53 protein-coding genes, 1 tRNA gene and 1 rRNA gene (1 of these 55 cut by a window edge) are annotated in these 57671 nt (G+C 54.6%); 27 read left to right on the plus strand and 28 right to left on the minus strand.

Annotated elements, in window-relative coordinates; translation table 11 throughout:
- Nucleotides 1–93: 93 nt before the first annotated feature.
- Both H2Z33_RS10530 and rrf read left to right on the plus strand, forming a co-directional pair.
- Nucleotides 94–169 (plus strand) — tRNA-Thr (locus H2Z33_RS10530).
- Between the two features lie 43 nt (nt 170–212).
- A 5S ribosomal RNA gene (gene rrf, locus H2Z33_RS10535) occupies nt 213–328 on the plus strand.
- Nucleotides 329–663: 335 nt separating this feature from the next.
- Here rrf and H2Z33_RS10540 read toward each other — a convergent pair.
- The 3 genes from H2Z33_RS10540 to H2Z33_RS10550 all read right to left on the minus strand — a co-directional run bounded on the left by H2Z33_RS10540 (nt 664) and on the right by H2Z33_RS10550 (nt 5398).
- Nucleotides 664–885, minus strand: a complete 222-nt coding sequence (locus H2Z33_RS10540) for a lipoprotein (protein ID WP_003860364.1) — start codon at nt 883–885, stop codon at nt 664–666.
- A gap of 248 nt (nt 886–1133) precedes the next feature.
- Nucleotides 1134–4247, minus strand: a complete 3114-nt coding sequence (locus H2Z33_RS10545) for an efflux RND transporter permease subunit (RefSeq protein WP_063135419.1) — start codon at nt 4245–4247, stop codon at nt 1134–1136.
- Nucleotides 4248–4258: 11 nt separating this feature from the next.
- The gene (locus H2Z33_RS10550) at nt 4259–5398 is read right to left on the minus strand and encodes an efflux RND transporter periplasmic adaptor subunit (protein ID WP_015572026.1); all 1140 of its coding nucleotides are present in this window, start codon (nt 5396–5398) and stop codon (nt 4259–4261) included.
- Between the two features lie 396 nt (nt 5399–5794).
- Between H2Z33_RS10550 and envR the strand changes: the two genes are divergently transcribed.
- Complete coding sequence (gene envR, locus H2Z33_RS10555) at nt 5795–6442, plus strand: acrEF/envCD operon transcriptional regulator (protein ID WP_023295515.1); 648 nt, start codon at nt 5795–5797, stop codon at nt 6440–6442.
- Here the strand turns inward: envR and H2Z33_RS10560 are convergent.
- The 14 genes from H2Z33_RS10560 to H2Z33_RS10625 form a co-directional block, all read right to left on the minus strand.
- The gene (locus H2Z33_RS10560; RefSeq protein WP_063135418.1) at nt 6437–8521 is read right to left on the minus strand and encodes a putative bifunctional diguanylate cyclase/phosphodiesterase; all 2085 of its coding nucleotides are present in this window, start codon (nt 8519–8521) and stop codon (nt 6437–6439) included. The genes envR and H2Z33_RS10560 overlap by 6 nt on opposite strands.
- 139 nt (nt 8522–8660) lie before the next feature.
- Nucleotides 8661–8825 carry a DUF2556 family protein gene (locus tag H2Z33_RS10565; protein WP_003860373.1) on the minus strand — a complete coding sequence of 55 codons (165 nt, stop codon included), beginning with the start codon at nt 8823–8825 and terminating at the stop codon, nt 8661–8663.
- A 178-nt stretch (nt 8826–9003) separates the two neighbouring features.
- Complete coding sequence (fis, locus tag H2Z33_RS10570; protein ID WP_000462905.1) at nt 9004–9300, minus strand: DNA-binding transcriptional regulator Fis; 297 nt, start codon at nt 9298–9300, stop codon at nt 9004–9006.
- Nucleotides 9301–9323: 23 nt separating this feature from the next.
- Complete coding sequence (gene dusB, locus H2Z33_RS10575) at nt 9324–10289, minus strand: tRNA dihydrouridine synthase DusB (RefSeq protein ID WP_063135417.1); 966 nt, start codon at nt 10287–10289, stop codon at nt 9324–9326.
- Nucleotides 10290–10619: 330 nt separating this feature from the next.
- Nucleotides 10620–11360, minus strand: a complete 741-nt coding sequence (locus H2Z33_RS10580; RefSeq protein WP_017382702.1) for a carbonic anhydrase — start codon at nt 11358–11360, stop codon at nt 10620–10622.
- A 137-nt stretch (nt 11361–11497) separates the two neighbouring features.
- Nucleotides 11498–12379: a 50S ribosomal protein L11 methyltransferase gene (gene prmA, locus H2Z33_RS10585; RefSeq protein WP_015572021.1), complete on the minus strand. Its 882-nt coding sequence runs from the start codon at nt 12377–12379 to the stop codon at nt 11498–11500.
- A gap of 11 nt (nt 12380–12390) precedes the next feature.
- Nucleotides 12391–13842 carry a sodium/pantothenate symporter gene (gene panF, locus H2Z33_RS10590; protein ID WP_032669089.1) on the minus strand — a complete coding sequence of 484 codons (1452 nt, stop codon included), beginning with the start codon at nt 13840–13842 and terminating at the stop codon, nt 12391–12393.
- Complete coding sequence (locus H2Z33_RS10595) at nt 13832–14074, minus strand: YhdT family protein (RefSeq protein WP_003860385.1); 243 nt, start codon at nt 14072–14074, stop codon at nt 13832–13834. Before H2Z33_RS10595 ends, panF begins: the two co-directional genes overlap by 11 nt.
- Before the next feature lie 108 nt (nt 14075–14182).
- On the minus strand, nt 14183–15532 hold the full coding sequence (gene accC, locus H2Z33_RS10600; RefSeq protein WP_033487770.1) for an acetyl-CoA carboxylase biotin carboxylase subunit: 1350 nt from the start codon (nt 15530–15532) through the stop codon (nt 14183–14185).
- Between the two features lie 10 nt (nt 15533–15542).
- Nucleotides 15543–16007, minus strand: a complete 465-nt coding sequence (accB, locus tag H2Z33_RS10605; RefSeq protein ID WP_015572018.1) for an acetyl-CoA carboxylase biotin carboxyl carrier protein — start codon at nt 16005–16007, stop codon at nt 15543–15545.
- Nucleotides 16008–16028: 21 nt separating this feature from the next.
- On the minus strand, nt 16029–16481 hold the full coding sequence (gene aroQ, locus H2Z33_RS10610; RefSeq protein ID WP_003860391.1) for a type II 3-dehydroquinate dehydratase: 453 nt from the start codon (nt 16479–16481) through the stop codon (nt 16029–16031).
- A 234-nt stretch (nt 16482–16715) separates the two neighbouring features.
- Nucleotides 16716–17315, minus strand: a complete 600-nt coding sequence (gene msrQ / locus H2Z33_RS10615; protein WP_003860393.1) for a protein-methionine-sulfoxide reductase heme-binding subunit MsrQ — start codon at nt 17313–17315, stop codon at nt 16716–16718.
- Nucleotides 17316–18317: a protein-methionine-sulfoxide reductase catalytic subunit MsrP gene (msrP, locus tag H2Z33_RS10620; RefSeq protein ID WP_015572016.1), complete on the minus strand. Its 1002-nt coding sequence runs from the start codon at nt 18315–18317 to the stop codon at nt 17316–17318.
- A gap of 77 nt (nt 18318–18394) precedes the next feature.
- Nucleotides 18395–19369, minus strand: a complete 975-nt coding sequence (locus tag H2Z33_RS10625) for an MDR family oxidoreductase (RefSeq protein WP_017382706.1) — start codon at nt 19367–19369, stop codon at nt 18395–18397.
- A gap of 184 nt (nt 19370–19553) precedes the next feature.
- On the opposite strand from H2Z33_RS10625, the gene csrD reads away from it, so the two are divergent.
- The 8 genes from csrD to tldD all read left to right on the plus strand — a co-directional run bounded on the left by csrD (nt 19554) and on the right by tldD (nt 31827).
- Nucleotides 19554–21494: an RNase E specificity factor CsrD gene (gene csrD / locus H2Z33_RS10630; RefSeq protein ID WP_032669091.1), complete on the plus strand. Its 1941-nt coding sequence runs from the start codon at nt 19554–19556 to the stop codon at nt 21492–21494.
- Between the two features lie 282 nt (nt 21495–21776).
- Nucleotides 21777–22820, plus strand: coding sequence for a rod shape-determining protein MreB (gene mreB / locus H2Z33_RS10635; protein ID WP_000913396.1), 1044 nt, complete (start codon nt 21777–21779; stop codon nt 22818–22820).
- A gap of 62 nt (nt 22821–22882) precedes the next feature.
- Nucleotides 22883–23899, plus strand: a complete 1017-nt coding sequence (gene mreC, locus H2Z33_RS10640; protein ID WP_003860400.1) for a rod shape-determining protein MreC — start codon at nt 22883–22885, stop codon at nt 23897–23899.
- A complete protein-coding gene (gene mreD, locus H2Z33_RS10645; protein WP_003860402.1) occupies nt 23899–24387 on the plus strand; it encodes a rod shape-determining protein MreD in 489 nt (162 codons plus the stop codon). The genes mreC and mreD overlap by 1 nt, the downstream gene beginning before the upstream one ends.
- A 9-nt stretch (nt 24388–24396) precedes the next feature.
- Nucleotides 24397–24990: a Maf family protein gene (locus tag H2Z33_RS10650; RefSeq protein ID WP_003860403.1), complete on the plus strand. Its 594-nt coding sequence runs from the start codon at nt 24397–24399 to the stop codon at nt 24988–24990.
- Entirely contained in the window at nt 24980–26449 is a 1470-nt protein-coding gene (rng, locus tag H2Z33_RS10655) for a ribonuclease G (protein WP_003860405.1), read from the plus strand. The genes H2Z33_RS10650 and rng overlap by 11 nt, the downstream gene beginning before the upstream one ends.
- A 42-nt stretch (nt 26450–26491) precedes the next feature.
- Nucleotides 26492–30298 carry an AsmA2 domain-containing protein YhdP gene (gene yhdP, locus H2Z33_RS10660; RefSeq protein ID WP_063135416.1) on the plus strand — a complete coding sequence of 1269 codons (3807 nt, stop codon included), beginning with the start codon at nt 26492–26494 and terminating at the stop codon, nt 30296–30298.
- Between the two features lie 83 nt (nt 30299–30381).
- Nucleotides 30382–31827 (plus strand): metalloprotease TldD, encoded by a 1446-nt coding sequence (gene tldD, locus H2Z33_RS10665; protein WP_017382710.1) that lies wholly within the window; start codon nt 30382–30384, stop codon nt 31825–31827.
- Nucleotides 31828–31872: 45 nt separating this feature from the next.
- Here the strand turns inward: tldD and H2Z33_RS10670 are convergent, their stop codons facing one another.
- Nucleotides 31873–32487 (minus strand): YagU family protein, encoded by a 615-nt coding sequence (locus H2Z33_RS10670; protein ID WP_017382711.1) that lies wholly within the window; start codon nt 32485–32487, stop codon nt 31873–31875.
- Between the two features lie 219 nt (nt 32488–32706).
- Complete coding sequence (gene aaeR / locus H2Z33_RS10675) at nt 32707–33633, minus strand: HTH-type transcriptional activator AaeR (protein WP_017382712.1); 927 nt, start codon at nt 33631–33633, stop codon at nt 32707–32709.
- 179 nt (nt 33634–33812) lie between these two features.
- Here aaeR and aaeX point away from each other — a divergent pair, with 179 nt between their 5' ends.
- From aaeX to H2Z33_RS10700, 5 genes are all read left to right on the plus strand, one after another.
- Complete coding sequence (gene aaeX, locus H2Z33_RS10680; RefSeq protein WP_003860416.1) at nt 33813–34016, plus strand: p-hydroxybenzoic acid efflux pump operon protein AaeX; 204 nt, start codon at nt 33813–33815, stop codon at nt 34014–34016.
- A gap of 7 nt (nt 34017–34023) precedes the next feature.
- Entirely contained in the window at nt 34024–34956 is a 933-nt protein-coding gene (aaeA, locus tag H2Z33_RS10685; protein WP_017382713.1) for a p-hydroxybenzoic acid efflux pump subunit AaeA, read from the plus strand.
- A 5-nt stretch (nt 34957–34961) separates the two neighbouring features.
- Nucleotides 34962–36929, plus strand: coding sequence for a p-hydroxybenzoic acid efflux pump subunit AaeB (aaeB, locus tag H2Z33_RS10690; protein WP_063135415.1), 1968 nt, complete (start codon nt 34962–34964; stop codon nt 36927–36929).
- 86 nt (nt 36930–37015) lie between these two features.
- Nucleotides 37016–38470 carry an NAD-dependent succinate-semialdehyde dehydrogenase gene (locus H2Z33_RS10695; protein WP_022649558.1) on the plus strand — a complete coding sequence of 485 codons (1455 nt, stop codon included), beginning with the start codon at nt 37016–37018 and terminating at the stop codon, nt 38468–38470.
- Between the two features lie 45 nt (nt 38471–38515).
- A complete protein-coding gene (locus H2Z33_RS10700) occupies nt 38516–38788 on the plus strand; it encodes a barstar family protein (RefSeq protein WP_003860424.1) in 273 nt (90 codons plus the stop codon).
- 59 nt (nt 38789–38847) lie between these two features.
- Here H2Z33_RS10700 and yhcN read toward each other — a convergent pair whose 3' ends face one another.
- Nucleotides 38848–39111, minus strand: a complete 264-nt coding sequence (gene yhcN, locus H2Z33_RS10705) for a peroxide/acid stress response protein YhcN (RefSeq protein WP_023304501.1) — start codon at nt 39109–39111, stop codon at nt 38848–38850.
- A gap of 378 nt (nt 39112–39489) precedes the next feature.
- The gene (gene argR / locus H2Z33_RS10710; RefSeq protein ID WP_003860428.1) at nt 39490–39960 is read right to left on the minus strand and encodes a transcriptional regulator ArgR; all 471 of its coding nucleotides are present in this window, start codon (nt 39958–39960) and stop codon (nt 39490–39492) included.
- A gap of 397 nt (nt 39961–40357) precedes the next feature.
- Between argR and mdh the strand changes: the two genes are divergently transcribed.
- Nucleotides 40358–41296, plus strand: coding sequence for a malate dehydrogenase (gene mdh, locus H2Z33_RS10715; RefSeq protein WP_003860429.1), 939 nt, complete (start codon nt 40358–40360; stop codon nt 41294–41296).
- 51 nt (nt 41297–41347) lie between these two features.
- Here the strand turns inward: mdh and degS are convergent, their stop codons facing one another.
- From degS to zapG, 3 genes are all read right to left on the minus strand, one after another.
- Entirely contained in the window at nt 41348–42415 is a 1068-nt protein-coding gene (gene degS, locus H2Z33_RS10720) for an outer membrane-stress sensor serine endopeptidase DegS (protein WP_003860430.1), read from the minus strand.
- A 92-nt stretch (nt 42416–42507) separates the two neighbouring features.
- On the minus strand, nt 42508–43875 hold the full coding sequence (gene degQ, locus H2Z33_RS10725) for a serine endoprotease DegQ (RefSeq protein WP_015572006.1): 1368 nt from the start codon (nt 43873–43875) through the stop codon (nt 42508–42510).
- A gap of 170 nt (nt 43876–44045) precedes the next feature.
- The gene (gene zapG, locus H2Z33_RS10730) at nt 44046–44444 is read right to left on the minus strand and encodes a Z-ring associated protein ZapG (RefSeq protein ID WP_003860432.1); all 399 of its coding nucleotides are present in this window, start codon (nt 44442–44444) and stop codon (nt 44046–44048) included.
- Between the two features lie 189 nt (nt 44445–44633).
- Here zapG and zapE point away from each other — a divergent pair, with 189 nt between their 5' ends.
- The 10 genes from zapE (at nt 44634) to nanQ (ending at nt 53218) form a co-directional block, all read left to right on the plus strand.
- Entirely contained in the window at nt 44634–45758 is a 1125-nt protein-coding gene (gene zapE, locus H2Z33_RS10735; RefSeq protein ID WP_017693899.1) for a cell division protein ZapE, read from the plus strand.
- 292 nt (nt 45759–46050) lie between these two features.
- Nucleotides 46051–46479, plus strand: coding sequence for a 50S ribosomal protein L13 (gene rplM / locus H2Z33_RS10740; RefSeq protein WP_003860434.1), 429 nt, complete (start codon nt 46051–46053; stop codon nt 46477–46479).
- 15 nt (nt 46480–46494) lie between these two features.
- Nucleotides 46495–46887: a 30S ribosomal protein S9 gene (rpsI, locus tag H2Z33_RS10745; RefSeq protein WP_003860436.1), complete on the plus strand. Its 393-nt coding sequence runs from the start codon at nt 46495–46497 to the stop codon at nt 46885–46887.
- 307 nt (nt 46888–47194) lie between these two features.
- On the plus strand, nt 47195–47833 hold the full coding sequence (sspA, locus tag H2Z33_RS10750; protein WP_003860438.1) for a stringent starvation protein SspA: 639 nt from the start codon (nt 47195–47197) through the stop codon (nt 47831–47833).
- 5 nt (nt 47834–47838) lie between these two features.
- Nucleotides 47839–48336, plus strand: a complete 498-nt coding sequence (sspB, locus tag H2Z33_RS10755; protein WP_026080566.1) for a ClpXP protease specificity-enhancing factor — start codon at nt 47839–47841, stop codon at nt 48334–48336.
- A gap of 102 nt (nt 48337–48438) precedes the next feature.
- Nucleotides 48439–49221, plus strand: coding sequence for a transcriptional regulator NanR (nanR, locus tag H2Z33_RS10760; protein WP_017382717.1), 783 nt, complete (start codon nt 48439–48441; stop codon nt 49219–49221).
- A 122-nt stretch (nt 49222–49343) separates the two neighbouring features.
- A complete protein-coding gene (gene nanA, locus H2Z33_RS10765) occupies nt 49344–50237 on the plus strand; it encodes an N-acetylneuraminate lyase (RefSeq protein WP_047733892.1) in 894 nt (297 codons plus the stop codon).
- 62 nt (nt 50238–50299) lie between these two features.
- Nucleotides 50300–51790, plus strand: coding sequence for an MFS transporter (locus tag H2Z33_RS10770; protein WP_063135413.1), 1491 nt, complete (start codon nt 50300–50302; stop codon nt 51788–51790).
- A gap of 88 nt (nt 51791–51878) precedes the next feature.
- Entirely contained in the window at nt 51879–52751 is an 873-nt protein-coding gene (nanK, locus tag H2Z33_RS10775) for an N-acetylmannosamine kinase (protein WP_015571999.1), read from the plus strand.
- Nucleotides 52751–53218 (plus strand): N-acetylneuraminate anomerase, encoded by a 468-nt coding sequence (nanQ, locus tag H2Z33_RS10780; protein WP_032670742.1) that lies wholly within the window; start codon nt 52751–52753, stop codon nt 53216–53218. The genes nanK and nanQ overlap by 1 nt, the downstream gene beginning before the upstream one ends.
- A gap of 89 nt (nt 53219–53307) precedes the next feature.
- Here nanQ and H2Z33_RS10785 read toward each other — a convergent pair whose 3' ends face one another.
- The 4 genes from H2Z33_RS10785 to gltB all read right to left on the minus strand — a co-directional run.
- Complete coding sequence (locus tag H2Z33_RS10785) at nt 53308–54600, minus strand: cytosine deaminase (RefSeq protein ID WP_063135412.1); 1293 nt, start codon at nt 54598–54600, stop codon at nt 53308–53310.
- Nucleotides 54590–55840, minus strand: a complete 1251-nt coding sequence (codB, locus tag H2Z33_RS10790) for a cytosine permease (RefSeq protein WP_017693905.1) — start codon at nt 55838–55840, stop codon at nt 54590–54592. The genes H2Z33_RS10785 and codB overlap by 11 nt, the downstream gene beginning before the upstream one ends.
- Nucleotides 55841–56027: 187 nt before the next feature.
- Entirely contained in the window at nt 56028–57446 is a 1419-nt protein-coding gene (gltD, locus tag H2Z33_RS10795; protein ID WP_017382721.1) for a glutamate synthase subunit GltD, read from the minus strand.
- 9 nt (nt 57447–57455) lie between these two features.
- Nucleotides 57456–57671, minus strand: partial view of a glutamate synthase large subunit gene (gltB, locus tag H2Z33_RS10800; protein ID WP_017382722.1) — the final stretch only. 4245 nt of this gene lie beyond the right edge of the window; 216 of the gene's 4461 nt are visible here — the last part of the coding sequence; the start codon falls outside the window, past its right edge — the gene reads right to left on this strand; the stop codon is at nt 57456–57458.

Here is a 57671-nt window from a genome sequence, read left to right on the forward strand (position 1 = left end):
TGCCGAACTCAGAAGTGAAACGCCGTAGCGCCGATGGTAGTGTGGGGTCTCCCCATGTGAGAGTAGGGAACTGCCAGGCATCAAATTTAGCGTGCTGATATGGCTCAGTTGGTAGAGCGCACCCTTGGTAAGGGTGAGGTCCCCAGTTCGACTCTGGGTATCAGCACCACTTTATACTTAGGTTAAAGTTCGGCAAGAAGTAAAAGAATTTGTCTGGCGGCTTTAGCGCGGTGGTCCCACCTGACCCCATGCCGAACTCAGAAGTGAAACGCCGTAGCGCCGATGGTAGTGTGGGGTCTCCCCATGTGAGAGTAGGGAACTGCCAGACATCAAACAAGTAGAAAGGCCATCCGAAAGGATGGCCTTTTTGCGTTATTGCTCCAGCAAAACCAATTCCCTCATTCGATATTCCTGCTGTCGCCATTAATACCTTACGGACGTATTAAAGCGTTTTACCCTACTGAAACTGAAGTTGTGGAATGCATTATGCTGGCTCGCAGCAGCGTTAAATCAATTAAATGTTATGTACAGGTATGGGGTATAGCGGGGAGTAAGGTAGCGTATTGAATTTAATTAATATCTGATGCTATTCGTGATGAGGAATATACGTTCCTTATATCAGGGAAAAATAAAAGCGCGGCGATGGCCGCGCTTTTAGAAGCCTTATTTAGTCAGGGCGACAATACCGAGTGTCAGGCCAGCGATTGCCGCGGCGCCACCAGCAATCGCACCTGCTGTTTCCCAGTTATCCTGGGTAGTGCCCTTCATACAGGTATTGGTGTGAACCAGTCGCCCCTGATCGTCGTATACCGGTACACATGGAGAGTCGTGCGCGCAACCAGCAAGCAGCGCAGCGAGAAGTGCAACGGAAAGGAATCTTTTCATGATGTTACCTCAATATGATCGCTTATTCGCTAAAGAGCCGATACAGCAATTAACGAACTGATGATTATTTTACCACCGCACTAATACCATGCAGCACGGGGAATAATCTCAATTTGTGTGGATTGTAAAAATTATGAAGAAAAAAGCGCGGGCACTGATTATTAATGGAGGAAATGTGAAGAGGGGATGTATTTTTACATTGTTTTCAGGAAATAAAAAAGGCACCAGAGGTGCCTTTATGATTTTCATTAATCCTTGTGCTTTGTAAACCGTCTCCGGACAACCACAAAGAAAACAGGAACAAAGAAAATGGCCAACAGGGTGGCTGACAGCATCCCGCCCATCACGCCCGTCCCGACCGCATTTTGTGCCCCACTACCTGCACCGCTGCTGATGACCAGAGGCATAACACCAAGGATGAATGCCAGGGAAGTCATCAGGATAGGACGCAGACGCATACGCGAGGCTTCAAGCGTGGCTTCGATAATCCCTTTGCCTTCTTTATCCATGAGATCCTTGGCGAACTCAACGATCAGTATGGCGTTCTTGGCTGATAAACCAATTGTCGTAAGCAGACCAACCTGGAAGTAAACGTCATTGTTCAGCCCTCGCATTGATGCAGCCAGAAGCGCGCCGATCACCCCCAGCGGCACAACCAGCATGACCGAGAAGGGAATTGACCAACTTTCATAGAGGGCCGCCAGACACAGGAACACCACAATCAGTGAGATGGCGTACAGCGCCGGAGCCTGATTCCCGGAAAGTCGTTCCTGATAAGACATCCCCGTCCAGTCGTAGCCGATGCCGGAAGGCAGTTTTGACGCAAGGCTTTCCATCAACGCCATTGCCTCACCGGTACTTTTGCCAGGGGCAGACTCACCGAGGATCTCCATTGACGGCATCCCATTGTAACGTTCCAGACGTGGTGAACCGTACACCCAGTGAGAGCTGCTAAAGGCAGAGAAAGGCACCATTTCGCCGTTAGCGCTACGCACATACAGTCCGTTAATGTCTCCAGGTAGCATACGGAAGCGAGCATCAGCCTGGACATAAACTTTTTTTACCCGTCCGTGATCGATAAAGTCGTTCACATAGGTGCCACCCAGGGCTGTTGAAATCGTCTGATTGACGTCAGACACGCTCACACCCAGCGCCTGTGCCTTCTCCTGATCGACGTCCAGCTTGAACTGTGGCGTATCTTCCAGTCCGTTAGGACGCACGCGGACCAGTAAGTCAGGATGTTCTCTCACCATGCCCAGCAGCTGGTTACGCGCCTGGGTTAACTGCGTATGCCCCAGGTTTGCCTGGTCAATCAATTCAAAGTCAAAGCCTGTTGCGGTACCCAGTTCAATAATGGCAGGCAGGTTAAACGGAAATACAAGACCGTCTTTGATCTGGCTGAACGCTTTCGTCGCGCGGCTGACAATCGCCTCAACGCCGTTTTCCTTGCCCGGACGTTCTTCCCATGGCTTCAGGCTGACGAAAGCGATACCGGAGTTCTGCCCCTGTCCGCTAAAGCTAAAACCGTTTACGGTAAAGACCGATTCAACGTTCGCTTTCTCTTTCGTCAGGTAATAATCCTGAACCTGATCGAGTACCTGCTGAGTACGCATTTGCGTCGCCCCTGCCGGCAACTGAACCATCGTCATAAACACCCCCTGATCCTCTTCCGGCAGGAAGGAGGAAGGCAGGCGCAGGAACAGAACTGCCATGCCGCCGACGATGACGACGTAAACCAGCAGATAGCGGCCGGTCTTACGTAAAATGCCGCTCACGCTGTTGCTGTAATGCTCCACACTTTTATCAAAGAGCGCGTTAAACCAGCCGAAGAAACCACCTTTCTTTTCATGATGTTCGCTGGAAACCGGTTTGAGCAGCGTTGCACAAAGAGCAGGCGTTAATATCAACGCCACCAGTACCGACAAGGCCATCGCGGAGACAATGGTCAGCGAGAACTGGCGATAGATAGCCCCGGTTGAACCACCAAAGAATGCCATCGGGATAAATACCGCCGAAAGCACCATGGCAATGCCCACCAGGGCGCCCTGGATTTGCTCCATCGACTTCTGCGTCGCCTCTTTTGGCGGCAGCTTGTCCTCAACCATGACGCGTTCTACGTTCTCGACCACCACGATGGCGTCATCGACGAGCAGACCTATCGCCAATACCATCCCGAACATCGTCAGGGTGTTAATGGAGAACCCGCACGCAGCCAGTACCGCAAAGGTGCCCAGTAACACCACGGGCACGGCGATAGTCGGAATAAGCGTTGCCCGCAGGTTTTGCAGGAACAAGTACATCACCAGGAACACGAGAACAATCGCTTCAAACAGCGTCTTCACCACTTCATGGATTGAGATCTTCACGAAAGGTGTGGTGTCGTACGGATACACGACTTTCAGGCTCTGAGGGAAGAAGGGCTGCAACTGCGCCAGTTTACTCTTGATGGCGGCAGCGGTATCCAGCGCGTTTGCGCCAGTCGCCAGCTTGATCCCCAGCCCCGTTGCTGCCTGGCCATTGATTTTGGTGACCATGTTGTAGTTTTCGCCACCCAGCTCAATGCGGGCCACATCTTTCAGGTGGACCATCGAACCGTCCTGGTTCACCTTCAGCGTCACACGACCAAACTCCTCCGGCGATTTCAGACGCGTTTGAGCAATAATTGAGGCGTTCAGTTGCTGCCCAGGTACGGACGGTGTTCCGCCCAACTGGCCCGCAGCAATCTGGTCGTTCTGCGTTTTTAGCTGGTTAATGATATCCAGCGGCGTGAGCTGATATTTGTTCATCGCGTTGCTGTCCAGCCAGATGCGCATTGCATACTGGGCACCGAACAGCTGCACGTCACCGACGCCGGAAGTACGGCTGATCGCATCTTTTACATTAGAAGCGACATAGTCGGAGATATCATCCTGCGTGAGGTTTTTATTGTCCGACACAAAGCCTGCAACCAGCAGGAAGCTGCTGCTGGATTTCTCCACGCCGATCCCCTGCTGCTGCACTTCTTGTGGCAGCAGCGGCATGGCGAGCTGGAGTTTGTTCTGAACCTGCACCTGCGCAATATCAGGATCTGTACCCGACTCGAACGTCAGCGTAATGGTGACGTTACCAGCGGAATCACTGGTGGACGACATGTACATCAAATTATCGATACCGTTCATGTTCTGTTCGATAACCTGAGTGACGGTGTCCTGTACCGTCTGGGCATCAGCGCCCGGGTAGGTTGCTGTCACCGCAACCGCCGGCGGCGCAATGGTCGGATATTGCGCGACCGGTAGTTTTAAAATGGCCAGCCCGCCCGCAATCATCAGAATGATGGCGAGTACCCAGGCGAAAACAGGCCGTTGAATAAAGAAATTAGCCATGTCGTTATTCCTTAACTGGCTGGAGTCGCTGCGGTATCAGGAATAGCCACGACGGTGACGCCAGGGCGAACTTTTTGCAGGCCGCTGATAATGACGCGGTCGCCGTTTTTGAGGCCTTCCGTGATCAGCCAGCGATCGCCAATCGCCTGCGGTGCAACGACAGTGCGTGATTCCACCTGGTTTTTCTCATTTACCACAAGCACGGTGGCATCTCCGCGTGGTGTACGGGTTACTCCCTGCTGGGGAACCAGTATGGCATCAGGTTGCGTACCTTCATCGATGCGCGCACGGACAAACATACCCGGTAACAGCATATGCTGTGGGTTAGGGAAGAGGGCGCGAAGGGTGATTGAGCCGGTACTTTCATCTACCGTGACATCAGAGAACTGGAGCGTTCCTTTCAGCGGATAAGGCTGGCCATTTTCCATCAGCAACTCGACGCTGCTGGTGTCTCCCTTTTGCAGGCTCGTCTGCTGCTTCAGGCGCATAAAATCGCTGCTGGATTGCGTCACATCGACATAAATGGGATCGAGTTGCTGAACCGTCGCCAGTGCAGTTGCCTGGCCATTAGTGACTAACGCCCCTTCGGTGACGCTGGATTTACCTATACGCCCGTTGATTGGGGATGTGACTTTCGTATAGGCCAGGTTGATCCGCGCGCTTTCAACGCCAGCCTTCGCGGCAACCACGCTCGCATCCGCCTGCTGGGCAGTTGCCACCGCCTGATCGTACTCCTGCTTGCTCACATATTGCGTACCAACCAGCGGAACGTAACGTTTCACCGTCAGATGGGCGATATTCGCCGCCGCCTGTGCTTTTACCAGTTCACCTTTCGCATTGTCGTAGGCTGCCTGATAGGTGGCCGGATCGATTTGATAAAGGGATTCACCCGCTTTAACGTCGCTGCCTTCGGTAAAATTACGGTGCAGAATGATACCACTTACCTGAGGACGAACCTCCGCAACACGATACGCGTCAGTTCTGCCGGGCAATTCTGTCGTTACGGCCAGTGGCGCGCTTTTAACAATATGAACACTGACCTGAGGAGCTTGCGCATGCTGCTGTGGGTTTTCTTGCCCATCGCACCCGGTGAGCAGCGCGGCACAGACAATGAAACCGGATAAGGGTAAGCATCTGAAGTGATTCGTCATTACTGTTCCTTAAACTACCCTTGAGCCGATATTTGCCATGAATCGGTGAAAGGGTGTGAGGCAAAAAATAGAAATGTAGCCGCGTATAATAATGAGGGTGTTTAATGTTTTTTAATTTATAAGTGCTGATGGAGCTTTTAAAAGTAAAAATCGGAATCTGACACAGTGTATTCGGTATTCTTTTTCTGTCAGGATAATCAACGAAATGTTTTCGGTGAATGCTATTCATATATTTTATGAATTTTATGTATTCGATTTATTCACGTGAATTATAAATTAAATGAATTGACTTTTTTTGTGCAAAATTAACACGGGTTTTGGTTAATACTTTGACTACACGACCACGGCAATATCCTTTGATAACGTATCAATTTTATGAGTAATGAGTAGCAGGTTATGGTGCGCAAAAAAAAAGAAGAGGCTCAAAAGACCCGCCAGCAGCTGATTGAAGCCGCTATCGGGCTATTCGCGACGCGTGGCGTGTCCAGCACCACGCTTACCGACATCGCCGATGCTGCTCAACTCACTCGCGGGGCGGTTTACTGGCATTTCTCGAGTAAAGCGGAAATATTTAATGCAATATGGGATCAGCAATTGCCGATGCGTGAGATGATTCGTGACAGGTTAATACTTTCCGAAAATGACGACCCTTTGTTAATGCTTCGTGAACAATTTATTGTCGCACTGCAATATATTGCGAGCGAGCCGCGGCAATATGCGCTTTTACAAATTTTGTATCATAAGTGTGAATTTCATGACGATGTGATTTCAGAATGTGAAATACGCAAGCGGATCGGTTTAAACGATGATTATCTTCGCAAGACGCTAAAGCGATGCATTGCTCGTAACGTTATCTCTTCGCAAACCAATATTGAACTGGCGCTGATTGTTTTCCACGCCTTTTTTAGCGGTGTCATTAAAAACTGGTTAATGGATAGCAACAATTTTAATCTGTACAAACAAGCACCGGCGCTGGTGGATAATATTCTGGCGACACTAAATATCACCCGAGTGGCGCCAGTGGTTTACGATACAGCCTCATGACCGCGTCCGGGGTAGCGACATCTCCCCGTGCTGGCACTGTTCCATAATAGCTTGCGCGGTAATCGGTTTGCCCAGCAGGTAACCCTGTAGCGTATTGCATCCCAGTTCTGTCAGAAAGGTTTGCTGCGCTGCGGTTTCGACCCCTTCCGCCACGACCTTCAGATTCAGCGTTTTTGCCAGGGCGACAATCGCCGAGACAATCGTCGCATCTTCGCTCTCACCACTTAACTCTTTCACAAAAGCACGATCGATTTTCAACTCGCAGGCGGGAAGTCGCTTAAGATACAGAAGGCTTGAGTAACCGGTGCCAAAATCGTCTATCGAGGCTTTTACTCCCGCATCCGTCAGCGCTGTCAGGACACGCACGCTTTCGTCCGGATTGTTCATTGCCGTGGTTTCGGTCACCTCCAGGATCAACATGCCGGGTGGTACGCTATGGCGCGTCAGACAATCGAGAACTGTTTTAACCAGCGACGGCTGTTCGAACTGCAATGTAGAAAGATTCACCGCCATTGACCAGTCCGTGTGGCCCTGAAGATGCCATTCATGCAGCTGGCGGCAGGCCTCGTCGATTACCCAGTTTCCAATCGGAATAATCAGCCCCGTTTTCTCTGCCAGCGGTAGAAAAAGATCGGGTGGGAGTAACCCCTGTTTGGGATGCTGCCAGCGTAACAGCGCTTCGAACCCGAGGACTGGCCCGGCAGGAGCGTGGAATTTAGGTTGATAAAGCAGGCGTAACTCATTACGGTCGATGGCTTGCCACAGATCATTCATCAGCTGAAGATGCGTCTGCGCCAGCGTATTCATTGACGGCTGGAAGAAGTGATAGCCGTTACGACCCATATGTTTCGTGTGGTACATCGCAGCATCAGCGTTAAACATCAGTTCACGATCGGTTTTGCCATCGTGTGGATAGAGCGCAATGCCAATGCTCAGGGTGACCATCAGTTCATAAGGATCGAGATGGAACGGGCTATCAATGACGCGCACCAGTGAATTTGCCAGTGAGGCAGCATCATCCGGAGTGGCGGTTTCGGCCAGCAGGACGAATTCATCCCCACCGATACGCGCCAGCGTATACTGACCTTTCAACTGCAACAGCAAACGCTGAGTCACCGCAACCAGAAGCTTGTCACCGACATCATGACCATAGGCATCGTTGACGGTTTTAAAGCCATCAAGATCCATAAACATCAGCGCGAAAGGGCTTCCTTCGCGATCGGCCTTGCTGATGGCCTGATCGAGGCGATCCTCAAGCAGAATACGATTGGGTAATCGCGTCAGCGTATCATGTAACGCCAGCTGTGCGAGTTCACGATTAGCTTCTGCCAGTGATGAGGCCAGCAGCGAGGTACGAGCCTGAAGGCGGGCATCGAACATCGACACCAGCAGCGTAATCCCCAGAATAGCGAGCGCGACCACGCTAACCAGTATCGCCAGCCAGCTCCCGTTAATGCCATGATGGTGGACCATCGTCGACATTGGAAATTGTGCTGCTTCCATGCCGGCGTAATGCATGCCAGCGATAGCGATGCCCATGGTGATCGCCGCCCCCAGCCGCATCAACGCCATTCGTGCGGCTTCCTGACGTAAACGGAACGTCAGCCAAAGAGCGGCCAGTGAAGCGGCAAGGGCAATGACCCCAGAGATAGCCACCCAAGTTTTATCCCAGACAATACCCGGTGTGACCTCCAGGGCTGCCATACCAGTGTAGTGCATGGCAACAATGCCCGTTCCCATCACGACGGCGCCAGGCAGCAGCCGGCGCAAACGTAGCTGCTCGCCGCTAACGAGCCACAGGGCAAACATTGACGAGCTGATGGCGATAACCATCGAAAGCACGGTCAGGGCCGCGTTGTAACTCATGCTCATGGAAAGATCCATCGCCAGCATACCGATGAAATGCATCGCCCACACGCCAATCCCCATCGAAACACCGCCACCTGCCAGCCAGACGCGTGCAGCGATGCCCTGGCTTCCGGCAACGCGCGCAGCCATATTCAGCGCGGTATAGGCGGCAAGAATGGCAACAACAAAGGAGATGACTACGAGGATTTGGTTGTATTGGCTAACCAGCATGGTCTGTTCACTCGTTGTGAGACGTTAAGCAAGAGCGGTTGGAAAGGGCACAGACATTATCATCGTCAGGAAATGACGAAAAGTGATTTAAGTCCCTGTTTTTATTGAGTGATAACAGGGGGGGACAGGATGGAAGCGGTTAGTCCAGCTCTGAGCAGTTGACCAGTTTAAGCGGGTTCACGGAATTCATATTGCGACATTTATCGGTTTCGGTGCTCATCAGTTCAATCCACTGCATCAGCAGCGCATCAAAAATGAAAACAGAGACAGCAAAAACGACCAGCCACCAGTATTTACGAATCATGTGTCATTCCGTGAAAAGAGAGCCTGTAAGTTGCTGGAAATATACACGAAAAGCGGGCGTTGAAAAGTGGGGAAAGAGAAGGTTTACAAAGCATTGACGGTTGCCCGTCCGGACGATAAAAAAGGCGCTTCCCCATGCCGAAGAGCGCCTTTTTAAACAAGCAGTTAGCTAATCGAAATTAGTTCATGCCGTATTTTTTCAGTTTCTTACGCAGGGTACCACGGTTGATGCCCATCATCAGGGCAGCGCGGGTTTGATTACCACGGGTGTATTGCATCACCATGTCCAACAGTGGCTGTTCAACTTCAGCCAGTACCAGCTCATACAGGTCATTAACATCCTGACCGTTCAGTTGAGCAAAATAGTTCTTCAGTGCCTGTTTAACCGAGTCACGCAGGGGCTTTTGAGTCACCTGATCCTGAGAGTTAACGGTAGAAACGGTCAGTACGTCAGAATTTACGCGTTGTTCGAACATAGTTCTGTCAGCTCTTTATTTCATTACGCAAGATTTTCGAAGTATGCCTCCAACGCCTCCAGCTGTTCGCTGGCATCCTCAATGGCGTTGAATGTGCGCCGAAACTGGTCATTTGGAGCGTGCTCCTGGAGATACCAGGAGACGTGTTTACGCGCAATTCGGTACCCTTTTGCCTGGCCGTAGTGGTCATGCAGTTCCCGAACATGCGAACAAAGCAAGCGCTTAACCTCTGCCAGAGGCAGTGGGGCAAGCAGCTCCCCAGTGTCCAGATAATGCTGGATTTCCCGAAAGATCCAGGGTCTTCCCTGAGCGGCACGTCCTATCATCAGAGCATCAGCTCCCGTATAGTCGAGCACAGCTCTGGCTTTAAGCGGGTCAGTAACGTCGCCATTCGCGATAACCGGAATGGAAACTTTCTGCTTAACTGCCCGAATGCTGTCGTATTCAGCTTCACCGTTGAACAAACAGGCGCGAGTGCGTCCATGTATGGTCAGGGCCTGAATGCCACAGTCTTCGGCCAGTTGGGCAATCTCTACGCAGTTACGGTGTTCCGGCGACCAACCCGTGCGAATCTTCAACGTAACAGGAACGTCCACTGCGCTGACAACCGCCGTCAGGATTGACTTCACCTGGTCGGGGTATTGCAGAAGGGCTGAACCTGCAAGCTTGCGATTCACCTTTTTGGCCGGGCAACCCATATTGATATCAATAATCTGGGCGCCACTTTCCACGTTAATACGCGCGGCATCTGCCATCTCTTCAGGCACGCTTCCGGCAATTTGCACGGTGCGGATACCTGGTTCATCAATGTGCACCATCCGTAGGCGGGACTTATCGCTTTCCCAAACCTGCGGGTTAGACGACATCATCTCGGAAACGGTCAGGCCTGCTCCCATCTCGTAACACAGCGTCCTGAACGGCCGGTCGGTAATACCTGCCATTGGGGCTGCGATCAGGCGATTTCTGAGCTGGTGGTGTCCGATGCGCATGAGTTAAGAAATGACCATACTGTGACTGCAAGGCGGCGTATATTACGCATTTTTTGCACGAGATGAAAGGCCAAACTTTGAACAATCCTCTGTTGTAGATCAAGGAATCGCCAGTCATTCTTTTTGGATAAGATTATTCGCTATTTAAATCATTGTGTTATGAATAAATGAACATTTTGTGGGCGCTTACAATTTCCCGTAACTTCTCATCATTTCTGAATAAATGAATCAATTGTCCGGGATAATCTGCTGCTATAAGCAGCAGATTATGGCGCTTCTTTGCGATCTGCGTCGCATTTCAGCACAGGATATCAGCGTAAAAAAATCGACTTATTCAACAACCAGACGGCCATGAAGCGGTTGAACCGGGCGGCTGTTTTCATGGTGCATGGTGTGAGTGAATTTTTGCAGCTGTTCAGCAGAGACGGTCAGCGGGTGCTTGAGCACCAGCCATGTCACCCCTTCTGAACATGGTGGCGTGGTCAGAGAGCCGCTAAAACGCCAGTAGGTTTTATCCGTGGGCAGTAATTTATTCATATCGAGGGTTGGCTTAATCGTGACGTTCTGGTCAACCTGTCCAGGCATCACGCCCCAGAGTTTATCCAGTTCAGTGTTTGCCGCGCCCTGATCGAACATAACGGCAACGACCGTCAGTTCGCCGTCAGCGTTTTTATGGACCAGATGCATTTCCATTGCGTATTTTTTACCGTGCACCGTGTTTTCGGATGGCGCATGGAAATGGAACTGCTGTAACGTCCAGCGCTGTTTATCAAGCGTGATGCTGTCGCGTGTATCGGCATTTTCACTTGCCTGGATAGTATGGCCGTTGTTTGTCAGAATGACCGGGCCGTCGATATAGTGCGTTTCCAGCGGAGAGATGTGGGCTTTGACCGTGTTATCTATGTTGACCGGCGACTGATACATTCCGCTTTTACACGTCTTGTACGCCTCGTCCAGTTCGCCCCAGTGTTCCGGTGCGCCTTCTCCCTGATAACTCCAGTGTGATGCGTAAGCCGTAGCCGAAATCATGCTCAGCGCCAGCAGCGCTGCCTTGCCTGAAATGTGTTTCATCATATTCTTCCTGTGAATTTTATTATCCAAATCAATGATTAACATTATGATTTGTGCGGTTATTTTATCGAAGAAAGGAAGAAGGCGGGAGAAAAAACCGAAGGGAAAAGGCGTGGTCAGACGACCACGCCAAACGCTTATTTTTTACGGCCGGTGATGCGACACCACTCTTCTTTCTCGACCACCGGGTCGAGCGCGAAGAGATCGGCGTAGGCTTCACAGACGCTGTCTGCCTGGCTGGCAAGGATACCGGACAGGCCCAGCAGACCGCCTTCAACCGGCAGCACGCTGATTAACGGCGCCAGCTCGCGTAACGGGCCAGCCAGGATATTCGCGACCACAACATCGGCTTTCATCGCCTCTGGCTGTGCATCGGGCAAATACAGTTCAAGGCGATCGGAAACGCCATTACGCTCGGCGTTATCACGGCTGGCCTGAATCGCCTGCGGATCGATGTCGATCCCGATGGCTTTTGCCGCGCCCAGTTTCAGCGCCGCGATAGCAAGGATCCCGGATCCGCAACCGAAGTCGATCACGGTTTTGCCTTCCAGATCCAAGCCATCCAGCCATTGCAGGCACAGGGAGGTTGTCGGGTGGGTGCCGGTGCCGAACGCCAGACCCGGATCCAGCATCACGTTGACGGCGTTTTTATCGGGAACTTCACGCCAGCTTGGGCAGATCCACAGACGCTGACCAAACTGCATCGGATGGAAGTTGTCCATCCACTCGCGTTCCCAGTCTTTGTCTTCCAGCTGTTCAATTTTATGCGCGAAACCCACGCCCAGCAGCGGATGGTTTTCCAGAATCGCCACGACCTCTTTCATGTCGGTTTCTGCATCGAACAGGCCGATAACGTCCGTATCACCCCACAGGCGCGTTTCGCCCGGCAGCGGCTCAAAGACCGGCGTGTCATGCGTGTCCTGGAAGGTGATAGAGACCGAACCTGCCTCCATCAGCGCATCACTCAGTTCTTCGGCGTTCGCGCCGGTTGTGTTCAGTTTTAATTGGATCCACGGCATGGCAAAACTCTTTATTTGTCAGTAGAAATCAGGACAGTTTGTGGCACCGGTCGACCAAAACGGTTTCCCACCACAAACGCCAGTAAACTTAACAGTAACGAAGGCACGATCGGATGGAAGCCCAGATACTGAATTTTAAACGTGGCGAGAACAGCATACAGGACGCCCCCGACAATCATGCCGCTTAATGCACCCGCGGCATTCGCGCGTTCCCAGTACAGCCCCAGCACCAGCGGCCACAGGAAAACGGCCTCCAGCCCACCAAAGGCGAGCAGGTTCAACCAGATGATCATCTCCGGTGGACGCCACGCGGCCAGCAGCAGCAACGCCCCCAGCACCAGGGTAATCACCGCCGACATGCGCTTGAGGCGTCGCTCATTTTCGACCTGTTCAGGGCGCAAATTCAGATAGAGATCTTTAATGATCGTAGCGGAACTTTGCAGCAACTGAGCGTTGATGGTCGACATAATGGCCGCCATGGGTGCGGCGAGGAAAATCCCGGCGGCAAACGGCGGAAGCACTTTCACCATCAGGGTTGGAATGACCAGATCCGGTACGGTAAGGTCAGGGATCACCGCGCGTCCCAGCGCACCCGCCAGGTGCATACCGAACATCAGGATCGCCACCACAATTGTCCCGATAATGATCCCGCGGTGCACCGCTTTGCTGTCTTTATATGAGATGCAGCGCACGGCGGTATGCGGCAGGCCAATCACGCCAAAGCACACCAGTACCCAGAACGAGGTCATAAAGGTTGGAGAGAGGATGTCATCCGCCCCCTGCGGCGAGACCAGTTTCGGATCGATCGCTTCCAGGGTTTCAACCGCATGACTCAGGCCTCCTGCGGCATGCACGATACCTACCAGCAGAACGAGGGTGCCAATGAGCATCACCATCCCCTGCATCGTGTCGTTGAGTACGCTGGCGCGGAACCCGCCAAATGCGGTATACAGCGCGATACTCACACCGAAAATGACCAGGCCCGTCTCATAGGGGATCCCGGCTGCCGTCTCCAGCAGTCGCGCCCCGCCGATAAACTGCACCGTCATTGCGCCAATAAACGCCACCAGCAGACTCAGGCTTGCCAGCCATACCAGCAAGCGACTCTGATAGCGGGCAAACAGCATATCGTTCAGCGTTACGGCATTGTAGCGACGGGCCAGAATGGCAAACTTTTTACCCAGTATGCCCAGAGAGAGCCAGATGGCAGGCAGCTGGATCATGGCCAGCAGTACCCAGCCCAGCCCGTACTTATAAGCGGCGCCGGGGCCACCGATAAACGAGCTGGCGCTGATGTACGTGGCGGTCAGCGTCATGGCCAGCACGACGCCACCCATAGAGCGGCTCCCGAGGAAATACTCGTTCAGAAAGGTGCCGGTCGAACGTTTACGCATCGCATAAACCGACAGGCCAAACACCAGGAACAGGTAAGCGATAAGGGGCAGAATGACTTCAAGCTGCATCATCGTCCTCCAGTGAAATATCGCGATAGATGAATTTCACCATCGCCCAGCACAGCAGGATAAACACCAGCGGCAGCAGCAGGCAGGCCATTTCAAACCAGTGCGGGAGGCCGGTAATGCCAATCGCCGAATCAGGTAAGTAAGCAGTTACTAACCACGCGGCGAGATAGAGAAGGGTCAGCCACAGCGCCCAGCGCGCTTCTTTATGGGCCTGAACAAAACGTTTGTCCATTTTTTGTCCCTTGTGGATGAAGAAAGCGGGGATTGTACATGATGGGGCTTAGCGATCCCCAGAAATAAAAAAGGCCGGATAATCCGGCCTTTTAGCAACACTGGTCTCTTACTTCTCGTTCAGACCGAGTTTTTTCTCCAGGTAGTGGATGTTAGTCCCACCATTCTGGAAGTGCTCGTCGCTCATAATGCGCATCTGGAGATCAACGTTGGTTTTGATCCCGTCGATGATCAGCTCCTGAAGGGCGTTCTTCATGCGGGCAATGGCCACGTCACGGTTTTCGCCGTAGCAGATCAGCTTACCAATCATTGAGTCATAGTACGGCGGTACGGTGTAACCGGCGTAGATATGGGACTCCCAGCGCACACCAAAGCCACCCGGCGCGTGGAAACGCGTGATTTTACCCGGGCTTGGCAGGAAGGTGTTCGGGTCTTCGGCGTTGATACGGCACTCTACCGCATGGCCTTTAACCACAACTTCTTCCTGTTTGATGGACAGCGGCTGACCGGCTGCGATACGCAGCTGTTCTTTGATCAGGTCAACGCCGGTGATCATTTCGGTAACCGGGTGTTCAACCTGAATACGGGTGTTCATCTCGATGAAATAGAACTCGCCGTTTTCGAACAGGAACTCGAAAGTACCCGCCCCGCGATAGCCGATATCGACACACGCTTTGGCGCAACGCTCACCGATGTAGCGACGCAGTTCAGGCGTAATGCCCGGCGCTGGCGCTTCTTCGACCACTTTCTGGTGACGACGCTGCATGGAGCAGTCACGTTCTGCCAGATAGATCGCGTTACCCTGACCGTCAGCCAGCACCTGAATTTCGATGTGGCGTGGGTTTTCCAGGTATTTTTCCATGTACACCATGTCATTACTGAAAGCCGCTTTCGCTTCCGCTTTGGTCATGGAGATGGACTGCGCCAGTTCAGCATCGCTGCGTACAACGCGCATACCGCGACCGCCGCCGCCGCCGGACGCTTTGATGATCACCGGATAGCCAATGCGTTTAGCATGGGCGCGGTTAGCATCCATATCGTCGGTCAGCGGGCCGTCAGAGCCCGGTACGGTTGGCACGCCGGCTTTTTTCATCGCGGTGATGGCAGACACTTTGTCACCCATCAGGCGAATGGTGTCGGCTTTCGGGCCAATGAAGATAAAGCCAGAGCGTTCAACCTGCTCAGCAAAGTTGGCGTTCTCAGAGAGGAAACCATAACCCGGGTGAATCGCGACCGCGCCAGTGATTTCGGCGGCGCTGATGATCGCCGGGATGTTCAGATAGCTTTTTACGGACGCAGCCGGACCGATACAGACCGTCTCATCCGCCAGCAATACGTGTTTTAAATCGCGATCCGCGCTTGAGTGCACGGCCACGGTCTTGATGCCCAGTTCTTTACAGGCACGAAGAATACGCAGTGCAATCTCGCCACGGTTGGCGATAACAATTTTATCCAGCATGTTCGCCTCGTTACTCGATGACGACCAGCGGCTCGTCAAATTCTACCGGCTGACCACTTTCGACCAGGATCGCTTTCACAGTACCTGATTTGTCTGCTTCGATCTGGTTCATCATTTTCATGGCTTCAACGATGCACAGGGTATCGCCTACGTTGACTTTCTGACCCACTTCGATGAACGCCTTCGCGTCCGGGCTCGGGGTGCGGTAGAAAGTACCAACCATTGGGGAACGTACGATGTGACCACTGATTTCTGTTGCAGCCGCAGGTGCCGCTTCTGCTGCCACTGGCGCAACGGCTGCGGAGAGCGCAGGCTGCTGCACTGGCGCAGCGTAAGCTTGCTGCATTACCGGGAAGCTAGCGGCCGGGGCTGCACGGCTGATGCGTACAGACTCTTCGCCTTCAGAAATTTCCAGTTCGGAGATGCCTGATTCTTCAACCAGCTCGATCAGTTTTTTAATCTTACGAATATCCATGAGTGGGTTCCGTACTCTTGTTTAGTGTGATTGTGACAAGCGTTTTACCGCTGTCTGTAAAGCGTATGAATAGCCGTCTGCACCCAGCCCACAAATCACGCCAGCGGCGATATCTGACAGGTAGGAATGGTGGCGGAACGGCTCTCGGGCGTGCACGTTACTCAGGTGGATCTCGATAAACGGGATACTCACCGCGAGCAGTGCGTCGCGTATAGCAACACTGGTGTGCGTAAACGCGGCCGGATTGATCAGGATATAGTCCACAGTGTCTTTAGCCTGATGAATACGGTCGATGATTGCGTACTCCGCGTTTGACTGAAAATGGTCCAAATCCACATTCAGCGAGGCTGCTTCCGTACTCAGACGGTTAACAATTTCGCTCAATGTCAGCGTGCCGTACTTCTCTGGCTCACGGGTGCCGAGCATGTTCAGGTTCGGACCGTTCAATACTAAAATTTGGAATTTGTCAGCCATTGTGCCGCTATCTCCTGCGATTTTCGGGTAAAAAACAACATATACCCTCAAAGCGCAATTGTCACCCTTTCAGAGGCCTAAAACCCCTGTCCGGAAAACCGAAGTCGCACATTATAACGATTTCGTAGCATTTGGCAGCTAAATACTGGTCTTATCAGGGAAGATTATCAACCGCTATCCGAAAAAGATTCGCGGTTGATAAATAATCTGCGGGAAAACGCACAGTTTCGTGAACTATCGCAACCACTGGCGGAACTTCTTGTAACGCCACGCTAAAAGGGCCAGGGCCAGCAGCGCGTAGATGACCGGCTGAGGGGATAAAATCTTCACCGACCACAGGTAATGAATCGGGGCGAGGATCGCGACAAGATAGACGAAGTTGTGCAGCAGTTGCCAGCGTCGACCCAGTTTTCGCTGCGCATACTGCGTGGATGTCAGCGTCAGCGCCAGTAAAACCAGCCAGCTTACGATACCCAGCGTCAGATAGGGACGCGTCACCAGTTCGCTGCCAAGGAGTGCCAGGTTGTTAATGCCCAGTTCCAGCAGGGCGTAGCTGGTGAGATGCAGCGTCGCCCAGGCAAAACACCATAGCCCTAAAAGCCGACGGGTGCGTATCAATAATGGCTGTTTAGCGTAGCGCGCCAGCGGTGAGACGAGCAAGGTCGCCAGCAAAAATTTCAGAGCCATCCGACCCGTAAAATGCTGAATATCTTTCGCCGGATCGGCACTGAACTGTCCCTGGCTGGCTGCCCAGAAGAGCCATATAAAGGGGAGCAATCCGGCTAAATGCAGGAGTACCTTCAGCCAGGTTATCTGCTTTGCCGTTAAACGCACTTAGAAGTTCTCCCGTAAATTCAGCCCACGGTAGAGGGATGCCACCTCATCCGCATAGCCGTTAAACAGCAGCGTTGGCTGGCGTTTAACATCCAGCGCGCCGCCGGAGCCGATAAAACGTTCCGTCGCCTGCGACCAGCGCGGATGGTCAACGTGCGGGTTAACATTGGCAAAAAAACCATACTCGTCAGGCGCTGCCAGGTTCCAGGTGGTGGGGGGGCGTTCACGGGTGAGCTTAATGCTGACGATCGATTTGATGCCCTTGAAACCGTATTTCCACGGTACGGTCAGGCGAATGGGCGCCCCGTTTTGCGGCGGCAGCGCTTTGCCGTAAACCCCAACGGTAAGCAGCGTAAGCGGATGCATGGCTTCGTCGAGACGTAAACCTTCAACGTAGGGATACTCCAGCCCGCCGCCGATAAACCGATCCTTCTGGCCTGGCATCTCGTCCGGGGCGTAGCGCGTCTGGAAGGAAACATACTTCGCGTTGCTGGTGGGCTCAACCAGCGCCAGCAGTTTATGCAAAGGGAAACCTACCCACGGCACCACCATCGACCAGGCTTCCACACAGCGCATACGGTAAATGCGTTCTTCAAGTGGGAAGCGGGTGGTGAGGTCATGATGATCCAGCGTCAGCGGTTTTGCCACCTCGCCATCTATCTTCAGCGTCCAGGGATCGGTTTTCATGCTCCCGGCGTTGGCGGCAGGATCGGCCTTATCGAGACCAAACTCATAGAAGTTGTTATAGCCGGTGACTTTATCTTCCGGCGTCAGCGCCAGTTTATTCTGCCACTGCGCCGGTTTGGTGAAGTTAAGCGGTGCGCCGGAGGGGGCTTTCGGGCGATCGTTGCCCTTAAACCAGTCGAGCAGATCGGCATGGGCCGCAGGGGTGAGCGTCAGGGCGGTGGCGCTGATGCCAAGCATTTTCAGGATCTGGCGGCGCTGTAGCATAAAGACAGATTCAGACGTTACGTCGGCTTCCGTCAGTTTTCGGGTTTTCATGGCATCCTCCGTCAGGCGTTTTTCTAAGCATGACGGAGGAGGAGGGTTAGCGCGAATATGTCACGAAAATTTGAAGATTAGGCGATTTTAACCAGCGCACGACCGTGGAACTGATTGTCCATGATTTTACTGGCGAACTCTGGTGCCTGGCTCAGGGTAATCTCAGTGGCGCTCTGGTCAAAGAATGAGGCTGGCAGATCCTGCACCAGACGTTCCCAGGCCTCAGCTCGCCGCTCGGCTGGGGTCATGACCGAATCGACACCCTGAAGACGCACGTTACGCAGAATAAATGGCATCACCGTCGTCGGCAGGGCAAAACCGCCCGCCAGACCACAGGCCGCCACGCAGCCGCCGTAATTCATTTGCGCCAGCACCTTCGCCAGCACTTTGTCGCCGACGGTATCTACTGCGCCAGCCCAGACCTGTTTTTCCAGCGGGCGGGTCTCGGCGAATTCGTCGCGGCTCAGAATACGGCTTGCGCCCAATTGACGTAGATAATCATGCGTACTTTCGCGGCCTGAGACGGCAGCGACCTGATACCCCAGCTTGTGCAGCAGCGTGACGGCCGTGCTGCCCACGCCGCCGCTGGCGCCGGTGACGACAATTTCGCCAGAGTCAGGGCGGATCCCGGCCTCTTCCAGCGCCATCACGCACAGCATGGCGGTGAAACCTGCCGTGCCGATGATCATCGCCTTACGACCGTCCAGGCCTTTCGGCATCGGGACCAGCCAGTCACCTTTTACGCGCGCCTGCGCTGCCAGTCCGCCCCAGTGGTTTTCACCTACGCCCCAGCCGGTGAGCAGCACCTGCTGTCCGGCGTGAAAACGTGGATCTTCACTGGTATGTACGCGGCCTGCAAAGTCGATTCCTGGCACCATCGGGAAATTTCGGATGATTTTACCTTTTCCCGTAATGGCCAGCGCATCCTTATAGTTCAGGCTGGACCAGTCGATATCTACGGTCACGTCGCCCTCCGGCAGGCGGCTCTCCTCGATGGCTTGCACTGAGGCAACGGTTTTGCCGTCCTGCTGTTCTAAGATCAAAGCCTGCATACTGGGTCCTCACTAGGTTTGATGATGGGAAAATATGTTCTGATGACTATACTCGCTCAATGAAACGCAGTGCCGATTTAACGCAATAAATTGCCAGATACGCCAGGTTTGGTAGTATGCCGCATTTGAAATGCAAGTTAGTGCTCACTTGCACCCCCCTTCAACCCACGGAGTAATCTCAAGGATGCGATTAACGACGAAGTTCTCAGCTTTTATCACCTTGCTGACGGGGCTGACCATATTTGTCACGCTAATCGGCTGCTCGCTGAGCTTTTACAATGCCATCCAGGATAAGCTGGTTAACCGGGTTGAATCGGTTGCATCGGTTATCGACACTCGCCTGATTGCAACCTCCTTCCCGGCGCTTTCGCGTGAGCTGGATGAGTTAATGGTGCCTGTGGATATCGTGCAGATCGACATTAAACAGGGGAAGCAGACCGTTTTCAGCCATACCCGCCAGGGCAGCTATCGTCCTGCCGGCACGGTAGATCAGTATCGGGACGTCACGGTTAATTCACTTAAACATCCGGGTATGACAATTCATCTGATGTACCAGGATCCGATGAGCAACTATTTACGCTCGCTTATGACCACCGCGCCCTTAACCATCGCCGTTGCCTTTATCGTACTGCTGATTTTCCTCGCCGTTCGCTGGCAGCGTCGTCAACTTTCCGGCCAGGAACTGCTGGAAACACGCTCCGTGCGGATACTGAATGGCGAACGGGGTCCACAGGTGCGGGGATCGGTTTATGAATGGCCATCACGCACCAGTAGCGCCCTGGACGTGCTGCTCTCCGAAATCCAGTTTGCCAGCGATCAGCGTAGCCGTATGGACACGTTGATTCGCTCTTACGCCGCGCAGGATAACAAAACGGGCCTCAACAACCGTCTCTTCTTTGATAATCAGCTGGCTACCCTTCTTGATGACCCCGAAAAGGTGGGTACGCATGGCGTGGTAATGATGATTCGCCTGCCCGACTTCGATCTGCTCCGTGATACCTGGGGTCAGCGCGTGGCGGAAGAGAACCTCTTTACGCTGATTAACCTGCTGTCCACCTTTATTATGCGCTACCCCGGCGCGTTACTGGCACGCTACCACCGCAGCGATTTTGCCGTCTTGCTGCCGCATCGCACCTTAAAGGAGTCCGAGAGTATCGCCAGCCAGCTGCTGAAAGCCGTCGATGCGCTGCCCCAGAGCAAAATGCTCGACAGAGACGATATGGTGCATATGGGCATCTGTGCCTGGCGCGGCGGTCAGTCGACGGAGCAGGTGATGGAACATGCGGAAGCGGCCACGCGTAACGCCGTATTGCAGGGGGCGAACGGCTGGGCAGTCTATGATGATACGCTGCCGGAGAAAGGGCGCGGCAACGTGCGCTGGCGAACCCTGATTGAACAGATGCTGAGCCGGGGCGGACCGCGCATCTATCAAAAACCGGCGGTCATGAAGAATGGTCATGTTCATCATCGTGAGCTGATGTGCCGTATTTTTGATGGCACTGAAGAGGTTATCTCCGCGGAATATCTGCCCATGGTGTTGCAATTCGGATTGTCCGAAGAGTATGACCGTCAGCAAATCACCCGTCTCATTCCGTTTTTATCGTACTGGCCTGAAGAAAATCTGGCTTTACAGGTGACCGTCGAATCGCTGATCCGTCCGCGTTTCCAGCGCTGGTTACGTGACACGTTAATGCAATGCGAAAAATCGCAACGCAAACGCATTATTTTTGAACTTGCAGAGGCAGATGTAGGTCAACACATCAGCCGGTTGCGCCCGGTAGTGCGTTTAATCAATGCGCTTGGGGCTCGCGTGGCGGTAACCCAGGCGGGTTTGACGCTGGTGAGCACCCGCTGGATCAAAGAGCTGGATGTTGAATTATTGAAGCTGCATCCGGGTCTGGTAAGGAATATTGAAAAACGCACGGAAAACCAGCTGCTGGTACAAAGCCTGGTGGAAGCGTGCAAAGGAACGCAAACGCAAGTATTTGCCACAGGCGTACGTTCACGTAGTGAATGGCAGATGTTGACAGAGCGCGGCGTGACGGGCGGTCAGGGGGATTTTTTTGCCGCCTCTCAGCCGCTTGACACCAATGTGAAAAAATATTTGCAAAGATACTCTGTTTGACCTGCCGTTTACTTTGTTTTCACGTAGAATATCGCGCCTGTAGCTTTGAGTAAGACGAGCATAAAAGCCAGTGAACGACCTTTAGTGGGTTACAAGTGAAAGTGAGGGACGCTGCTGTTTACTCAGCCCTGAGGGATTCAGGGGATGAATTTGTAACAAAGGAAACGTGCTGCACTAATTTTCACCGTAGCAGACGATTTTTGCGCCTTGTCGCTGCTGCGTGTGGTTGGTAAAGTAAGCGGATTTTGTTTTCCGCCCCAGCTTTCAGGATTATCCCTTAGTATGTTGAAAAAATTTCGTGGCATGTTTTCCAATGACCTGTCCATTGACCTGGGTACCGCGAATACCCTTATTTATGTAAAAGGACAAGGCATCGTATTGAATGAGCCTTCCGTTGTGGCCATTCGTCAGGATCGTGCCGGCTCGCCAAAAAGCGTGGCCGCAGTAGGTCATGATGCGAAGCAGATGCTGGGCCGTACGCCGGGCAACATCGCCGCGATCCGCCCTATGAAAGACGGCGTTATTGCTGACTTCTTCGTGACCGAAAAAATGCTTCAGCACTTCATCAAGCAGGTTCACAGCAACAGCTTCATGCGCCCAAGCCCGCGCGTGCTGGTGTGTGTGCCGGTTGGCGCGACCCAGGTTGAACGTCGTGCGATCCGTGAATCCGCTCAGGGCGCCGGTGCGCGTGAAGTGTTCCTGATTGAAGAACCGATGGCTGCGGCAATTGGTGCGGGTCTGCCGGTTTCTGAAGCTACCGGTTCTATGGTGGTGGATATCGGTGGCGGTACCACTGAAGTGGCCGTTATCTCCCTGAACGGTGTGGTCTACTCCTCTTCCGTGCGTATCGGCGGCGACCGTTTCGACGAAGCCATCATCAATTACGTTCGCCGTAACTACGGCTCTCTGATCGGTGAAGCAACCGCAGAGCGCATCAAGCATGAAATCGGTTCTGCCTATCCGGGTGATGAAGTACGCGAGATCGAAGTTCGCGGTCGTAACCTGGCTGAAGGCGTGCCACGCGGATTCACCCTGAACTCCAACGAAATCCTGGAAGCGTTGCAGGAGCCGCTGACCGGCATCGTGAGCGCGGTGATGGTTGCGCTGGAACAGTGCCCGCCAGAGCTGGCTTCCGATATCTCCGAGCGCGGTATGGTTCTGACCGGTGGTGGTGCGCTGCTGCGTAACCTCGACCGCCTGTTAATGGAAGAGACAGGTATTCCTGTCGTAGTTGCAGAAGATCCACTGACTTGCGTCGCCCGTGGTGGTGGCAAGGCGCTGGAAATGATCGACATGCACGGCGGCGACTTGTTTAGCGAAGAGTAGTCGGGTGTGAGAGGGTAGCAATTCGCTACCCTTTCTCTCTGACGCGAGAATACGCATAGCCTATGAAGCCAATTTTTAGCCGTGGCCCGTCGCTACAGTTTCGCCTGATCCTGGCGGTTCTGGTTGCGCTCGGGGTCATTATTGCCGATAGCCGCCTCGGTACGTTCAGCCAAATCCGAACGTACATGGATACCGCCGTCAGTCCTTTCTACTTTATTTCAAATGGTCCCCGTGAACTGCTCGACTCCGTGTCGCAAACGCTCTCATCGCGTGACCAGCTCGAACTCGAAAACCGTGCGTTACGCCAGGAACTGCTGCTGAAAAATAGCGAGCTGCTGATGCTGGGGCAATATAAGCAGGAAAACGCCCGTCTGCGCGAACTGCTTGGCTCGCCGCTGCGCCAGGATGAACAGAAAATGGTCACCCAGGTGATCTCCACCGTAAACGATCCGTACAGCGATCAGGTGGTGATTGATAAAGGCAGCGTGAACGGCGTATACGAAGGTCAGCCTGTCATCAGCGATAAGGGCGTCGTGGGCCAGGTTGTGGCGGTTGCCAAACTGACCAGCCGCGTGCTGCTGATTTGCGATGCCACCCATGCACTGCCGATTCAGGTGCTGCGTAACGATATTCGCGTGATTGCCGCCGGTAATGGCTGCACGGACGATCTGCAACTGGAACACCTGCCTGCCAACACGGATATCCGCGTGGGCGACGTGCTGGTGACGTCCGGTCTGGGCGGTCGTTTCCCTGAGGGCTACCCGGTTGCGGTTGTCTCTTCCGTGAAGCTCGACACTCAGCGTGCCTACACCGTGATTCAGGCGCGTCCAACGGCCGGCTTGCAGCGTTTGCGCTACCTGTTGCTGCTGTGGGGCGCCGATCGTAACGGCGCTAACCCGATGACCCCGGAAGATGTGCATCGCGTGGCCAACGAACGCCTGATGCAGATGATGCCGCAGGTGCTGCCTGCGCCGGATGCGATGGGACCACCTGCACCCGTACCGGCTCCGGCGACGGGGTTAACGCAGCCGCTGCCGGATGCGCCCCCACCGCCGCAAGTCTCGGGTGGAGGGCAGTAGTGGCCAGTTATCGTAGCCAGGGGCGCTGGGTAATCTGGCTCTCATTCCTCGTTGCACTGTTGCTGCAAATTATGCCCTGGCCGGACGACATTCTTGTTTTCCGGCCAAACTGGGTATTGCTCATTTTGCTCTACTGGATCCTTGCCCTGCCGCACCGCGTAAATGTCGGCACAGGTTTTGTGATGGGTGCCATACTGGATCTTATCAGTGGCTCTACGCTTGGCGTCCGCGCCTTATCCATGAGCATTATTGCGTATCTCGTCGCACTCAAATTCCAGCTCTTTCGTAACCTTGCGCTCTGGCAACAGGCGCTGGTAGTGATGTTGTTGTCGCTCGCTGCGGATATCGTTGTTTTCTGGGCAGAGTTTTTAGTGATCAACGTCTCTTTCCGACCGGAAGTGTTCTGGAGTAGTGTAGTAAACGGTGTGCTCTGGCCGTGGCTGTTCCTGCTGATGCGTAAAATTCGCCAGCAGTTTGCCGTGCAATAAAAGGTTTCTATGACGTCTTTGTATCTTGCCTCCGGTTCTCCGCGTCGCCAGGAACTGCTCGCGCAGTTGGGTGTCTCCTTCGAACGCATCGTTACCGGTATCGAAGAAAAACGTGCTGAGGGTGAAAGCGCTCAGCAGTATGTCTCTCGTCTGGCGCGTGAAAAAGCGCAGGCGGGCGTGGCATGCGTGCCGCGTGACTTACCGGTGCTGGGTGCGGATACCATCGTTATTCTCAATGGTGAGGTGCTTGAGAAACCCCGCGACGCAGACCATGCGGCGCGGATGCTGCGTAATATGTCCGGACAAACCCATCAGGTGATGACGGCGGTAGCGCTGGCAGATAGCCAGTACGTTCTGGATTGCCTTGTGGTAACGGAAGTGACGTTCAGAGTCCTCACCGACGAGGAGATCGCCGGCTATATCGCCAGCGGTGAACCTATGGATAAAGCAGGTGCATACGGTATTCAAGGGTTGGGTGGCTGTTTTGTCAGGAAGATAAATGGCAGCTATCACGCCGTAGTCGGCTTACCGCTGGTGGAAACGTATGAGTTGCTGAGCAATTTTAACTCACTGCGTGAGGGAAGGGATAATTATGACGGCTGAATTGTTGGTAAACGTAACGCCATCGGAAACCCGTGTGGCCTACATTGATGGTGGCATTCTCCAGGAAATTCATATTGAGCGTGAAGCGCGACGCGGAATCGTAGGCAATATCTACAAAGGTCGTGTCAGTCGTGTCCTGCCGGGTATGCAGGCGGCTTTTGTAGATATTGGGCTCGATAAGGCGGCGTTTTTACATGCCTCCGATATCATGCCGCACACCGAATGTGTGGCAGGCGAAGAGCAAAAGCAATTTGCCGTGCGCGACATCTCTGAGCTGGTGCGTCAGGGCCAGGATCTGATGGTGCAGGTGGTAAAAGATCCGCTTGGCACCAAAGGCGCGCGTCTGACCACCGACATCACCCTGCCTTCACGCTATCTGGTCTTTATGCCGGGGGCGTCGCACGTCGGCGTGTCACAGCGCATTGAGAGCGAAAGCGAGCGTGAGCGCCTGAAAAAGGTGGTCAGCGCCTACTGCGACGAGCAGGGCGGGTTTATTATCCGTACCGCGGCGGAAGGGATCAGCGAAGAAGATCTGGCCTCGGATGCGGCCTATCTGAAGCGCGTCTGGACCAAAGTGATGGAGCGTAAAAAACGCAACCAGACCCGCTACCGGCTGTACGGTGAGCTGGCGCTCGCTCAGCGCGTATTACGTGATTTCGCCGACGCCCAGCTTGACCGCATCCGCGTGGACTCCCGTCTGACGTACGAAGCCTTACTGGAGTTCACCGCCGAGTACATCCCGGAAATGCCGGGTCTGCTGGAGCATTACACCGGACGCCAGCCAATATTTGACCTCTATGACGTTGAAAACGAAATCCAGCGTGCGCTGGAGCGTAAGGTTGAGCTGAAATCGGGTGGCTATCTGATCATCGATCAAACCGAAGCGATGACCACCGTCGACATCAACACCGGCGCGTTTGTCGGCCATCGCAACCTCGATGACACCATCTTCAACACCAACATAGAAGCGACGCAGGCCATCGCGCGTCAGCTTCGCCTGCGTAATCTGGGCGGCATTATCATCATCGACTTTATCGATATGAACAATGAAGATCACCGCCGTCGCGTGCTGCACTCCCTGGAGCAGGCGCTGAGTAAAGATCGCGTGAAAACCAGCATCAATGGCTTCTCGCAGCTCGGTCTGGTGGAAATGACCCGGAAACGGACCCGCGAAAGCGTGGAACATGTCCTGTGTAATGAGTGTCCAACCTGCCATGGACGCGGAACGGTAAAGACGGTGGAGACGGTCTGCTACGAAATCATGCGTGAGATTGTCCGTGTCCATCATGCCTACGACTCAGACCGTTTTCTGGTCTATGCTTCCCCTGCGGTGGCGGAGGCCCTGAAAGGGGAAGAGTCGCACGCGCTGGCGGAAGTGGAAATCTTTGTCGGCAAACAGGTAAAAGTGCAAATTGAGCCGCTCTATAACCAGGAGCAGTTTGACGTCGTCATGATGTAAACGCAGTTCGCTGCGAGATTTAAGGCTGACAAGGAGAGACGCGTGAGGCGATTGCCGGGGATTTTACTGCTTACAGGGGCAACGCTGGTCGTGATTGTCGCGTTGCTCGTGAGCGGGCTGCGTCTCGCCTTGCCGCATATGGACAGCTGGCGGCCGCAGATCCTGGCAAAAATCGAATTCGCCACCGGCCTGCCGGTGGACGTGAGCCATATCGAGGCAAGCTGGCAGAACTTTGGCCCGACGCTTGATGCGCGCGATATCCGCGCCAGCCTGAAAGATGGCGGCCACCTCAAAATCAAACGCGTCACCCTGGCGCTGGATGTCTGGCAAAGCCTGCTGCATCTGCGCTGGCAGTTTCGCGATCTCACCTTTTATCAACTTCAGTTTCTGACCAATACCCCGCTGACGGGCGGTGATAACAATCAGGGTCTGGAAGCCAACCGCTTTAGCGATCTCTTCCTCCGCCAGTTCGATCATTTCGATCTGCGCGACAGCGAAGTGAGCTTTATTACTCTTTCCGGCCAGCGCGCTGAGCTGGCGATCCCACAGCTGACCTGGTTAAACGGGAAAGATCGCCACCGCGCCGAGGGGCAGGTTAATCTCTCCAGCCTGAACGGGCAGCACGGCGTTATGCAGGTGCGGATGGATCTGCGTGACGACAATGGCTTGCTGAACAACGGCAGGGTGTGGCTACAGGCGGACGACGTGGACGTGAAGCCGTGGCTCGGTGAGTGGCTACAGCAGAACATGCAGCTGGAGACCGCGCGCTTCAGCCTGGAAGGCTGGATGACCCTGACGAACGGGACGTTCGCCAGCGGCGATATCTGGCTTAAGCAGGGGGGCGCGAGCTGGAAAGGGGAAAACCATCAGCATCAACTTTCCGTCGATAACCTCACCGCACACGTGACGCAGGATAAAGGCGGCTGGCAGTTCGCTATTCCGGATACGCGCATCTCCATGGATAATAAACCCTGGCCGCGCGGCGCGCTGACGATGGCGTGGATGCCGGAGCAGGACGTCGGCGGGATAAACGGTAAACGCAGCGACGAGCTGCGTATCCGCGCCAGTAACCTGGATCTGACGGCGATCGAAGGGCTGCGTTCAATGGCCGCAAAACTCTCCCCGGAGCTGGGCGAAATCTGGCTGGCGACGCAGCCGAGCGGGCAGATAAACCGGCTGGCGCTGGATATTCCGCTCCAGGCTACGGAAAAGACGCGTTTTCAGGCGGCATGGAAAAATCTCGCATGGAAACAGTGGAAACTGCTGCCGGGTGCCGAGCACTTCAGCGGTAAACTGGAAGGAAGCGTGGAAAACGGCAGGCTGACGGCAGAAATGCAGGACGCGAAAATGCCGTACGAAACGGTCTTCCGTGCGCCACTGGAGATCGAAAAGGGAAATGCCACCCTCAACTGGCTGAAGAATGACAAAGGTTTTCAGCTCGATGGCCGCGATATCGATGTGAAAGCCAAAGCGGTACATGCCCGCGGTAATTTCCGTTATCTACAGCCTGAAGGCGATGAGCCGTGGTTGGGTATTCTGGCGGGCATCAACACGGATGACGGTTCGCAGGCGTGGCGCTACTTCCCGGAAAACCTGATGGGGAAAGCGCTGGTGGACTATCTCAGCGGCGCTATTCAGGGCGGCCAGGCGGATAACGCCACGCTGGTCTACGGCGGCAACCCGCACCTGTTCCCGTATAAGCACAACGAAGGCCAGTTCCAGGTTCTGGTGCCTCTACGCAACGCCACCTATGCCTTCCAGCCGGACTGGCCGGCGCTGAAGAATCTGGATATTGAACTCAACTTCCTGAATGACGGCCTGTGGATGAAGACGGACAGCGTTGCGCTGGGCGGCGTAACGGCAAGCAACCTGACGGCAAACATCCCGGATTACTCCAAAGAGAAACTGCTGATTGATGCGGATATTAAGGGGCCAGGTAAAGCGGTTGGCCCGTACTTTGAAGATACGCCGCTGAATGACTCCCTGGCAGCCACCCTTCAGCAGTTGCAGTTAGATGGCGATGTGAATGCTCGCTTACATCTGGATATCCCGCTGGACGGTGAAATGACCACCGCCAAAGGCGACGTTAGCCTTAATAACAACAGCCTCTATATCAAGCCGCTGGACAGCACGCTGAAAAACCTCAGCGGTCAGTTCAGCTTTGTTAACGGCACGCTGAAAAGTGAGCCGCTGAAAGCGACCTGGTTCAATCAACCCGTCAATATCGATTTCTCCACCACCGAGGGCGATAAAGCCTACCAGGTGGCGGTCAATATGGACGCGAACTGGCAGCCGTCACGCATGGATGTTCTGCCGAAGCCGATTGAGAATGCGGTGGACGGCGCGGTGTCATGGAATGGCAAGGTCGCCATCGACCTGCCTTATCATGCCGGTGCGCGCTATAACGTCGACATTACGGGGGATCTGAAAAACCTCAGCAGCCAACTTCCCGCGCCGCTGAATAAGAAAAGCGGTGAAGCATTGCCCGTCAATGTTAAGGTTGCGGGCAACCTTAACAGCTTCGATTTAACCGGAAACGCTGGTGGAACAAACCACTTCAACAGCCGCTGGCTGCTTAACCGCAAGCTGACGCTGGACAGAGCGATCTGGACGACGGACAGCCGTACCACGCCGCCGCTGCCGGAGCAGGCGGGCGTTGAACTGAATCTCCCGCCGATGGATGGCGCAGAGTGGCTGGCACTGTTCCAGAAAGGTGTCGGGCAAAACGTCGACCAAACGGCGCAGTTCCCACAGTCCATTACCTTGCGCACGCCTGCGCTGACGCTGGGCGGGCAGCAGTGGAACAACCTGAGTATTGTCTCCCGGCCGACGGTAAACGGCTCAAAGGTCGAGGCGCAGGGGCGTGAGATCAACGGTTCGTTGACCATGCGCGATCACGCGCCATGGCAGGCGGCTATCCGTTATCTCTATTACAATCCGACCTTTACGGCGTCTAAAGCAGAGTCGACAAGCGCTTCTCCTGTCAGTGGCAGTGGGACGTCGCGCGTGGATTTCAGCGGCTGGCCCGATCTCCAGTTGCGCTGTGCGGAATGCTGGCTGTGGGGGCAAAAATATGGCCGTATCGACGGTGATTTTGCTATTCAGGGCAATACGCTGAGCCTCTCTGGTGGGCTGGTGGATACCGGCTTTGGCCGCATGACTGCCGCTGGCGAATGGGTGAACAAACCGGGTGAACAGCGCACCTCGCTGAAAGGCGATATTAAAGGCAACAAGCTGGACGCCGCAGCTAACTTCTTCGGCATTAGCACGCCGCTTCGCGGATCGTCCTTCGATGTGAATTACGATCTGCACTGGCGCGCAGCGCCGTGGACACCCGATGAAGCTTCGCTTAACGGCATCCTGAAAACCCACTTCGGTAAGGGGGAGATTGCCGATGTGAGCACGGGGCGCGCCGGGCAGATCCTGCGTCTGCTGAGTTTTGACGCGCTGCTGCGCAAGCTGCGCTTCGACTTTAGCGACACCTTCAGCGAAGGTTTCTACTACGATTCCATTCGCAGCACGGCGTGGATCAAAGACGGCGTTCTGCACACCGACGACACGCTGGTGGACGGCCTGGAAGCGGATATCGCGATGAAAGGGTCAGTGGATCTCGTGCGCCGCGAGCTGGATATGGAAGCCGTGGTGGCGCCGGAGATTTCCGCAAGCGTGGGCGTTGCGGCAGCCTTTGTGGTCAATCCGATCGTCGGGGCGGCGGTGTTTGCGGCCAGTAAAGTGCTGGGACCGCTCTGGAGCAAAGTCTCGATTCTGCGCTATCGCATCACCGGGCCGGTTGATAAACCACAGATTAATGAGGTGCTGCGCCAGCCGCGCAAAGAAGCACAGCAATGATTTGACGTGGGCAGGTAATTGCCTCACTCTCAATAAATACGATCTTTATACCGCCACAGGCGGCAACGAACGAGTAGCAATAGATGAGTCTGAACCTGGTAAGTGAACATTTGCTCGCAGCGAACGGCCTGAGCCATCAGGACCTGTTCTCCATTCTTGGTCAACTGACCGAACGCCGCCTCGACTACGGCGATCTCTATTTCCAGTCGAGCTATCACGAATCCTGGGTTTTAGAAGACAGCATCATTAAAGATGGCTCTTATAACATTGACCAGGGCGTCGGCGTGCGCGCCGTCAGCGGCGAAAAAACTGGTTTTGCCTATGCAGACCAGATAAGCCTGGCCGCGCTGGAGCAGAGCGCGCAGGCGGCGCGAACCATCGTGCGCGATACGGGCGACGGACGGGTGAAAACGCTGGGTGAAGTGCAGCACGCTGCGCTCTATACCAGCATCGACCCGCTGCAAAGCATGAGCCGCGAAGAGAAGCTGGACATCCTTCGTCGCGTGGACAAAGTGGCTCGCGCGGCGGATAAACGCGTGCAGGAAGTCTCTGCCAGCCTGACCGGTGTTTATGAACTGATCCTGGTGGCGGCGACGGACGGTACCCTGGCGGCGGATGTTCGCCCGCTGGTGCGTCTCTCTATCAGCGTGCAGGTTGAAGACGACGGCAAGCGCGAGCGCGGCTCCAGCGGTGGCGGCGGTCGTTTTGGTTATGACTGGTTCCTGGGTGATGTTGACGGCGAAGCCCGCGCGGATGCATGGGCAAAAGAAGCCGTGCGCATGGCGCTGGTCAACCTGTCTGCCGTGGCTGCACCCGCCGGTACGTTGCCGGTGGTACTGGGCGCAGGCTGGCCGGGAGTGCTGCTGCACGAAGCGGTCGGTCACGGCCTGGAAGGTGATTTCAACCGTCGCGGGACGTCCGTATTCAGCGGTCAGATGGGGCAGCTTGTCTCCTCAGAGCTGTGTACCGTGGTGGATGATGGCACCATGCTCGACCGTCGCGGCTCGATTTCTATCGACGATGAAGGTACGCCGGGTCAGTACAACGTGCTGATCGAAAACGGCGTACTGAAAGGCTACATGCAGGACAAGCTTAACGCGCGCCTGATGGGCGTTGCGCCGACGGGTAACGGCCGTCGTGAATCCTACGCACATCTGCCGATGCCGCGCATGACCAATACTTACATGCTGCCGGGCCAGTCCACGCCGCAGGAGATTATCGAATCCGTTGATTACGGTATCTTCGCGCCAAACTTTGGCGGCGGTCAGGTGGATATCACCTCCGGCAAATTTGTCTTCTCTACCTCAGAGGCGTATCTGATTGAGAAGGGCAAAGTGACCAAAGCGGTGAAGGGCGCAACCCTGATTGGCTCCGGCATTGAGGCCATGCAGCAGATTTCCATGGTCGGTAACGACCTGAAACTGGATAACGGCGTGGGCGTTTGCGGCAAAGAGGGCCAGAGCCTGCCTGTGGGCGTCGGTCAGCCTACGTTGAAAGTGGATAATCTGACGGTGGGCGGCACGGCCTGATCTTAGGATGCTTAAAAAAGGCGCTACAGATGTAGCGCCTTTTTTTTAACGTAAGTTACCCAGCGGTATCTCTGGATCAGGCTCGTGAGTAATGCGGTTACGCAAGTCACGACGAATGATTTCGATCGACCAGAACCAGACCAGATGCCCCACGATCTCTGACACGTGTTCATACCACGGCAACTCAAGCAGCGGTGGCGTCAGACCCATCAGCGGGAAGGAGATCATATGCACAAAAAGCTGGGCTAACGCACCCGCCAGCAAACCCTGCCAGAGTTTAATTTTCGGAAAGACTTCCGCAACAACGCAATACCCCACAGCGAAGACGATTGAGAAAATAATATGGGTCACACCGACCCAGTTAAATATATGTCCGGCAAATGTATAAACGGCTGCGTTAGGATCAGCAACGCCCAGCCAGTCGCGTAAAAAGACATAAGGTGGGTTTAAAAAGTTGCGGGAACAGTCAATCTGGCTTGCGGCTCTTATTAATTGCTCAGGTCCGCATGCGCCGGTGAATAAATCGGTGGGACTGCGTGGCGGAAGTGGCACTTCGGCTCCCCATTTGACAAAAGCGGAGACGATCCCTGCAATTAAACCGATGAACGCGGCGAGTCCATAGCGCCTGCGTGAAGGCGGTGTTTGTTCGAATATATTCATCTCTTTTCCTTGTTTAACGTCATCCTGCGAAATACATTTTATTATTCATATTGGTAACAAATATATAACAGTCTGATGTTCAGACTGCTTATAAGGTAAATGGCGGGTGGCGGGAGTGTCAATTAGCCATTCCTGAGAGGAGGGCGGAAATATTCCTGGATGAATGTGAGTGCCATCCGGGGAATATTCATGCCAGATATGATTATAGCGATTACTTTATTACTCCTTTCTTCTGCCGCGCATCCCCTGAAACAGCTCCGCCACTTCGACAAAATACTCGGTCAGATAGTTAATACACACCTGTACTTTGAGAGGCAGTTTGTCCTTCTCGGTATACAGAGCGTAGACCGGACGTGGATCGGACTGGTAACGCGGGAAGAGGATCTCCAGTACGCCGCTGTTGATCTCATTGATCACCCACATCAGCGGCACGTAAGCGATCCCGGCCCCGGCGACCAGCCAGCGGGAGATCGTCATCGGATCGTTGGTGACGAAGCGGCCTTCAGGCAGCAGTTTAGTGGAAAGCCCTTCCGGCGCGATCAGTTCAAATTCGTTATCTGGCCGAACGCTGTATTCCAGCCACGAGTGGTTGCTCAGGTCGGCAGGTTTTTCCGGCACGCCATACTGTGCCAGATAGCTTTTCGACGCGCAGACCACCATCGGCATGCTGCCCAGTCGACGCGAGAACAGGCTCGAGTCCTGCAACGCGCCAACGCGGATCACCACGTCTAACCCATCGGCAATCAGGTCCGGTGCCGGAATGCCCGTTACCAGATTAACGGTTAAACCGGGATACTCTTTAAGCATTTCCGCCGTCATGGCAGCGAGAACATTTTGTGCCATAGTTGAAGAACAACCGATACGCAGCGTGCCGATAGGCGTGTTGTTAAAGGCATAGAGCTGCTCGTGAACATCCTGCACCTCATGCAGCATTCGACGGCAGCCCTGATAGTAAATTTTACCCGCTTCCGTCAGCCCGATGCTGCGGGTGCTGCGGTTGAGCAGCTTCACCTGGAGCTCATCTTCCAGTTTTGACACTGTCTGGCTAATGGATGAGACGCTCATTTGTAGCTGACGTGCTGCGGCGGTAAAAGAGCCTTGCTCAACCACTTTCGCAAAGACGGACATGCGTTTTAGACGTTCCATTATTCACTCTGGCTTAAAAGTGATTTAGATCACATATGATAGATAACAGCATAACAGTTACGTTAATATATTATTAATTACATAACGGCTGCGCCACTCTCGCCCGGCAATTCTTGCTCTCCTGCGGCGGCGCGAGCTTAAAAATCCAGTAACCTGCACTCTCTTTAATCAAGGTCAACATGAGTCTGTTTCCCGTTATCGTGGTGTTCGGTTTGTCGTTCCCACCGATATTTTTCGAGCTTCTTTTATCACTGGCGATCTTCTGGCTGGTGCGCAAGGTGCTGGTCCCTACCGGGATTTATGATTTCGTCTGGCATCCTGCATTGTTCAATACCGCGCTGTATTGCTGCCTGTTCTATTTAATATCGCGCATGTTTGTCTGAGGTTGATGTGAAAACGCTAACAAGAAAAATCTCCCGCACTGCCATCACTATGGCGCTGGTCATCCTGGCGTTCATCGCTATTTTTCGCGCCTGGGTTTATTACACCGAATCCCCGTGGACGCGCGATGCGCGTTTCAGCGCGGAGGTGGTCGCGATAGCGCCCGATGTCGCCGGTCTCATTACGGCGGTCAACGTCCACGATAACCAACTGGTGAAAAAAGATCAGGTGCTGTTCACCATCGACCAGCCGCGCTATCAAAAAGCGCTGGAAGAAGCGGAAGCCGACGTGGCGTATTACAACGCGCTGGCCGCTGAAAAACGCCGTGAAGCAGGTCGCCGTAACAAGCTGGGCATCCAGGCTATGTCCCGGGAAGAGATTGACCAGTCTAATAACGTGCTGCAAACCGTGCTGCATCAGCTGGCAAAAGCGCAGGCGACGCGCGATCTGGCGAAGCTCGATCTGGAACGTACCGTTATCCGCGCGCCGTCCGATGGCTGGGTGACCAACCTCAACGTCTATGCGGGTGAGTTTATCACGCGCGGCTCAACTGCCGTGGCGCTGGTGAAACAGAACTCCTTCTACGTCCTCGCCTATATGGAAGAGACCAAGCTGGAAGGCGTGCGTCCGGGCTATCGCGCCGAAATCACGCCGCTCGGCAGCAACCGGGTCCTGAAGGGAACCGTGGACAGCGTGGCCGCGGGGGTGACCAACTCCAGCAGTACCAATGATACAAAAGGAATGGCGACCGTCGATTCTAACCTCGAGTGGGTTCGCCTGGCGCAGCGCGTACCGGTACGCATTCGTCTGGATGAGCAGCAGAGCAACCTCTGGCCCGCAGGCACCACCGCGACGGTGGTGATCACGGGTGAAAAAGACCGTGATGCCAGCCAGGATTCTATCTTCCGTCAAATCGCCCATCGCCTGCGCGAGTTTGGTTGATCGCTATGGGCATTTTTTCCATCGCCAGCCAGCACATCCGCTTCGCCGTGAAGCTGGCATGCGCCATTGTGCTGGCGCTGTTTGTTGGCTTCCATTTCCAGCTTGAAACGCCGCGCTGGGCCGTTCTGACCGCCGCGATCGTCGCCGCCGGTCCAGCCTTCGCGGCGGGTGGCGAACCTTACTCCGGGGCAATTCGCTATCGCGGGATGCTGCGTATTATCGGCACCTTTATCGGCTGTATCGCCGCCCTGACCATTATCATCCTGATGATCCGCACGCCGCTGCTGATGCTGATTGTGTGCTGTATCTGGGCGGGTTTTTGCACCTGGGTCTCTTCGCTGGTGAAGGTGGAGAACTCGTACGCCTGGGGTCTGGCGGGGTATACCGCGCTGATTATTATCATCACCATTCAGAGTGAACCGCTGCTTGCTCCGCAGTTCGCCGTCGAACGTTGTAGCGAGATTGTCATTGGTATCGTCTGCGCGATTGTCGCAGATCTGCTCTTCTCTCCGCGATCCATCAAGCAGGAAGTCGATCGTGAGCTGGACGCGCTGATTGTTGCTCAGTACCAGCTTATGCAGCTGTGCATTAAGCACGGCGACAGCGAAGAGGTCGACAAGGCCTGGAGCGCGCTGGTGCGCCGCACGCAGGCGCTGGAAGGGATGCGCAGTAATCTCAACATGGAGTCTTCCCGCTGGGAGCGGGCCAATCGTCGTCTGAAAGCGATCAATACCGTCTCGTTAACGCTGATCACCCAGGCGTGTGAAACCTACCTGATTCAGAACACCCGCCCCGAAGTGGTAACGGATACTTTCCGCGAACTGTTTGATGAGCCCGTGGAGACGGTGCAGGACGTGCATCGACAGCTTAAACGCATGCGTCGTGTGATTGCATGGACAGGAGAACGGGATACGCCAGTCACCATTTATACCTGGGTAGGCGCCGCAACGCGCTACCTGCTCCTGAAACGCGGCGTGATTAGCAACACCAAAATCAGTGCGGCGGAAGAAGAGGTGTTACAGGGCGAAGTGGTGATCAAACCGGAGTCCGCCGAACGCCACCATGCGATGGTTAATTTATGGCGTACCACCCTGGCTTGTATACTCGGCACGCTGTTCTGGCTGTGGACCGGCTGGACGTCCGGCAGCGGCGCGATGGTGATGATTGCCGTCGTCACCGCGCTGGCGATGCGTCTGCCCAACCCGCGCATGGTCGCGATCGATTTTCTGTACGGCACCATTGCGGCGTTACCCATTGGTGCGCTCTACTTCCTGGTGATTATTCCCTCGACGCAGCAAAGCATGCTTTTGCTCTGCATCAGCCTGGCGGTGATGGCGTTCTTTATCGGGATTGAGGTACAAAAACGCCGTCTGGGATCGTTGGGTGCGCTGGCGAGCACGATTAACATCATCGTGCTGGATAACCCGATGACCTTCCATTTCAGCCAGTTCCTGGATAGCGCATTAGGTCAGCTGGTGGGCTGTTTCCTGGCGATGATGGTGATCCTGCTGGTGCGGGATAACTCTCAGGCGCGGACAGGGCGTGTGCTGCTGAATCAGTTTGTGTCGGCCGCCGTATCGTCATTGACTACCAACACCGCGCGGCGCAAGGAGAACCACCTGCCGGCGCTCTATCAGCAATTGTTCCTGTTGCTGAATAAATTCCCGGGCGATGTCGCCCGCTTCCGCCTGGCGTTAACCATGATTATCGCGCACCAGCGTCTGCGGAACGCGCCAGTGCCGATCAACGATGATTTGTCCACTTTCCACCGCCAGCTACGGCGAACGGCGGACCATGTGATATCGGCATCGAGTGATGACAAACGTCGCCGCTACTTTAAGCAACTGCTGGAGGAACTGGATATCTACCAGGAGAAACTGCGGATCTGGGAAGCGCCGCCGCAGGTTACCGAGCCGGTAGAGCGGCTGGTGTTTATGCTGCACCGCTACCAGAATGCGCTGACAGACAGCTAATGAAGAGAAAACCGACGCCAAAAGCGTCGGTTTTTTTGTGGCTATACTTATTCTTGCAGGTTCAAACATTCAGGAAGGGAGGACACATGACAACCCAGGCTCTTCAGGACAGTATTCTTTTTCAGACCGGGTATCTGGTCAACGGTATCTGGAAAACACTCGACACCACGTTTGATGTGCTAAACCCGGCCACGGGCGAGGTGGTCGCGAAAGTGGCGAAAGCAGGGAAAGCCGAAACCGAAGAGGCCATTGCGGCCGCGACGAAGGCCTTTCCCGCATGGCGCGCAAAAACGGCAAAAGAGCGTTCCGCGATCCTCTATCGCTGGTATGAACTGATTATCGAGAACAAAAGCTGGCTCGGGCGGCTGATGACTACCGAGCAGGGCAAGCCGCTGAAAGAGGCTGAGGGTGAGGTGGACTACGCTGCCAGCTTCATTCAGTGGTTTGCCGAGCAGGCCAAGCGCGCCAACGGTGAAATCATTCCTCCGGTTAAACCCGGCTCCCGTATTCTGGCCACTCGTGAACCTGTCGGGGTGGTTGCTGCTATCACGCCATGGAATTTCCCGATGGCCATGCTTACCCGTAAGCTCGGCCCGGCGCTGGCAGCAGGATGTACCGGCGTCATCAAGCCTGCAAACAACACGCCGCTGAGCGCCTTTGCGCTGCTGACGCTGGCGAAGCAGGCCGGTGTGCCGGATGGTGTGCTGAATGCGGTCGCGGGGAGCACCTCAGAAATTAGTGACGCCATTATGGCCAGCCATGACGTGCGCAAAATCTCGTTTACCGGATCAACCGCCGTCGGGAAAACGCTGGTTCGCAATTCCGCAGAGACCATGAAAAAGGTATCGATGGAGCTGGGCGGTAATGCGCCATATATCGTTTTCGAGGACGCGGATATTGAGGCCGCCGTCAAAGGCGCGATCGCCAATAAGTTCCGTAACGCTGGGCAGGTCTGCGTCAGCGTAAACCGTTTCTATATTCAGGAGACGGTCTATGACAAGTTTGTCAATCAACTTGCCGATGCGGTGAAGGCGCTGAAGGTGGGGAACGGTCTGGACGAGGGCGTCGTTGTCGGCCCGCTGATTGAGCCTTCGGCTGTCGAAAAAGTCCGTGAGCACGTCGAAGATGCGGTAGCGAAGGGCGCCACGGTGCTGGCTGGGGGTAAACCGCACGAACTTGGCGGCAACTTCTGGATGCCAACCGTACTCGGTGACTGCCATGAAGGCATGAAGCTGGCAGAAGAGGAGACCTTTGGTCCCGTTGCCGCCTGCTTCCGCTTCACGTCGGAAGACGAAGTGGTTATGCGCGCTAACAATACGCCTTACGGGCTGGCAGCCTACTTTTATACCCAGAATCTCTCGCGCGTGTTCCGCGTCTCGCAGGCCATTGAGAGCGGCATGATCGGAATTAATGAATGTGCGGTCTCGACCGAGCTGGGTCCGTTTGGGGGCGTAAAAGAGTCCGGGCTGGGCCGCGAAGGGTCCGTGCTGGGGCTGGAGGAGTTTCTGGAAGTCAAAACCCTGCATATCGGGGGATTATAATAGACAGGGCGGCATTTGCCGCCCGCCTGTACCGGGTGGCTGGCAATGAAAATTTATACCTTTGATTTTGACGAAATTGAGAGTCAGGAAGACTTCTATCGCGAGTTTATTCGGGCGTTCGACCTGGAGCGGGGCAGCGTAAGCAATCTTGATATGCTGTGGGATGTGGTTACCGGCGATCGTCTGCCGTTACCGCTGGAAATCGAATTTACCCATCTGCCTGAAAAACTACGCAGACGCTTTGGCGCATTGATTTTATTGTTTGATGAAGCGGAGGAGGAGCTGGAAGGGCAACTGCGTTTCAACGTGCGCCAGTGATAAAAAAGCCCCTGACCGGGAGGTCAGGGGCAAGTCGTATGATGAGATACGACGAGGGTTTATTTGTACAGTTCTGCGGTAGCGTGCCAGTGGTCGCCACTGCGCGCTTCGATGATGCGATAGGATGACGCACCCTGTTCTTCCGCTTTTTTGTTCAGCATGTCGTGCATGTCCATCGGAGACGTACCGATGGCGCCAACAGAAACAGTCCCGATAGCCTGACGGGATTGTGCCTGTTCAGCATTAATGGTGTCGGCTGCAAACGCACCGAATGACAGGACTGACAGTACGCTCAGGGCAGCTACAGTGGTTTTAATTTTCATGATTATTTACCTCGTCAATTATTTTACTGGGGTCTTTGTTCTGTGACCCTCATCACAAAATAAAGTATACACTAATCACGCAAAAAATTAATACCAGACTAATGGTTTCGTCTGTTATTACGCGTTAAAAAATTCATTTTTTATAACGAGAATGCATAAAAAAGGGCAGCACAATGCGAGGTTTGTGGTTTTTTCTTGAATAAATCAAAGGGATAGGACAATTTGATTTTTAGTGCGATTTTGCGGCAGACCATTCACTGAATGAATGTTAACAGGCGGTAAAAAGCACTATTTGCAAAAGTAGCAGGCAGAGAAAAGCAGGGTAAAACGAGGCAAGAGCAGAATGATCCCCGCAGCCAGGCGCTACGGGGCAGACAATTACAGCTCCTGTTCGAACAGGACCAGAATCGCTTCGTAGAGGTCTTTCACCGAGAAACCATTTGCCGGGGTGGTAAAAATGGTGTCATCGCCAGCGATAGTTCCGAGGATCCCCTCTGCTTTACCCAGCGAGTCCAGCAGGCGGGCAATCAGCTGGGCTGCGCCCGGGCTGGTGTGGATCACGACCACGGCATCGTTGTAGTCGATGTCCAGAACCAGGTTTTTCAGCGGGCTGGAGGTCGTTGGCACGCCAAGTTCAGCAGGCAGGCAATAAACCATTTCCATTTTGGCGTTGCGCGTACGCACCGCACCAAACTTGGTTAACATGCGAGAGACCTTCGACTGGTTGATGTTGTCGAAGCCTTGTTCCTGCAACGCCTGAACAATTTCTCCCTGAGAACTGAATTTCTCTTCTTTGAGTAGCGCTTTAAACGCCTTCACTAATTCTTCTTGCTTAGACGAGCTTCGCATAAGTCACCCGGAATATGACGATAGAAACAACATTATTATGCATGTGGATGAATTTTTATGCAAATTATCTACCTGGCACCAGGCTGAAATAATGTTATGAAAGGGAGAGATTTTATCAGATTTCGTTATCGGAAAACATGCCTGGGTCACGCCGCGCAAATAAGCTTAAAAGTAAATTAAATGTTATCAAAATGATGTTGTTTTGGTGGCGTGGCAGGGTGTATTGTAACCCCCTCTTAATTCGTTGTTGCCTGCATCCCGATAGTATTCAGGTGAAGGCGAAAGACGTGCGACCTCAAATTCTTTAGCGATGAAAATTGTAATTAATGACGTGCTGAATTATGGTCGCCGCAACGGAGTTACAGATACTTAAGTTAACCATAATAAGGAGTTTAGGATGAAAGTCGCAGTCCTCGGCGCTGCTGGTGGTATCGGCCAGGCGCTTGCCCTACTACTGAAAACCCAACTGCCTTCAGGCTCAGAACTCTCCCTGTACGATATTGCTCCGGTAACCCCAGGTGTGGCGGTTGACCTGAGCCACATCCCGACAGCTGTGAAAATCAAAGGCTTCTCCGGTGAAGATGCGCGTCCTGCGTTGCAGGGTGCCGACGTAGTGCTGATCTCCGCGGGTGTTGCGCGTAAACCGGGTATGGATCGTTCAGACCTGTTCAACGTCAACGCGGGCATCGTGAAAAACCTGGTTCAGCAGATTGCTGAAACCTGCCCGAAAGCGTGCATCGGGATCATCACCAACCCGGTGAACACCACCGTTGCTATCGCAGCAGAAGTGCTGAAGAAAGCGGGCGTTTACGACAAGAACAAACTGTTCGGCGTAACTACGCTGGATATCATCCGCTCCAATACCTTCGTGGCTGAGCTGAAAGGCAAGCAGCCAACGGAAGTGGAAGTGCCGGTTATCGGCGGTCATTCTGGCGTGACCATCCTGCCTCTGCTGTCGCAGATCCCGGGCGTGAGCTTCACCGAGCAGGAAGTGGCTGACCTGACCAAACGTATTCAGAACGCAGGCACCGAAGTGGTGGAAGCGAAGGCGGGTGGCGGTTCTGCAACCCTGTCTATGGGCCAGGCGGCGGCACGTTTCGGCCTGTCTCTGGTTCGCGCGTTGCAGGGCGAAAAAGGCGTTGTTGAATGCGCCTATGTTGAAGGCGACGGTGAACACGCGCGCTTCTTCTCTCAGCCGCTGCTGCTGGGTAAAAACGGTGTTGAAGAGCGTAAGTCTATCGGCACGCTGAGCGCGTTTGAGCAAAACGCGATGGAAGGCATGCTGGATACGCTGAAGAAAGACATTACGCTGGGCGAAGAATTCGTTAACAAGTGATCTTATCCCGGTAAAAAAAACGGAGCGTTAAGCTCCGTTTTTTTATGCCCGTCAGTTAGTGGCCGGGTATTCCTGGATGGTGACCTGAATCGTCAGCTTCTTGTCATTACGCATGACTTCAACAGGGATGATGGAGCCCGGGCGAATCTCAGCCACCTGGTCCATGGTTTCCAGCGCAGAGACCGCTGGCGTACCGTTGACGGAAAGGATAACGTCGTTCACCTGGATACCTGCGTTGGCCGCCGGGCCGCCAGGCGCCACTTCGTTGACCACAATCCCCTGGATCTGATCGATACCACCGCCCTGCGTATGCATCGGCGCGATTTCACGCCCGCCAATACCGATGTAGCCACGGATCACGCGGCCATCACGGATCAGCTTGTCCATGATCTTGGTCGCCAGCTGGAACGGAATGGCAAAGCCAATCCCTTCCGGCGTTTCGCCGTCGTTGCTCTTGTCGAACGAGAGGGTGTTAATGCCCATCAGTTCGCCGAGAGAGTTCACCAGCGCACCGCCGGAGTTACCGTGGTTGATTGAGGCATCGGTTTGCAGGAAGTTCTGCCGCCCTGACGGGTTCAGGCCGATTCGACCGGTCGCGCTGATGATCCCCTGAGTGATGGTCTGGCCCAGGTTGTACGGGTTACCGATCGCCAGCACCACATCGCCGATGTGCGGGGTGCGTTTGCGATTAATCGGGATTGTCGGCAGACCGCCTGTGGCGTTGATCTTCAGCACCGCCAGGTCGGTAAGGCTGTCCGACCCCACCAGCAGGGCTTCAAACACGCGGCCATCCTGTAAGGCGACGATAATCTGGTCGGCATCGTTAATGACGTGTTTATTGGTGATGATGTAGCCCCGGTCATCCATGATCACACCGGAACCGAGCGTGCGGATCTCCAGCTGGTTATGAGCGGAACTGTTAAGCCCGCGGTTATAGACGTTAACCACGGCGGGGGCGGCACGGCGTACCGCCTGATTGTACGTTGCAGGCGTTTCATCCGTGCTGTCGAACTGAGGAGCCGACAGTTTGTTGAACTGGCGTAAAGATGGCATAGCCACCAGCAGCAGACCGGCAACGATCAAACCAATGACAATTGAACGAAAGAGCTTTAAAAGCATGATGCGTGTGTCGTTAAAAAAGGAACGGTTTGCAGCATAACATGAGTTATCCGGACATCACACGCAGCGGCGATGTCCGGAGTCGCAAATGGTTAACGCAGTAAAATGTAGAGGGTGTCGTTGCCACGGATAATTTGCAGGGCAATGACCGCCGGTTTACTCTCCAGCACCTTACGCATTTCGGCAATAGACTGCACGCGAGTGCGGTTCACGCCCACGATCACGTCGTCCTGATGTAAACCTGCCTGCGCGGCCGGGCTGCTCTTCTCAACGGTAGTGACGGTAATGCCTTTCGTGCCGTTTTTAAGCTGACCGTCGCTCAGCGTAGCGCCCTGTAGAGCAGGGGAGATCTGTTCTGCGCTGGCGGAAGAGGAGGTGCTCTTGTCCAGCGTCACTTCCACGGTCAGCGGTTTGCCCTCACGGATCAGGCCCAGCTTCACTTTAGCGCCCGGCTCCGTGGTGGCAATACGTGATCGTAATTCAGCGAAGCTGCTCAGCGGCTTATCGTTCAGGCTGACAATAATGTCGCCGGATTTCACGCCCGCTTTCGCAGAGCCTGAGTTGGGCAGCACTTCGCTGACAAACGCCCCGCGCTGGACGTTGAGCTTAAAGGCTTTGGCGATATCGGCGCTCATCTCCATGCCTTTGATGCCCAGCAGACCGCGCTTAACCTCGCCAAACTGAATCAGCTGTTGAGACAGGGTTTTCGCCATGTTACTCGGAATGGCAAAACCAATCCCGATGCTACCGCCGCCTGGCGCGAGGATAGCGGTGTTGATGCCGATCAGCTCACCGTTCAGATTAAGCAGCGCACCGCCGGAGTTGCCCCGGTTGATGGAGGCATCGGTCTGGATGAAGTTTTCCAGCCCTTCGAGATTCAGGCCGCTGCGCCCCAGGGCGGAGACAATTCCGGAGGTGGCGGTCTGGCCTAAACCGAACGGGTTACCGACCGCGACGGCAAAATCACCGACGCGCAGCTTATCGGAATCTGCAATGGCGATCTGGGTCAGGTTGCTGGGGTTTTGCACCTGTAGCAGGGCGATATCACTCTGATCGTCACCGCCGATCAGTTTGGCGTCAAACTCCCGACCATCGTTCAGCTGAACGCTGATTTTATCGGCCTGGCTGATCACGTGGTTATTGGTCAGGATATAGCCCTTAGCCGCGTCGATAATCACCCCTGAGCCCAGGCCTTCAAACGGCTGAGCCTGCTGATCCGGCGCATCTTCGCCAAAATATTTCTTCAGCTCTTCAGGAATACGCTGGCTTTGGCGTGCCGTCCCTTCCACCTGAACGCTGACTACCGCAGGCAGGACTTTTTCAAGCATCGGCGCAAGGCTGGGAATGGCTTCTTGTCCAGGCACCTGCGAAGGCAGTGCCGCACTGGCGGGGAAGGACGCCGAGAGAGATAACCCGACACTTAACGCTAAGGCGCTCAACAGCTGGTTTTTTTTCTTCATTGATGCTGACTCTCGTATCCTGGAATGAAAAAGAACGGCCCCAAAAACATCTTGATGTTATTGAATTTTCAACCGCTGAACAATGAGGTGTTTGACTAAATAATAGCTGGGGACGGGAAGAAAGGACGGGCGCATAAGGTGCGCCCGTAAAATTTATTCAGGTTGTGCGATTAATCGCGTTTTACGCCACCGCGCAGCAGGCCGGACGCGCCGTCTGAATAGTCGCGTGGCATCTGAACCGGAGCCTGATCGTTACCGGCTTCAGAATCAGCCAGACGATTGCGGAAGGGGTTGGTCTCCGCGGTCATTTCCGGCAGCAGGCTGCTGGAGCTTTTTGCCATGTGCTGGTAGAGCTGGCGATAATCTGTCGCCATGTTGTCCAGCAGCTCAGCGCTACGGGCAAAGTGGCTGACCAGCTCTTCGCGATATTCTTCCAGTTCAGCTTTGTTCTTTTCCAGTTCGTATTGCAGTGACTGCTGCTGACGCAATTTGCGGTTACCGAAACGCATGGCCACAGCACCAATGATGATGCCGACGACTAAACCGATTAGCGCATATTCCCAGGTCATGAACTTCTCCCGTTGTCTTGTTGTTCCGTAGGGTGTTGGCTCGGCTCCTGCCTGTGCCTGATTATGCCACTATAACCGCTATTTCCGCAGAAGTGGAATCCTGACGTATCATCGCGTAGTGTAGAACGGCCTTTTTTTCATCAGCCACGCGCGCTGGTGAGGTTTAACTAAAGGAATAACAACAACATCATGCAAAACCTGTCCCCTTCATCGCGTTACCAACTGGCCCTGAGCGAGGGCACACACCAGCCGGATGATGTCCAGCGTGAAGCGGTTAACCGCCTGGACACGATTTATCAGGAACTTCTGGCGAAACCCGCCGATGCGGTGCAGAGCAGTGGGCTGAAGGCGGCATTCGGCCGTTTACTGGGCAAAAAAGAGCCCACGGTAAACGCACCGGTTCGTGGCTTATATATGTGGGGCGGCGTTGGGCGGGGTAAGACCTGGCTGATGGACATGTTCTACCAGAGCCTGCCCGGCACGCGTAAGCAGCGCCTGCACTTTCACCGTTTTATGCTGCGGGTCCATGAAGAGCTGACGGCGCTCCAGGGCGAAACCGACCCGCTGGACATTGTGGCCGATCGCTTTAAGGCGGAAACGGACGTGCTCTGCTTCGACGAGTTCTTCGTTTCCGATATTACGGATGCCATGCTGTTGGGGGGCCTCATGAAAGCGCTGTTTGCGCGTGGGATCACTCTGGTGGCGACCTCCAATATCCCGCCGGATGAGCTTTATCGCAATGGTCTCCAGCGGGCGCGTTTCCTGCCGGCCATTGATGCTATCAAACAGCACTGCGACATCATGAACGTCGATGCCGGCGTCGATTATCGACTGCGCACATTAACGCAGGCACACCTGTGGCTTTCGCCGTTGAACGCCGACACAGCCCGCGAGATGGATAAACTGTGGCTGGCGCTGGCGGGAGCGCCGCGGGATAACGCGCCAGCGCTGGAGATTAATCATCGTCCGTTGCCGACGCTTGGCGTTGAAAACCAGACGCTGGCCGTCTCGTTTGCAACGCTCTGCGTGGACGCCCGCAGCCAGCATGACTACATTGCACTTTCGCGTCTGTTCCATACCGTTATGTTGTGGGATGTGCCCGTTATGACCCCACTCATGGAGAGCGAAGCGCGCCGCTTCATCGCGCTGGTAGATGAGTTTTACGAGCGCCACGTTAAGCTGGTGGTCAGCGCCGAGGTGCCTTTATATGAGGTTTATCAGGGCGAGCGCCTGAAGTTTGAGTTCCAGCGCTGCCTGTCGCGCCTGCAAGAGATGCAGAGCGAAGAGTACCTCAAGCGTGAGCATATGCCGTAATAAATGCTCCCCTCTCCCCGTGGGAGAGGGGCTGGGGGTGAGGGCACCAGACCGCACAATACCTGACCCCGAAAAACCCATTCCAAATCACATTTAAGGGTCGATCTTTGACCTCAACTTCTCTATAATCTTGCGACCCCACGTTACGAGAAGGTTTTTTTCCCGAAACTTTCTATGTGTCGGCATGTGCTATTCGAAGGGGTAGGTTTGCCGGACTTTGTCGTGTGAACCTCAACTGACTAAACGTTTGGGTGTTCACCAACGTGTAACTTATTATTTGGGTAAGCTTTTAATGAAAACTTTTACAGCTAAACCAGAAACCGTACAGCGCGACTGGTATGTTGTTGACGCGACCGGTAAAACTCTGGGCCGTCTGGCTACTGAACTGGCTCGTCGCCTGCGCGGTAAGCATAAAGCGGAATACACTCCGCACGTTGATACCGGTGATTACATCATCGTTCTGAACGCTGACAAAGTTGCTGTTACCGGCAACAAGCGTACTGACAAAATGTACTACCACCACACCGGCCACATCGGTGGTATCAAAGAAGCGACCTTTGAAGAGATGATTGCCCGCCGTCCTGAGCGTGTGATTGAAATCGCGGTTAAAGGCATGCTGCCAAAAGGCCCGCTGGGTCGTGCTATGTTCCGTAAACTGAAAGTTTACGCAGGCAACGAGCACAACCACGCGGCACAGCAACCGCAAGTTCTTGACATCTAATCGGGATTATAGGCAATGGCTGAAAATCAATACTACGGCACTGGTCGCCGCAAAAGTTCCGCAGCTCGCGTTTTCATCAAACCGGGCAGTGGTAAAATCGTAATCAACCAGCGTTCTCTGGAACAATACTTCGGTCGCGAAACTGCCCGCATGGTAGTTCGCCAGCCGCTGGAACTGGTTGATATGGTAGAAAAACTGGATCTGTACATCACCGTTAAAGGTGGTGGTATCTCCGGTCAGGCAGGTGCGATCCGTCACGGTATCACCCGCGCTCTGATGGAGTACGACGAATCCCTGCGTTCTGAACTGCGTAAAGCTGGCTTCGTTACTCGTGACGCTCGTCAGGTTGAACGTAAGAAAGTGGGTCTGCGTAAAGCACGTCGTCGTCCACAGTTCTCCAAACGTTAATCCATTCTGCTTACGCAGAACGATTGGCGAAAAACCCGCTTCGGCGGGTTTTTTTATGGATAATGCGCAGGTTATCCACAGTAACATTTCATATATCTTCTCTTTTTCCACATTTCCGGAATCCCCTCACCACAAAGCCATCAAAATCTGGTAAACTATCATCCAATTTTCTGCCCAAATATCGGTGAATACTCGATTTTTGTTCGATTCTTGAACAATGTGTCTTCTCTGGGATGGGCGATACATCATCTGGCTGGCCCCGTTGGGCTGGTAGCAGTAAAAATTCTGAATATACCTGGAGGTTTTCATGGCTGTCGCTGCCAACAAACGTTCGGTAATGACGCTGTTTTCTGGTCCTACTGACATTTATAGCCATCAGGTTCGTATCGTGCTGGCCGAGAAGGGTGTCAGTTTTGAGATCGAGCATGTGGAAAAGGATAACCCGCCTCAGGATCTGATCGATCTCAACCCGAGCCAAAGCGTACCGACGCTGGTGGATCGCGAGCTGACCCTGTGGGAATCCCGTATCATTATGGAATACCTGGATGAGCGTTTCCCGCATCCGCCGCTGATGCCTGTTTATCCTGTTGCGCGTGGTGAAAGCCGCCTATACATGCAGCGTATCGAGAAAGACTGGTACTCGCTGATGAACGTTATCGTCAACGGTTCCTCTTCTGAAGCGGATGCTGCACGTAAACAGCTGCGTGAAGAGCTGCTGGCAATCGCGCCAGTCTTTGGTCAAAAGCCTTTCTTCCTGAGCGACGAGTTCAGCCTGGTGGATTGCTACCTGGCTCCGTTGCTGTGGCGTCTGCCAACCCTGGGCGTAGAGTTCAGCGGCCCTGGCGCGAAAGAGCTGAAAGGCTATATGACTCGCGTCTTTGAACGCGACTCTTTCCTGGCATCTTTAACTGAACCGGAACGTGAAATGCGTCTCGGCCGAGGCTAATGACTGTGGAAATGTCACAACTTTCACCACGCCGTCCGTATCTGCTGCGCGCCTTCTATGAATGGCTGCTGGATAACCAGCTCACGCCGCACCTGGTTGTGGATGTGACGTTGCCGGGCGTGCTGGTTCCAATGGAATACGCGCGCGACGGACAGATTGTACTGAATATTGCGCCACGCGCAGTGGGTAACCTGGAGCTGGCGAACGACGAAGTGCGCTTTAATGCGCGCTTCGGCGGCGTGCCGCGTCAGGTTTCCGTGCCGCTGGCAGCTGTGCTGGCTATCTACGCCCGTGAAAACGGTGCGGGCACCATGTTTGAGCCGGAAGCGGCTTATGATGAAGAGGTTGCCAGCCTGAATGATGATGAGGCATCCGATGAACGCGAAAGCGACACGGTAATGTCTGTCATCGATGGCGATAAACCCGATCATAATGACGACACCGATCCGGATGACGAGCCACCACCACGCGGTGGTCGTCCCGCACTGCGCGTTGTGAAATAAACAAACAGGCCCGACGGGCCTGTTTTGCTTTCGGTCCCTTTTCGCCCCCTCTAATTTCCTGTGTTATGATGAACTGTTTTCCTTCAATGGCACCGGACTGCAATGAAACCGACTGATCTTAAAGCTGAAAACTCTGATGAAACCATTGGTCGCAGCCTGCGCCGTCGGCCGCTGGCGCGCAAAAAACTGTCTGATATGGTGGAAGAAGAGCTGGAGCAGATGATCCGTCGGAAGGAATTTGCCCAGGGAGAGCAGTTACCCTCCGAGCGCGAACTGATGGAGTTCTTCAACGTGGGTCGCCCCTCGGTGCGCGAAGCGCTGGCGGCGCTAAAGCGTAAAGGGCTGGTGCAGATTAACAACGGTGAACGTGCCCGCGTAACCATGCCGTCTGCCGATACCATCATCAGTGAATTGTCGGGAATGGCGAAAGACTTTCTGACCCAGCCCGGCGGTATTGCCCATTTCGAGCAGCTTCGCCTGTTCTTTGAATCCAGCCTTGTTCGTTATGCCGCAGAATATGCCACTGACGATCAGATTGCGCAGCTCACAAAAGCCCTGGAGATCAACAGCCAGTCCCTGGATGACAACACGCTATTTATTCGTTCCGATGTCGATTTTCACCGCGTGCTGGCGGAGATCCCCGGCAATCCGATCTTCAATGCGATCCACGTTGCGCTGCTTGACTGGTTAATTGCGGCGCGTCCTAAAGTGCCGGACGCAGAGCTTTATCAGCATAATGAAGTCAGCTATCGCCAGCATATCGCAATTGTGGATGCGATCCGCCGCCGCGATCCCGATGAAGCGGATCGGGCGTTGCAAACTCACCTTAACAGCGTCTCCGCCACCTGGCACGCTTTCGGCCAGCATTCAAAAGCCAAAAAATAACGATCCTTTAGTGAAGCAGATCGCAATATAAGCGTTCTGTATTCTACTGCTGCTTAATTGATCTGGTATAACAGGTATAAAGGTATGTCGTTATAACAAACACACGATCGATTGAGGTAACTATGGCAACGCAATTACGCGGCGTAATGGCCGCACTCCTGACCCCGTTTAACTCTGAGCAGATGCTGGATAAAGAAAGCCTGCGCCGTCTGGTGCGGTTCAATATTGAACAGGGTATCGATGGGCTGTACGTCGGCGGTTCAACGGGAGAGGCCTTTGTACAGAGCCTTTCGGAACGAGAGCAGGTGATGGAGATTGTGGCGGAAGAGGCGAAGGGGAAAATCACGCTCATCGCCCATGTTGGCTGCGTCAGCACGGCGGAAAGCCAGCAGTTAGCCATGGCCGCCGCCCGCGTCGGTTTTGACGCTGTGTCCGCCGTCACACCGTTTTACTATCCCTTTAGCTTTGAAGAACATTGCGATCATTACCGTGCAATTATTGACTCCGCGGAGGGGTTGCCGATGGTGGTTTATAACATCCCTGCGCTAAGCGGCGTTAAGTTAACGCTGGATCAGATCAACACGCTGGTAACGCTGCCCGGCGTCGGCGCGCTGAAGCAAACCTCCGGCGATCTCTTCCAGATGGAGCAGATCCGTCGCGAACATCCGGATCTGGTGCTCTACAACGGCTATGACGAGATCTTCGCCTCCGGCCTGCTGGCCGGCGCGGACGGGGGGATCGGCAGCACCTACAACATTATGGGCTGGCGCTACCAGGCGATCGCTAAAGCGGTTCGTGAAGGGGATAACGCCACCGCACAGCGCCTGCAAAGCGAATGCAACACGGTGATCGATCTGCTGATTAAAGCCGGGGTGTTCCGTGGTCTGAAAACGGTTCTGCACTATATGGACGTGGTATCCGGGCCGCTGTGCCGTAAGCCGTTTGCCCCTGTGGATGAAAAATTCGTGCCAGCGCTGAAAGCGCTGGCGGAGCAGCTAATGGCGGAAAAACGCTAACACATCGCCGGGGGCGCAGCCGCCATCCGGCAAAACGACAGAGAAATCGTCGGGAGAGTGAAATGAGTAAGTCTACCCAAAGCATCCCTTGGTACCGCCATCTTACCCGTCCTCAGTGGCGCGCCTTCTCCGCCGCCTGGCTGGGATATCTGCTTGATGGCTTCGATTTTGTATTGATAGCCTTAGTCCTGACAGAAATAAAAAGCGAGTTTGCCCTGACGACAGTGGAAGCGGCGAGCCTGATTTCGGCGGCCTTTATATCGCGCTGGTTCGGCGGCCTGCTGCTGGGCGCCATGGGCGACCGCTATGGCCGCAAGCTGGCGATGATCACCAGCATCGTGCTCTTTTCCTGCGGTACGCTGGCCTGCGGTTTTGCGCCGGGTTACGTCACCCTGTTTATCGCCCGCATGGTGATAGGCATGGGGATGGCGGGGGAATATGGCTCCAGCGCAACCGATGTAATTGAAAGCTGGCCAAAGCACCTGCGCAACAAGGCGAGTGGTTTTCTGATTTCCGGTTTCTCCGTCGGCGCCGTGGTTGCGGCCCAGGTCTACAGCCTTGTCGTGCCCGTCTGGGGCTGGCGGGCGCTGTTCTTTATCGGCATTCTGCCCATCGTCTTTGCCCTATGGCTGCGGAAAAATATTCCGGAAGCTGAGGACTGGAAAGCGAAGCACGAAGGCAAAGCCCCGGTGCGCACCATGGTTGATATTCTGTATCGCGGCAAATACCACGTCATCAATATGGCGATGACGCTGTTTGCCGGTACGGCGCTGTGGTTCTGTTTTGCAGGCGAACTCAACAACGCGGGGCTGGTCGTTATTCTCGGCCTGCTGTGCGCCATCGTCTTTATCAGCTTTATGGTGCAAAGCAGCGGTAAACGCTGGCCGACGGGCGTCACGTTGATGGTTGTCGTGCTCTTCGCCTTTCTCTACTCCTGGCCGATTCAGGCGCTATTACCCACTTATCTGAAAACCGACCTGGCCTATGATCCCTCAACGGTGGCGAAGGTGCTGTTCTTTAGCGGCTTCGGCGCGGCAGTAGGCTGCTGCGTGGGCGGTTTTCTCGGTGACTGGCTTGGCACCCGCAAGGCCTATGTCTGTAGCCTGTTGGCCTCACAGCTCCTGATTGTCCCCGTCTTTGCGATCGGCGGCGCCAATGTCTGGGTGTTGGGCTTGTTACTCTTTTTCCAGCAGATGCTGGGGCAGGGGATCTCCGGGATCTTACCCAAACTCATCGGTGGCTATTTCGATACCGACCAGCGTGCGGCGGGTCTGGGCTTTACCTACAACGTTGGCGCGTTGGGCGGCGCGATTGCCCCGGTGATTGGCGCGCTGCTGTCGCAGGATATGGCGCTGGGCACGGCCCTGGGATCGCTCTCTTTTGGCCTGACGTTTGTGGTGATCTTGCTTATTGGTCTGGATATGCCCTCCCGCGTTCAGCGCTGGATCAGGCCAGAAGCCCTGCGTACGCATGACGCTATTGACGGTAAACCTTTCAGCGGAGCCGTCCCGTTTGGCGGCGATAAAAGCGCTTTAGCGAAAAGCAAAAGTTAATCCGCTTGCCCGGACCTGTACCGGGCACATTCGTAAGGGATGAAGTATGTCACAACGGGATAAAAACATTTCCGAGCGGGGCGGTGCTATGACGACACTGGCGATAGACATAGGTGGAACTAAACTTGCCGCCGCCCTGGTGGATGACGGTTTACAGATCCACGCGCGACGCGAATGCCCTACGCCCGCCAGTAAGACGCCTGACGCGCTGCGTGAGGCGCTGGCTGAGCTGGTCAAGCCGTTACAGACCCAGGCAACGCGTGCGGCCATTGCCTCAACCGGAATCATTCAGGACGGCAATCTGCTGGCGATTAACCCGCAAAATCTCGGAGGATTGCACCATTTTCCGCTGGTGCAGACGCTCGAAGACATTGCTGGTTTGCCGACCCTAGCGATCAATGATGCTCAGGCTGCGGCATGGGCGGAATATCACGTTAGTGCGAAGGAAATTAAAGACATGGTATTCCTGACTGTTTCAACGGGCGTGGGGGGCGGCGTAGTCAGTAACGGGAAACTCGTGACCGGAAGCGGCGGACTGGCAGGGCATCTTGGGCATACGCTCGCCGATCCAAACGGCCCGCAATGCGGCTGTGGTCGCGTGGGGTGCGTGGAAGCCATCGCGTCTGGTCGCGGTATTGCCGCCGCAGCCAGGGGAGAGCTTGCAGGATGCGATGCAAAAACGATTTTTGCGCGCGCGGCAGAGGGAAATAAACAGGCGGCGGAACTGGTCCAACGTTCTGCACAGGTACTGGCGCGGCTTATTGCCGACACGAAAGCGGTGATGGACTGCCAGCGCGTGGTGATTGGCGGCAGCATCGGGCTGGCAGGAGGGTATCTGGCGCGGGTCCGCGCGTATCTTGAGGAGCATCCTTCTGTTTATCACGTTGAATTAACCGCCGCGCACTATCGACACGATGCGGGCTTACTGGGCGCGGCGCTGTTAGCTCAGGGAGAAAGATGATGTTTTTTGGTGAGATTCGGACGCTTCCCTCCACGGGGTTGCATCCCGTTCTTCTGGAGGCGCTAACCCTCGCGCTGGCTGCCCGTCCGCTGGAAAAAGCGGCAGGACGTTATGAGCTTCGCGGTGAGGATATCTTCATGAACGTGATGACGTTTGCCACGCAGTTTCCAGACCAGAAGAAAGCGGAACTGCATGAGCAATATATTGATATCCAGGTGTTATTGACGGGAGAAGAGCGCATCCTCTTTGGCGTGACGGGCTCGGCACGCCAGCGTGAAGATTTTCATCCTGAAGAAGATTATCAGTTGTGCAGTGAGATTGCAGGTGAACAGTGTGTCACCCTCCGGTCGGGGATGTGCGCCGTATTTATGCCGGGAGAGCCACATAAGCCAGGATGCGCAATCCTTGAGCCAGGCGAGATAAAGAAAGTCGTGGTGAAGGTACGCGCCCGCTTGCTGGATACGTAGTTTATAGGCCTGATGGCGCTTCGCTTATCAGGCCTGCGGGCATAACGTAATTTGCAGGCCGGATAAGGCGCAGCCGCCATCCGGCAATGTTATTCGATATTCTGGCGCTTAAACGTCACCGCTTCCGGCTGCGTCAGGTGCAAGGTTGTCTGGCTGGGCACCGTCTCGGCAATCACCTTGCCGTGGCGAACAGAGTATCGTGCCGGCATCTGGCGACGAACTGCATCAAACCCATTCTCTGCCGGGAGAATCACCAGGTTTGCTGTATTCCCAACGCGCACGCCATAGTCCTGCAAATCGAGCGTTTTCGCGCTGTGGGTAGTGATCAGGTTAAGTCCATCATTTATTTGCCCGTAACCCATCAGTTGGCAAACGTGCAGCCCCATATGCAGAACCTGAAGCATATTCGCGGTTCCCAGCGGATACCACGGATCGAAAACGTCGTCATGACCAAAGCAGACGTTGATCTCCGCTTCCAGCATTTCTTTGACGCGTGTGATGCCTCGGCGTTTGGGATAGGTATCGAAACGGCCCTGCAAATGCGTGTTAACCAGCGGGTTTGCCACGAAGTTAATGCCTGACATTTTTAACAGGCGGAACAGTCGGGACGTATACGCGCCATTATAGGAGTGCATCGCCGTGGTATGGCTGGCGGTCACGCGTGAACCCATTCCGTCACGATGTGCCAGTGCGGCAACGGTTTCAACGAAGCGCGATTGTTCATCATCAATCTCATCACAGTGGACATCGATCAGTCGGTCGTACTTTCTGGCCAGGGAAAACGTTTTATGCAGCGACTCAACGCCATATTCACGCGTAAATTCAAAGTGGGGGATTGCGCCGATGACATCCGCCCCTAAACGCACGGCTTCCTCAAGCAGTTCTTCACCGTTCGGATAAGAAAGAATGCCTTCCTGCGGGAATGCCACAATTTGCATATCGACCCACGGGGCGACTTCCTGCTTCACCTCCAGCATGGCTTTCAGTGCCGTAAGGGTGGGGTCCGAGACGTCAACGTGTGTACGTACGTACTGAATGCCGTTGGCGATTTGCCACTTCAGGGTCTGCATCGCGCGAGTTTTAACGTCTTCGTGGGTAAGCATCGCCTTGCGTTCGGCCCAGCGCTCGATTCCCTCGAAAAGCGTGCCGGACTGGTTCCAGTTCGGTTCACCCGCCGTTTGCGTTGTATCCAGATGGATATGCGGCTCGATGAAAGGAGGGATTACCAGCCCGCATTCGGCGTCCAGCACCTGACCGACTGGCGCAGAGGCGGTTTCCTGAGGATCGATACGGCTGAAGCGTCCGTCCTCAATCGTGATTTGCCATAAACCCTCTTGCCCCTGCAAACGGGCCTGACGGATAGTGAGGGAATTATTCTGCATGGGAAACCTCCGAAGGATTAGCAAGGGTACGTTTGGCGAATGGGTTTAACACCAAATAGCTGAAGACGCCACCCAATACTGCGTTAACGGGGACAATTCCCGGAATGTAGTGCCCGGCAGCAACACCCAGGGCGACCGAGAAAATGGCAATCCAGTTAACGGACACAAATTTTGCGTGGTCGAAGCTGGCATAGCGGCGGCGATTAATCAGGTAGTCGGCGATAATCACCCCGCCAACCGGCGGAATCGCTGCCGACAAAAAGGTCAGCCAGCCAACGAAGTTGTTGTATAGCCACAGCGCGCACAGCGTACCGATAATGCCATTAACCACCGACAGCGTACGGCTGGAAAGGCCAGTAATATTGGCGAAACCCAAACCAGAGGCGTACAACGCGTTGTCATTGGTGGTCCAGATATTCAGGCCAAGAACGACAATGGCCGGCAGCAGCAGTCCCTGGGCGATCATCACGTCAGAAATATCGGCCTGTCCTACGGCGGCAGCGCCTGCCGCACCGAAGATAAACATCAGCGAGTTGCCAAGGAAAAATGCCACCATCGCCACCAGAACGGCACCTTTGGCATTGCGGCCAAAGCGGACGAAGTCGGCGGTCAGCGTGCCTGCGCTGATAAACGAGCCTACAACCAGCGCCAGCGCGCTGGAAAAGTTGAGCGGCGTCTGCGGCACAATGGATTTGAGGTGGTCCAATCCTCCCACGCCGTCCACCGCCAGCCAGACGGAGTAGCTACCCAGGATGACGATAGCGGGTACGGCGATGATGGATAAAATCGTCAGTGCCGAGATGCCAAAAAAAATGGTTAACGTCATCAACAGGCCGGAAACCGCAATCAGGATGTTCACGTCGATGCCCGTGGCTTTACTCACCGGGATGGCAAACATCGCTACGCCGACGCCAAACCACCCTACCTGCGTACCGCCTAAAAGCATGGAGGGAAGCCAGGAACCTTTTATACCGAACGAGTAACGCGCAAGAAGATGGGTTGAGAGGCCGGTTTTTGCGCCAATGTAGCCAAGAAAAGCAGTGTAAATACCGAGGAGGAGATTGCCGAAGAGAACTGCGAGGAAGAAATCATTATAGGAAAGACCGGTACCGAGCGTGCCTCCGGTCCACATACTGGCGGAAAAAAACGTTAACCCTAACATCACAAAAGTGAGTGGAACCACGCCTTTCCGCGCCGCCAGAGGGACGGGGCCCTGGCTATAATTGTTATCTTGCGACACAATGCCTCCTTGAATTTTGGCCAAAAAATCCGCCGCATAATATACATTTTTTTCACGAAAGCAAACGTTTACGTCGGGATTTACGCTGCTTTTTTGCTTAAAAAGGCATCATTAACTTAAGGGTAGGCTACTGAAAACAGGCTCCCCAGCGTTCCGCTTTATGCTTCTGCCGGGGAGTCAGAGGGGCTTACACTTCCAGGAAGTTCATGATCCCGTCAGCCGCTTTACGGCCTTCAGCAATCGCCGTGACCACCAGGTCAGAGCCGCGAACGATGTCGCCACCGGCGAAGATTTTCGGGTTGCTGGTCTGGAACGCGTTATCGCTGCCTTCTGGCGCAATGATGCGGCCTTGAGAGTCCAGCTCTACGCTGTGCTTCGCCAGCCACTCCATGCTGTGAGGACGAAAACCAAACGCCATCACCACGGCGTCAGCCGGGATCACGTGTTCAGAACCGGCCACGATCTCCGCGCGACGACGGCCTTTCGCATCTGGCGCACCCATCTCCGTGCGCGCCATCTTCACGCCGCTCACTTTACCGTTGGCATTCACTTCAATACCCAGAGGCTGGATGTTGAACTGGAACTCGACGCCCTCTTCACGTGCGTTTTTCACTTCGCGCTTAGAGCCCGGCATGTTCTCTTCGTCACGACGGTAGGCACAGATGACATGCGCCGCATTCTGGCGAATGGAGGTACGCACGCAGTCCATCGCGGTATCACCGCCGCCCAGCACCACCACGCGTTTGCCTTCCATGCTGACGAACGGCTCATCGGCGGTCTCGCCGTAGCCCATTAGCTGTTTGGTATTCGCAATCAGGAACGGCAGCGCGTCGTACACGCCTGGCGCATCTTCGTTCTCCAGACCACCGCGCATGGACTGATAAGTGCCTACGCCCAGGAACACGGCGTCGTAATCTTTCAGCAGGTCGTCGAGCTGCACGTCGCGGCCCACTTCGGTGTTGAGTTTGAACTCAATGCCCATGCCGGTGAAGATTTCGCGGCGGCGGGTCATCACCTCTTTCTCCAGCTTGAAGGCCGGGATACCGAAGGTCAGCAGGCCGCCAATCTCCGGGTGGCGATCAAAGACCACCGCCTTCACGCCGTTACGGGTCAGCACGTCCGCACAGGCCAGGCCTGCCGGGCCCGCGCCGATAATCGCTACGCGCTTGTCGGTTTGACGCACACCGGTCATATCCGGGCGCCAGCCCATCTCGAACGCTTTATCGTTGATATAGCGTTCGATATTGCCGATGGTTACCGCGCCAAACTCGTCGTTCAGCGTACAGGATCCTTCACACAGACGATCCTGAGGGCACACGCGGCCGCACACTTCCGGCAGGGTGTTGGTCTGATGAGACAGCTCGGCGGCTTCAAAAATACGCCCTTCGTTGGCCAGCTTCAGCCAGTTCGGGATGTAGTTATGGACCGGACACTTCCATTCGCAGTAAGGGTTACCGCAGGACAGGCAGCGGTCTGCCTGTGCTTTGGCCTGGCCTTCTGAAAACGGCTCATAGATTTCAACAAATTCAATTTTACGGATCTTCAGCGGTTTCTTTGGCGGATCAACACGCTGAAGGTCGATAAACTGGTAAACGTTCTGGCTCATCTGAATTCCTTACTGCGCCTGCACGCGCAGCTCTGCTGCGCTACGACTACGGTGACCCAACAGGGCTTTAACATCGCTGGACTTCGGCTTCACCAGCGCGAATTTCGCAGAGAATGCCGGCCAGTTGGCCAGGATCTCTTCGCCGCGCGAAGAACCGGTATGCTGCACGTGTTCGGTAATTAAACCGCGCAGGTGTTCTTCGTGGATAGCCAGCGTATCAACGTC

The sequence above is a fragment of the Enterobacter sp. YSU genome, from assembly GCF_016082135.1.
Classification (GTDB): Bacteria; Pseudomonadota; Gammaproteobacteria; order Enterobacterales; family Enterobacteriaceae; genus Enterobacter; species Enterobacter hormaechei_C.

What these genes read in the sequence shown, in the direction of transcription:
- zapE (WP_017693899.1), top strand. Translation starts at nt 44,634, where the DNA reads ATGCAAAACCTGTCCCCTTCATCGCGTTACCAACTGGCCCTGAGCGAG.
- dusB (WP_063135417.1), bottom strand. Translation starts at nt 10,289, where the DNA reads ATGCGCATCGGACACCACCAGCTCAGAAATCGCCTGATCGCAGCCCCA.
- H2Z33_RS10550 (WP_015572026.1), bottom strand. Translation starts at nt 5,398, where the DNA reads ATGACGAATCACTTCAGATGCTTACCCTTATCCGGTTTCATTGTCTGT.
- prmA (WP_015572021.1), bottom strand. Translation starts at nt 12,379, where the DNA reads ATGCCGTGGATCCAATTAAAACTGAACACAACCGGCGCGAACGCCGAA.
- zapG (WP_003860432.1), bottom strand. Translation starts at nt 44,444, where the DNA reads ATGACCTGGGAATATGCGCTAATCGGTTTAGTCGTCGGCATCATCATT.
- H2Z33_RS10625 (WP_017382706.1), bottom strand. Translation starts at nt 19,369, where the DNA reads ATGCAGGCTTTGATCTTAGAACAGCAGGACGGCAAAACCGTTGCCTCA.
- H2Z33_RS10770 (WP_063135413.1), top strand. Translation starts at nt 50,300, where the DNA reads ATGAGTAAGTCTACCCAAAGCATCCCTTGGTACCGCCATCTTACCCGT.
- nanA (WP_047733892.1), top strand. Translation starts at nt 49,344, where the DNA reads ATGGCAACGCAATTACGCGGCGTAATGGCCGCACTCCTGACCCCGTTT.
- sspA (WP_003860438.1), top strand. Translation starts at nt 47,195, where the DNA reads ATGGCTGTCGCTGCCAACAAACGTTCGGTAATGACGCTGTTTTCTGGT.
- argR (WP_003860428.1), bottom strand. Translation starts at nt 39,960, where the DNA reads ATGCGAAGCTCGTCTAAGCAAGAAGAATTAGTGAAGGCGTTTAAAGCG.
- aroQ (WP_003860391.1), bottom strand. Translation starts at nt 16,481, where the DNA reads ATGGCTGACAAATTCCAAATTTTAGTATTGAACGGTCCGAACCTGAAC.
- nanQ (WP_032670742.1), top strand. Translation starts at nt 52,751, where the DNA reads ATGTTTTTTGGTGAGATTCGGACGCTTCCCTCCACGGGGTTGCATCCC.
- mreB (WP_000913396.1), top strand. Translation starts at nt 21,777, where the DNA reads ATGTTGAAAAAATTTCGTGGCATGTTTTCCAATGACCTGTCCATTGAC.
- H2Z33_RS10540 (WP_003860364.1), bottom strand. Translation starts at nt 885, where the DNA reads ATGAAAAGATTCCTTTCCGTTGCACTTCTCGCTGCGCTGCTTGCTGGT.
- aaeR (WP_017382712.1), bottom strand. Translation starts at nt 33,633, where the DNA reads ATGGAACGTCTAAAACGCATGTCCGTCTTTGCGAAAGTGGTTGAGCAA.
- mdh (WP_003860429.1), top strand. Translation starts at nt 40,358, where the DNA reads ATGAAAGTCGCAGTCCTCGGCGCTGCTGGTGGTATCGGCCAGGCGCTT.
- H2Z33_RS10595 (WP_003860385.1), bottom strand. Translation starts at nt 14,074, where the DNA reads ATGGACAAACGTTTTGTTCAGGCCCATAAAGAAGCGCGCTGGGCGCTG.
- nanR (WP_017382717.1), top strand. Translation starts at nt 48,439, where the DNA reads ATGAAACCGACTGATCTTAAAGCTGAAAACTCTGATGAAACCATTGGT.
- mreC (WP_003860400.1), top strand. Translation starts at nt 22,883, where the DNA reads ATGAAGCCAATTTTTAGCCGTGGCCCGTCGCTACAGTTTCGCCTGATC.
- H2Z33_RS10565 (WP_003860373.1), bottom strand. Translation starts at nt 8,825, where the DNA reads ATGATTCGTAAATACTGGTGGCTGGTCGTTTTTGCTGTCTCTGTTTTC.
- degS (WP_003860430.1), bottom strand. Translation starts at nt 42,415, where the DNA reads ATGCTTTTAAAGCTCTTTCGTTCAATTGTCATTGGTTTGATCGTTGCC.
- H2Z33_RS10580 (WP_017382702.1), bottom strand. Translation starts at nt 11,360, where the DNA reads ATGAAACACATTTCAGGCAAGGCAGCGCTGCTGGCGCTGAGCATGATT.
- H2Z33_RS10700 (WP_003860424.1), top strand. Translation starts at nt 38,516, where the DNA reads ATGAAAATTTATACCTTTGATTTTGACGAAATTGAGAGTCAGGAAGAC.
- rpsI (WP_003860436.1), top strand. Translation starts at nt 46,495, where the DNA reads ATGGCTGAAAATCAATACTACGGCACTGGTCGCCGCAAAAGTTCCGCA.
- H2Z33_RS10560 (WP_063135418.1), bottom strand. Translation starts at nt 8,521, where the DNA reads ATGCTGGTTAGCCAATACAACCAAATCCTCGTAGTCATCTCCTTTGTT.
- csrD (WP_032669091.1), top strand. Translation starts at nt 19,554, where the DNA reads ATGCGATTAACGACGAAGTTCTCAGCTTTTATCACCTTGCTGACGGGG.
- H2Z33_RS10545 (WP_063135419.1), bottom strand. Translation starts at nt 4,247, where the DNA reads ATGGCTAATTTCTTTATTCAACGGCCTGTTTTCGCCTGGGTACTCGCC.
- tldD (WP_017382710.1), top strand. Translation starts at nt 30,382, where the DNA reads ATGAGTCTGAACCTGGTAAGTGAACATTTGCTCGCAGCGAACGGCCTG.
- aaeX (WP_003860416.1), top strand. Translation starts at nt 33,813, where the DNA reads ATGAGTCTGTTTCCCGTTATCGTGGTGTTCGGTTTGTCGTTCCCACCG.
- msrP (WP_015572016.1), bottom strand. Translation starts at nt 18,317, where the DNA reads ATGAAAACCCGAAAACTGACGGAAGCCGACGTAACGTCTGAATCTGTC.
- H2Z33_RS10670 (WP_017382711.1), bottom strand. Translation starts at nt 32,487, where the DNA reads ATGAATATATTCGAACAAACACCGCCTTCACGCAGGCGCTATGGACTC.
- H2Z33_RS10650 (WP_003860403.1), top strand. Translation starts at nt 24,397, where the DNA reads ATGACGTCTTTGTATCTTGCCTCCGGTTCTCCGCGTCGCCAGGAACTG.
- accB (WP_015572018.1), bottom strand. Translation starts at nt 16,007, where the DNA reads ATGGATATTCGTAAGATTAAAAAACTGATCGAGCTGGTTGAAGAATCA.
- rplM (WP_003860434.1), top strand. Translation starts at nt 46,051, where the DNA reads ATGAAAACTTTTACAGCTAAACCAGAAACCGTACAGCGCGACTGGTAT.
- panF (WP_032669089.1), bottom strand. Translation starts at nt 13,842, where the DNA reads ATGCAGCTTGAAGTCATTCTGCCCCTTATCGCTTACCTGTTCCTGGTG.
- nanK (WP_015571999.1), top strand. Translation starts at nt 51,879, where the DNA reads ATGACGACACTGGCGATAGACATAGGTGGAACTAAACTTGCCGCCGCC.
- H2Z33_RS10695 (WP_022649558.1), top strand. Translation starts at nt 37,016, where the DNA reads ATGACAACCCAGGCTCTTCAGGACAGTATTCTTTTTCAGACCGGGTAT.
- envR (WP_023295515.1), top strand. Translation starts at nt 5,795, where the DNA reads ATGGTGCGCAAAAAAAAAGAAGAGGCTCAAAAGACCCGCCAGCAGCTG.
- aaeB (WP_063135415.1), top strand. Translation starts at nt 34,962, where the DNA reads ATGGGCATTTTTTCCATCGCCAGCCAGCACATCCGCTTCGCCGTGAAG.
- degQ (WP_015572006.1), bottom strand. Translation starts at nt 43,875, where the DNA reads ATGAAGAAAAAAAACCAGCTGTTGAGCGCCTTAGCGTTAAGTGTCGGG.
- accC (WP_033487770.1), bottom strand. Translation starts at nt 15,532, where the DNA reads ATGCTGGATAAAATTGTTATCGCCAACCGTGGCGAGATTGCACTGCGT.
- fis (WP_000462905.1), bottom strand. Translation starts at nt 9,300, where the DNA reads ATGTTCGAACAACGCGTAAATTCTGACGTACTGACCGTTTCTACCGTT.
- rng (WP_003860405.1), top strand. Translation starts at nt 24,980, where the DNA reads ATGACGGCTGAATTGTTGGTAAACGTAACGCCATCGGAAACCCGTGTG.
- yhcN (WP_023304501.1), bottom strand. Translation starts at nt 39,111, where the DNA reads ATGAAAATTAAAACCACTGTAGCTGCCCTGAGCGTACTGTCAGTCCTG.
- gltD (WP_017382721.1), bottom strand. Translation starts at nt 57,446, where the DNA reads ATGAGCCAGAACGTTTACCAGTTTATCGACCTTCAGCGTGTTGATCCG.
- H2Z33_RS10785 (WP_063135412.1), bottom strand. Translation starts at nt 54,600, where the DNA reads ATGCAGAATAATTCCCTCACTATCCGTCAGGCCCGTTTGCAGGGGCAA.